The sequence below is a fragment of the Kitasatospora purpeofusca genome, assembly GCF_042691725.1.
Taxonomy (GTDB): Bacteria; Actinomycetota; Actinomycetes; order Streptomycetales; family Streptomycetaceae; genus Kitasatospora; species Kitasatospora purpeofusca_B.
On sequence record NZ_CP170483.1, the window covers coordinates 3572670 to 3628208 of the forward strand.

Below are 55539 nucleotides of genomic sequence, written 5' to 3' on the forward strand. Positions count from 1 at the left end.
GGTCGCGGTCGGCGGCGCTCTTGATCCGGTTGCGTCGGGGCGACACGGCGGCTACCTCTCTACGGGGTGCGGGAACCGTTCCAGCCTACGGCCGGCCGCTGCCCACCCGGGTCACTATCACGGCATCGGACGATGATCGGGTGTTTCTGCGGAGATCCACCCGTTTCTCCGGGAAATTGGTGCTCCGGCGTGCCATTGGCACATGACATCGGCTACTCACGAGGGGACAGGCGGGGCCCGCAGACCCTGCGCGCACCCGAGGAGGCCTCAGTATGACCAGAACCAGCACCATCACGGCCGTTGCCGACACCACCGCCGAAATCCCGCTCCCCACGGTGCAGGACGCCGGCGCCGCCACCGCGGGCACCGGACCGGTCCGGGTCGGCGCCTTCCTGCTCTCCGCACAGTTCCCCGGCCAGACGCACGGCGAGGCACTGGACCGCACCGTGCGCGCCGCCGTCGCGGCCGAGCAGGCGGGACTGGACAGCGTGTGGCTGGCCGAGCACCACTTCGTGCCGTACGGGGTCTGCCCGAACGCCGCGACGCTGGCCGCGCTGCTGCTCGGCCGGACCAGGCGGATCGGCGTCGGCACGGCGGTCAGCGTGCTCTCCACCGCGCACCCGGTGGCCCTCGGCGAACAGGCCGCGCTGCTCCACCTCACCTCCGGCGGACGCTTCACGCTCGGGGTGGGGCGCGGCGGCCCGTGGATCGACCTGGACGTCTTCGGCAGCGGCGTGGACGCCTTCGAGGGGGGCTTCCCGGAGCGGCTCGACCTGCTGCTGCGCTGGCTGCGCGGCTCCCGGGTGGGCGCGGCCGGACCGCAGTTCAGCTTCCCCGAGGTGGCCGTGGTGCCCCGGGCCACCGAACCGCCCCGGCGCCCGGACCTCGGGGCCTGGCTGGGCCTCGACCGGCGGACCGGGGTGCTGCGCTTCCCCCGTCAGCGCCAGGACGCCGACGGCCCCGCCGACGAGCACCTCACCACCGCCGGCCGCCCGGCGGCCGGGCCCCCGGTGGTGGTCGCCTGCACCTCGCCCGGCGGGGTCCGCACCGCCGCCGAACGCGGCCTGCCGATGCTGCTCGGCATGCACTCCGGCGACGAGGACAAGCTGCACATGCTGGAGCTGTATCGTTCCGCCTGGCTGGCGGCCGGACGCGGTGAGGAGCAGCTGCGCCGGATCAGCCGCCGGCACGTCGCGGCCGGGGTGGCCCAGGTCGACGACCGCACCTCGGCGGCCCGGGCCACACTGCTGCGCGCGATGCCCGGCTGGTTCGAGTTCGGGCTCGGCGCGCACCGCACGGTGGACGGCCGGGAGCGCAGGATGCGCGACCCGCGCCAGTACACCGAACTGCTCTGCGACCTGCACGCCGTCGGCACGCCGAGGCAGTGCGCGGACCGGCTCCTGGCCACGGCCGAACGGACCGGCATCCGCCGTTTCGCCCTGCTCGCCGAGGGCAGCGGCGACCGGGAGGCGACCCTGCACAACATCGCCCGGCTCGGCTCCGAGGTGCTCCCGCAGCTGAGCTGAGCCTCCGAGCCCCCGGAGGCGAGCGGGCGACTAACAGTCGCGGAGTTCCTCGGACTGGTTGAGCAGCTGTTCGCGGACCGAGGTGAAGCGCTCGTAGCGCTTCTTGTTGGCGGAGGACGGCCGGAACACCGCCACCCGGTGACAGTTCTGGAAGGCCAGCTCGACACCGAAGTGCCGCTCCAGGGCACCCCGGATGGCGTTGCTGGCGAGCGCCCGCAGGAGCTGGCCGCGGGCCTGCTCGCTGGGCGGCGGTACCTGGTTGTCGGCGAAGTCGGTGCCGTCGACCTCCGTCTGGGCGACCAGCGAGCTGATCAGGTCCCAGGCGTAGGGCAGGGAGACGCGGACGCAGTCGACGAACTCCCGCTCGTCGACCTCGTCCCGCTCGGCCTTCTCCAGCAGGGCCGGTGAGACGTCGAGCGACATGGGTTCTCCTCTCGCGAACCACCCGCGCAGCGCCCGGGCGGTGATGCGTAGTCCAAGTCCAAGCTGAGGGTGAGGGTGGGGCGCGTGAATGTCCGGAACACCGTCGGACGGGTGTGACGCCGCCGGACGGCCGTGTTTCCGGCACCGCGCCGACGCGGGGGCGCCGCTGACCTGTCGAGGGACGCAGGTCGGGGGCGTCGGCCGCTCAGAACAGCGTGGCAGTCAACGACGAGCCAGGCCGGTGGTTCCGGTGGATTGCTCCGGTAATGCGCCCGGGTGCACCACATTGGCCGGATCCTGTCGGATCGTTCATCTGAAGTCTCCATCCCCGTTGACAGCACTCCCGCAAGCAATCCGTCACACACCGTAGCGGCCTATGGTGGTGGCCGCCAGGGTGCCGACGGGCATTCGCGGGATCGCAGGGCATCCATCGTGGCGGGGTTCGCGGATTCTTCACCCGGTCGTCGTGGAATCGCATCAACTGGCCCCGGTGGGCTAGCGTGGTCGACCGTGCGTCTCGTAATTGCCCGCTGCTCAGTCGACTATGCCGGTCGGCTCTCCGCCCATCTGCCCTCCGCCACCAGGCTCATCCTGGTCAAGGCCGACGGCAGCGTCAGCATCCACGCCGACGACCGTGCCTACAAGCCGCTCAACTGGATGTCCCCGCCGTGCGCCCTCAAGGAGGCCGACGGGGTCTGGACGGTGGTGAACAAGGCCGGCGAGAAGCTCATCATCACGCTGGAGGAGGTGCTGCACGACTCCTCGCACGAGCTGGGCGTGGATCCCGGCCTCATCAAGGACGGCGTCGAGGCGCACCTCCAGGTGCTGCTCGCGGACCGGATGGAGGTGCTCGGTTCCGGCTGGTCGCTGATCCGCCGCGAGTACCCGACCGCGATCGGCCCGGTCGACATCCTGTGCCGCGACGCGGACGGTACGACGATCGCCGTCGAGATCAAGCGGCGCGGTGAGATCGACGGCGTCGAGCAGCTCACCCGGTACCTGGAACTGCTCAACCGGGACCCGCTGCTGGCGCCGGTGAAGGGCGTCTTCGCCGCGCAGGAGATCAAGCCGCAGGCCCGCGTGCTGGCCACCGACCGCGGCATCGGCTGCGTGGTCCTGGACTACGACGAGCTGCGCGGCATCGACGACGACAAGCTGAAGCTGTTCTGATCCGACCGGTCACGGACCGGTCGGCGGAGCCGACGCGGACGCCGTCGGGCTCGCCGGGCCCGACGGCGTAGCCGTCTCCGTGGGTGTCTGCGAGGCGGTCCCGGTGGGTGCCGGGCTCGTCGTGGCGGGCGGCGGGGTGGTCCCGCCGGTCGGCTGGGTCCCGCCGCCGGTGCTCCCGCCTCCCCCGGTCGCTGCGCCGGTCGTTCCCCCGCCCGCTGCGCCGCTCGTTCCGCCGCCGCTCGTCCCGCCCGCCGTACCGCCGCCGGTGCCGCCCGCCGGGGGCTGCGGCGGGTTCGTGGCCGGGGGCTGCGGCGGGGCGGTGGTGGCGCTCTCCCCCGGGCTCGGCGAGCGGCTCGGCCGCTTCGACGCCGAGGGCGAGCCGGACGGCGTCCGCGAGGCGCCGCCGCTCGGCGCGGACTCGTCCTTTGGCTCCTCCGGGGCCGCCGCGCCGGCCCCCTCCGAGGGCCCGTCGGCGGTCGACGCGGACGGGGCGGACGGCGAGGACGACGACGGCCGCGGCGCGGTGGAGCGCGGCGAGGCGCCCGCGCCGGGCAGCACGGAGCCGTCGTCGCTGCTGCTGTGCGGGTCGTTGCCCTTCTCCGCGCCGGCCACGGTCATCCCGACCGCCGTGCCGAGCACGCCCAGCGCCAGGACCGCCGCCGAGGCGGCGATCGCCGTGCGCTTGTTCCCGAACCGCAGCGGCACCCGGGCGACGGCCCGCAGCCCGGTCCGGCGGACCGGCGCCGCCTTGGCCGGCGCGGCGGGCGGCAGCTGCCGGCCCTCGGCACGCAGCAGGTCGAGCATCCGGCGCGCCCCGGCCACCCCGCGCGGCTCGCCGATCGCGCCCCGCAGCGCCAGCGCGGCCTCCAACTCGGCGGCTGCCCGCCCGGGTTCATGGGCGCAGACGGCGTACACCCCCAGCTCGTGGTGGAACCAGGCCTCGTCGGCCCGGGCGCCGGTCCGCCGGGCGGCCTCCAGGCCGAGCCGCAGGGCGCGCTCCCAGGCCCCCCAGCGCAGCGCCAGCGCCAGCGCGGGGGCCGCCGCCCGGGCCAGCCGCAGCACCGCATCGTGCCGTCCGGCGGTCCGGTCGGCGAGCAGGACGCCGATCACCACCTCGGCCTCGGCGGCGATCTGCGGCAGCGAGACCGAGGAGTGACCGACCCACCAGGCGAAGTGCTGGGCGGCGCCGTCGGCGCTGCCGCGGGCCGGCCAGTGCGGGGCGAGCAGCTCCAGCGCCCCGGCGGTGAGCCGGTGGTGGCCGCCGATCGGGACGGCGAGCCCGGCGTCGGCGAGTTCGGCGAGCGCGCTCTCGCCCTGGCCGACGTCGATCAGCGCGGGCAGGTGCGGGGCGGTCGGGCACTCGCCGCCGAACGCCACGGCGAGCCGCAGCACGGCCTGCGCGGTCTCGCTCAGCCCTTCGGCGAGCCGCACGGCGGGCAGCGTGGACTCGGCGACCGAGGGCAGCGGCACGGTGTCGCGCAGCGCGGCCTCGCGGACCGCCGGGTCGGGGTCGAGGACGGGTTCCTCCACCGCCCCGAACACGTCCATCCGGTCCTCCTCGGCGGCGACCAGCGCGTCCACCGCGACGTCGCGCTGGCGCAGCAGCGCGGCGGCCTGGACGAAGCGCAGCGGCAGGCCCTCGGACTCGAACCAGAGGTCCACCGCCCACGCCTTCTCGGCGGCGTCCAGGGGCCGCCCGGCCAGCCGGGCGGCGAGGGCCAGGCAGGCGGGCCGGGACAGGCCGGCCACCAGGTGGTCCTGGAGCCGGGAGTCCGCCGCGAGCAGCGGGCCGTCGGGGGCGCCGGCGATCAGGAAGGCGCAGTCGGGGGCGGCGCCGAGCAGCGCCTCCAGTTCGGCGCCGACGGGCACGACCTCGTCGATGACGACGATCGCGCCGACCCGGGCGAGGTGGTCGACGAGCTGCCCGGGATCGGGGCGGTAGCCGGGGGCGTGGTGGGTGGCCGCGAAGAGGTCCTGGAGCAGGTCGGCGGCGGTGCGGCGGTGGCCGCAGAGCTGGACGACGCCGCCGGGGGCGAGGCCGCCGGCCGCCTCGGCGACGGCGGACAGCAGGGCGCTGCGGCCGGAGCCGGCCTGGCCGACCAGGCGTATGGAGCGGCCCTCGGCGAGCAGGCCGAGCAGCTGGGCGATGTCGGCCTCGCGGTCGAGCAGCGGCAGGTCGGCGGCCCCGGCGCCGAGGGCGAGCGGGCCGACCCGGCGGCCGGCGTCGCCGCCCGGGCCGCGGGCGGGCGCGCCGGGTTCGGTGCGGCGGGGCCGGGGGCGCCACTCCTCGGGGCAGGGCCGCACCTCGGAGCCCTCGGGGCCGCCGACGGCCACCAGCAGTCCCCCGGAGACCAGTTCACCGCTCCGGGTGCGCACGGACTCCTGCCGGAAGTCACCGGTTGGCTGTGCCACGTTCTGCTCCGCCCCACGCTCGCGCCGTCAACCCGTAGCGGCCGCCGCGCCCGGCAAGGGCGGGCCGGGCGGCCGTGTCCTGACGCCAGACTCTCGCACATCCGCCCCCGCCCGCGCAGCGCCGTTCCGCGACCGTTCCCGGGGTCCGGGGGCGGTCGGCGGGCGGCGGGCGGTCAGAGGGCCGGGAGGGTGGCGCCGCGGGGATCGGCGGTGACGCCCTCGACGGCGAGGATGCGGTGCAGCCGGGTGGCCACCAGCAGGCGCTGGAGCTGGGCGGGGACGGAGCGGAGCACCAGGCGGCGGCCGATCCGGCCGGCCCTGCGGTGGGTGCCCATGATCACGCCCAGGCCGGTGGCGTCCCAGAACTCCAGGCGGGCGAGGTCGAGGACGAGGTCGCCGAGGCCGCCGTCGACGGCCTGGTGCAGCCGGGCCCGCGCGTCGGCGGCGGTGCGCACGTCGAGGCGGCCTTCGATGGCCAGCGCCGCGTGGTCGCCGGTGATGCGCATGCTCTCCTCCTCCGCGTGGCGGGCCTGGGTGCGGGTGTGCGGGTGTCGGTGGGTGGGGGATGTCGGTGGGTACGGGTGTCGCCGGCGGTCCCGGGCCGAAGGGGGGTGGTGGCGGTCCGGCGCCGGGCGGGCCCCGGGGCCCCACGCGCCGGCCCCGGCCGGAATGCCGGGTTCCCCTGTCATCCATCTGACGGCGAGCCGGCCCCCTGGGTTGCTGGTTGCGGCCGGATCTGAAGCAACTTCACTCGTCCGAGGGAATATACGCAGGAACTCTCCACACCTACGCTCGATTACCGCCCAAATCACCCGTCTGCGGCACCGGCGTGAGGAAACTCACCCGCCTCCGGAAGGACGGGCCGTACGGTTCCACGACCGCGCGGCCCGCCCGTTCACCGGCTCACCGGCCCGGGGTCACTTGCCCGCGTACGGGTAGAAGCCGCGCCCGCTCTTGCGGCCGAGGTCACCGGCGGTGACCATGCGCGCCATGATCTCCGGCGCGGCGAACTTCTCGTCCTGGGTCTCGTTGTAGATGTTCCGCGCGGCGTGCAGCAGGATGTCCACGCCGGTCAGGTCGGCGGTCTCCAGCGGGCCCATCGGGTGGCCGAAGCCGAGGCGGCAGGCGGTGTCGATGTCCTCGGCGCTGGCGACGCCCGACTCGTAGAGCTTGGCGGCCTCGACGACCAGCGCGGTGATCAGGCGGGTGGTGACGAAGCCGGCCACGTCGCGGTTGACCACCACGACCTCCTTGCCGACGCCCTCGGCGAAGGCGCGGGCGGCGGCCAGCGTCTCGTCGCTGGTCTTGTAGCCGCGGACCAGCTCGACCAGCTTCATCAGCGGCACCGGCGAGAAGAAGTGCACGCCGACGACCGACTCGGGGCGCGAGGTGGCGGCGGCGATCCGGGTGATCGGGATGGCGGAGGTGTTGGAGGCGAGCACCGCGCCGTCCTTGGCGAGCTTGTCCAGCTCCTTGAAGACGCCTTCCTTGACGTCCAGCTGCTCGAAGACGGCCTCGACCACGATGTCGGCCTCGGCGACCGCGCCCAGGTCGGTGGTGGTGGTGATCCGGCCGAGCGCCGCCTCGGCGTCCTCGGCGGTGAGCCTGCCCTTGGACACGAACTTGTCGTACGAGGCGCGGATGCCGTCGAGGCCGCGCCGCAGCGCCTCCTCGGTCACGTCGCGCAGAACCACCGGGTGCCCGGCCTGGGCGGAGACCTGGGCGATGCCCGCGCCCATCAGGCCGGCACCGATCACGGCGATCTGCTTGCTGGACGCACTGCTCATGGCTTGGTCTCCCGATGCCGTCGCCGCCCGGATGGGCGGGCCCTGAAGGCGGCTCAAGGCAGGGGTCGCCCACCGAGCCGCATCGCTCATGGGCCGGACTTTAGTCCCCGTACGCGGCCCGTGGTGCCATCCGAGGGTGTGATCTGCGACCGACCTGGTCAGCTGAGCAAATCAGCCGATCAGATCATCAGACCGAGGTCCTGGGCGAGGATCGCCGCCTGCACCCGGCTGCGCAGCCGCAGCTTCGCCAGGATCCGGCTGACGTGCGTCTTGGTGGTCGCCTCCGCCATCTCCAGCCGCCCGGCGATCTCACCGTTCGACAGGCCGGCGCCGATGCAGGCCAGCACCTCCCGCTCGCGCGGCGTCAGCCCGTCCACCGCCGCCCGCACCTCCGGCCCCACCACCCGGTCCGGGCGGGCGAAGGTGCCGATCAGCCGCCGGGTCACCGAGGGCGCCAGCATGCCGTCCCCGCGGGCCACCGTGCGGATGCCCTCGACCAGGGTGTCCGCCTCCAGGTCCTTCAGCAGGAAGCCGGCCGCCCCGGCCCGCAGCGCGCCGTAGACGTACTCGTCCAGGTCGAAGGTGGTCAGCACCAGGACCTGCGCCGCCCCGGCCGCCACCACCTGACGGGTCGCCGAGACGCCGTCCAGCCGCGGCATCTGCACGTCCATCAGGACGACGTCCGGCCGCAGCTCCAGCGCCAGCCGGACGGCCTCCTCGCCGTCCGCCGCCTGCCCGACCACCTCCAGGCCGGGCTCGGCCCGCAGGATCATCACCAGCGCCGCCCGGACCGCCGCCTGGTCCTCCGCGACCAGCACCCGGATCGTCATGCCCGCCCCGTCCCTTCCTCCGTCGTCAGCGCCCGCGGCAGCACCGCGCGCACGCTCCAGCTGTCACCCCGCGGCCCGGCCTCGAAACTGCCGCCCAGCAGCGAGGCCCGCTCCGCCATGCCGACCAGTCCCGCCCGGGCGCCCGGCAGCGCCTGCCCCGCCCCCTGGCGGAACGGGCTGTCCACCGCGATCCACAGCTCCTCGGGGCGGAAGTCCAGCAGCACCCGCACCTCCCCCGGGCCGGCGTGCTTGAGGGCGTTGGTCAGCGACTCCTGCACGATCCGGTACGCGGCCAGCTCCACCGGCACCGGCAGGCCGCCGCGCTCGCCCCGCTCGGCCAGCTCGAAGACCAGCCCGACGTCCTGCCCGGCCGCCCGCGCCTTGGCGAGCAGCGCGTCCACCGCCGAGAGGTCCGGCGCGGCGTACGACTCGTCGGCCTCGCCACCGCCGCTGTCACGCAGCAGCCCGATGATGCGGCGCATTTCGGCCAACCCCTGGACGCTGTTCTCCCGGATCACCCCGAGCACCTCCACCACCGGATCGTCCGCCGCGCGGCGCTGACGCCGCGCCAACGACTGGGCGCCGGTCGCGTGGATCGCGATCGCCGACAGGTGGTTGGCCACCACGTCGTGCAACTCGCGTGCCATCCGGGCCCGTTCCGCGACCACCGCCTCGCGCCGGTCCATCTCCGAGAGCAGCGCGGTCTGCTCCGCCCGCAGCCGCTGGGCCTCCGCCTCCTGCCGGTGCTTGCGCACGATGTCCGCGGTCCACAGCGGGCCCAGGAAGATCAGCACGGTGACCACGACCACCGCGACGGCCGTCGCCGGATCGGCGTAGACGAAGGTCAGGCTGGTCAGCACCAGCACCGAGACGGTGCCGCTCACGTGCAGGACCGGCGACATCCGGCGGGGGCCGTACACCACCGCCGCGTACAGCAGGTCGGTGTACATGATGGTGGTCGCCAGCAGCGCGCCGGAGAAGATGCTCCCGGCGAAGACGAGCCCGCCGAGCGACACGACCAGGATCGGCCGGGTCCGCCGCATCAGCTCCAGGCCCGACATCGCCAGCAGCGCCGGCAGCACCTGCCAGCGCTGGACGGTCGACGCGTGGTCGTACACCCGGAAGGCCATCAGCAGCAGCCCGCCGAGCAGCCCGCAGAGCGCGATCGCCCCGTCGACCTGCCGCGGGGTGAGGGTGGGTCTGCGCACGCCCCCATCAGATCATCCCCGCGGTCGCGGCGGCTCCGGTACCGGGAGGAGCGGCCGTACATCGAAAGATGCAGCCCGGGTCCGTTCCCCGCGACGACGCGCGCGTGACGGCGCTCCGGGACGCTGGAGGCATCACCGAGCGTCGGAGCAGACCATGATCGTCACCCTCGTCATCTCCGCCGAGGCCGCCTTCTGGGTGGTCCTCGCCCTGGGCCTGGCCACCCGCTACCTGCTGCGGTGGCGCACCGTGAGCACCGTCCTGCTGGTCGGCCTGCCCGTGATCGACCTGGCGCTCTTCCTGCTCACCCTGTTCGACCTGCGCGGCGGCGCCACCGCCTCCTGGACGCACCCGCTCGCCGCGAGCTACCTGGGCTTCTCGGTCGGCTACGGCCCGTCCGTGGTCCGCTGGGCCGACGGCCGGTTCCTGCACCGCTTCGCCGGCGGGCCGAAGCCGCCGCCCGCGCCGAAGTACGGCGCGGAGCGCAGCCGCTACGAGTGGCAGGTGTGCCGCCGGACGCTGGTCTCGGTGGCGATCACGATCACCCTGATCACCGCGCTGAAGCTGCTCTCGGACGCCCCCGGGACCGGGGTGTTCGACCAGTGGTACTGGAAGCTGGGCATCGCCGCGGTGGTGAACACCGCGATCGCCGCCAGCTACACGATCTGGCCGAAGCAGCCCCCGGCCGACGCCGTCGACGAGGACGGCCGGGTCCCCGAGCGGTCGGACCGCTGAGCCACCGGTCCGCCGGGACTCAGCGGTTCTCGCCCGGCACCCAGAGCACGTCGCCGCGCTCCTTGTTGGCCGACCGGGCCAGGATGAACAGCAGGTCGGACAGCCGGTTGAGGTACTTGGCGGTCAGCGGGTTGACGGTGTCCCCGTGGGCGTCGATCGCCGCCCAGGTGGCCCGCTCGGCCCGGCGCACCACGGTGCAGGCCAGGTGCAGGTACGCGGCGCCCGGGGTGCCGCCGGGCAGGATGAAGCTGCGGAGCTTCACCAGCGCCGCCAGGTAGTGGTCGCAGTCCCCTTCGAGCTTGTCGATGTAGGACTGCTCGACCCGCAGCGGCGGGTACTTCGGGTCGTCGACGACGGGGGTGGCCAGGTCGGCGCCGACGTCGAAGAGGTCGTTCTGCACCCGGGTCAGCACGGTGGCCACGTCCTCGGGCAGCGCGCCGGCGGCGATCGCCACGCCGATCGCGGCGTTGGCCTCGTTGGTGTCCGCGTACGCGACCAGGCGCGGGTCGGTCTTGGTCGTGCGGCTCATGTCGCCCAGCGCGGTGGTGCCGTCGTCGCCGGTGCGGGTGTAGATGCGCGTCAGATTGACCATGCGGCCAGCCTAGCGGGCCGGTTAGGCGACGTTAACGCTCCCGGCCCCGAGGGTCTCGTCGCTACGCGACGTTGACCTCCCCCAGCCTCCGGCCGGGGGGACCCCCACCCCGAGGGTCTCGTCGCTACGCGACGTTGACCCTCTGCCCGGGCGGGGCCGCTTCGAGCCAGGCGAGGAAGCCGGTGAGCGCGTCCTCGCTCATCGCCAGCTCCAGCGGGGCGCCGTTGTGCAGGCAGCGCAGCACCACCGAGCCGGAGAGCAGGGCCAGCTCCTCCTGCCCCTCCGGGTAGCGCCGGCCGAGCACCTCGATCTCCCGGCGCGGCAGCACCTTGCGCGGGCGCGGGGCGTACGAGAAGACCCGGAACCACTCGATGGAGTCCCCGCTGTACCGGCCGATACCAAAAACCCACCCCTTGCCATCGGTCTGCGGGACCGGGGCCGGGGTGGGTTGGCCGTTCTCGTCGAGGTCGGGCTGCGTCGAGGCGTCGGCCGGCATTTTGAGCCGGTAGCTGCAGTCGAACGTGCCGCCGACCCGCTGGATCACACGGCGGCGTACCGCGAACGCGACCAACCCGATCACACCGAGCGCCACGACCGCCGCACACACCACAAGGGCGAGGACCATGCTCACCTACCTCCTCGCTACCCGCGTTCCCCGTGTCGGTCGTACCAGGCGACCGCGTTGTCCTACCAACTGAGACGACAGTCCCGGGGTCACGCTCACGCGTCCCCGGGACCGTCGGTCGACCCCGCTCAGGCGGGGTCCGGCACACTCAGGCGTGGGCCTTGAGGCCGCGCGCCGCGAACAGCCGGACCTCGGCGCGCCGCTCGGCGTGCTCGTCCAGGTCGGACTTGGCCTTGTCCAGTGCGCGCTCGGCGCGCGCGACGTCGATCTCGTCCGCCAGCTCGGCGATCTCCGCGAGCAGAGAAAGCTTGTTGTCGGCGAAGGAGATGAAGCCGCCGTGCACCGCGGCGATCACGGTGTTGCCGTCCGTGGTGCGGATGGTGACCGGACCGGTCTCCAGCACGCTCAGCACCGGGGTGTGACCCGGCATGATGCCGGTGTCACCGGAGGCCGTACGGGCGACGACGATGGTGGCCGCACCGGACCACACCTTGCGGTCGGCTGCGACCAGCTCGACGTGCAGCTCAGCCAACGTGGGCTCCTAGGCTCATGCAACGCCCGATTACTCGGGAGTTTCGGTAAGAATAACGGGCCCGCGCCCCCGGCATGAAACCGGCGGCACGGATTTGACCGGAATCACAGCCGGTGCGGCGCGAGGGGCGGGTCCCAGGGTTGGGGCCCACCCCTCGCGTTCACGCTCGGCTGCTACCGGCCGGACTACTTCTTGGCCAGCTCGGCGGCGTTCTTCTCGAGGTCCTCGATGCCACCGCACATGAAGAAGGCCTGCTCCGGGACGGCGTCGTACTTGCCGTCCGCGATCGAGTTGAAGGCCTCGATGGTCTCCGACAGCGGGACGGTCGAGCCCTCGACACCGGTGAACTGCTTCGCCACGTAGGTGTTCTGCGAGAGGAAGCGCTCGATGCGGCGGGCACGGTGGACCGTGACCTTGTCCTCCTCGGACAGCTCGTCGATACCGAGGATCGCGATGATGTCCTGGAGGTCCTTGTACTTCTGCAGGATCCCCTTGATACGGACAGCCGTGTCGTAGTGGGTCGCAGCGATGTACCGCGGGTCGAGGATGCGGGACGTGGAGTCCAGCGGGTCGACGGCCGGGTAGATGCCCTTCTCCGAGATCGGACGCGACAGAACGGTGGTCGCGTCCAGGTGGGCGAAGGTGGTGGCCGGCGCCGGGTCGGTCAGGTCGTCCGCGGGGACGTAGATCGCCTGCATCGAGGTGATCGAGTGACCGCGGGTCGAGGTGATGCGCTCCTGCAGGAGGCCCATCTCGTCGGCCAGGTTCGGCTGGTAGCCCACCGCGGAGGGCATGCGGCCGAGCAGGGTCGACACCTCGGAACCGGCCTGGGTGAACCGGAAGATGTTGTCGATGAAGAGGAGCACGTCCTGCTTCTCGACGTCGCGGAAGTACTCCGCCATGGTCAGCGCGGAGAGCGCGACGCGCAGACGGGTGCCCGGCGGCTCGTCCATCTGGCCGAAGACCAGCGCGGTCTTGTCCAGAACGCCCGAGTCGACCATCTCGTCGATGAGGTCGTTGCCCTCACGGGTGCGCTCGCCGACGCCGGCGAACACCGACACACCACCGAAGTTCTCGGCGACGCGGTAGATCATCTCCTGGATCAGAACGGTCTTGCCGACACCGGCGCCACCGAACAGACCGATCTTGCCACCCTGGACGTACGGGGTGAGGAGGTCGATGACCTTGATGCCGGTCTCGAACATCTCGGTCTTGGACTCGAGGTCCTTGAAGGCCGGGGCCTTGCGGTGGATCGGCCAGCGGACCTCGACCTGCTTGTCGAACTCCGCCTGGTCGACGTTCAGCACGTCACCGAGGGCGTTGAAGACCTTGCCCTTGGTGATCTGGCCGACCGGAACCGAGATCGCGGCACCGGTGTCGGAGACCTGCGAACCGCGGACCAGGCCGTCGGTCGGCTGCATCGAGATGCCGCGGATCACGCCGTCGCCGAGGTGCTGGGCGACCTCGAGGGTCAGGGTCTTCTTGCCCGTGCCGTCGGGGTTGTCCACCTCGACGTGCAGGGCGTTGAACATGTCCGGAATCGCGTCGACGGGGAACTCCACGTCGACGACCGGGCCGATGACCCGCGCGACGCGGCCCGTCGCCGTGGTCGGCTCAACAGTGGTGGTCATACTCATTCGCTCCCCGCGCTAGCGTCGGCCAGGGCGTTCGCGCCACCGACGATCTCGCTGATTTCCTGGGTGATCTCGGCCTGACGGGCCGAGTTGGCAAGCCGCGTGAGCGACTTGATGAGCTCGCCGGCATTGTCCGTCGCGCTCTTCATGGCGCGGCGGCGGGCGGCGTGCTCGGAAGCGGCCGACTGCAGCAGCGCGTTGTAGATCCGGCTCTCGACGTACCGCGGCAGCAGCGCGTCCAGCACGCCCTCCGCCGACGGCTCGAAGTCGTACAGCGGGAAGATCTCCGACTTGGCCGGCCTCTGGTCGCTGAGCTGGACCTCGTCCAGCTTCAGCGGCAGCAGCCGCGCCTCGACCGCGTTCTGCGTCAGCATGGACACGAACTCGGTCGAGATCAGGTGGAGCTCGTCCACACCGCCGGTCTCCGCGGTGAAGGCCTCGATCAGCTCGGAGGCCACCGTCTTCGCGTCGCCGTAGGTCGGCTTGTCGGAGAAGCCCGTCCACGAACCCGCGACCCGGAGGTTGCGGAAGCCGTAGTACGAGACGCCCTTGCGGCCGACGATGTACGTCACCACGTCCTTGCCCTCGGCGCGCAGGCGCTCGGAGAGCGTCAGCGCGGCCTTGATGGCGTTGGTCGAGTAGCCGCCCGCCAGACCGCGGTCCGCCGTGATCAGCAGGACCGCGGCGCGCGAGGCGCTCGGGTTCTCGGTGGTGAGCGGGTGCTTGGCGTTGGACCGGGTGGCCACCGCCGTCACCGCCCGGGTGAGCTCATCGGCGTACGGAGTGGAGGCGGCCACCGCGCGCTGCGCCTTGACGATGCGCGACGCGGAGATCATCTCCATCGCCTTGGTGATCTTCTTCGTCGCGGTGACAGAGCGGATCCGGCGCTTGTAGACCCGAAGCTGTGCTCCCATGGGTCGTTACGTCCTTTCCCTCGCTACCGGACTCAGGCCTGCTCGGAGAGCAGCTTGCCGTCAGCGGTCTGGTAACCCGCCTTGAAGGACTCGATGGCCTTCGTCAGCGCGTCGACGGTGCCGTCGGCCAGCAGACCGGTCTCGACGATGCCGGCCAGCAGGTCCTTGTGCTGGAGGCGGACGTAGTCCAGGAACTCGCGCTCGAACCGGCGGATCTCGGCGACCGGGACGTCGTCCAGCTTGCCGTTGGTGCCGGCCCAGATGGAGACGACCTGCTCCTCGACCGGGAACGGCTGGTACTGGCCCTGCTTCAGCAGCTCGACCATGCGCGCACCGCGCTCCAGCTGGGCCTTGGAGGCCGCGTCCAGGTCGGAACCGAAGGCGGCGAACGCCTCCAGCTCGCGGTACTGGGCGAGGTCCAGACGCAGTCGGCCGGCGACCGAGCGCATGGCCTTGATCTGGGCGGAGCCACCGACGCGGGAGACCGAGATACCGACGTTCACGGCCGGGCGGATGCCGGCGTTGAACAGGTCGGACTCCAGGAAGCACTGGCCGTCGGTGATGGAGATGACGTTGGTCGGGATGTACGCCGAGACGTCGTTGGCCTTGGTCTCGATGATCGGCAGACCGGTCATCGAGCCGCCGCCCAGGGCGTCGTTCAGCTTGGCGCAGCGCTCCAGCAGACGGGAGTGCAGGTAGAAGACGTCACCCGGGTAGGCCTCGCGGCCCGGCGGGCGGCGCAGCAGCAGGGAAACGGAACGGTAGGCCTCGGCCTGCTTCGACAGGTCGTCGAAGATGATCAGGACGTGCTTGCCGTCGTACATCCACTCCTGGCCGATGGCCGAGCCGGTGTACGGGGCGAGGTACTTGAAGCCGGCCGGGTCGGAGGCGGGAGCGGCCACGATGGTGGTGTACTCCAGCGCGCCGGCCTCCTCCAGGGCGCCACGGACGGACGCGATGGTGGAGCCCTTCTGGCCCACGGCGACGTAGATGCAGCGGACCTGCTTCTCCGGGTCGCCCGAGCGCCAGTTGTCGCGCTGGTTGATGATCGTGTCGACGGCCACCGCGGTCTTGCCGGTCTGGCGGTCACCGATGATCAGCTGGCGCTGGCCGCGGCCGATCGGGGTCATCGCGTCGATGGCCTTGATGCCGGTCTGCAGCGGCTGCTTGACCGACTTGCGGGCCATGACGCCCGGAGCCTGGAGCTCCAGGGCGCGACGACCGGTCGAGGCGATGTCGCCCAGGCCGTCGATCGCGTTGCCCAGCGGGTCCACGACGCGGCCGAGGTAGCCGTCGCCGACCGGAACGGAGAGGACCTCTCCGGTGCGGCGCACCGTCTGGCCCTCCTCGATGCCGCCGAACTCACCGAGGACGACGACACCGATCTCGCGGGTGTCGAGGTTCAGCGCGAGGCCGAGGGTGCCGTCCTCGAACTTGAGCAGCTCGTTCGCCATGACCGAGGGCAGACCCTCGACATGGGCGATGCCGTCCGCCGCGTCAGTGACCGTGCCGACCTCTTCCACAGAGGCGGCGTCCGGCTGGTACGACTGGACAAAGTCGGCCAGCGCGTCCCGGATCTCCTCCGGACGGATCGTAAGCTCCGCCATCAGGCTTCCCTGCTCTCCTAGTTTGCGATCCTCGGCCCGCCATTGAGGGCCGCAAGTACTCGACTCTCGGCCGGGTCGTATGAACCGGCCGTACGTTTTCCCGACTCCGGTGGAGCCGGTTTCCCGACCGAGGGTCGGATGTGCTGCTTCGGTGCTCAGCCTTCGAGCGACTGGCGCGCGCCCTCGAGGCGGCTCGACACCGTGCCCTCGATGATCTCGTCACCGATCTGCACCCGGACACCGCCGACGACCTCGGGGTCGATGTCGATGTTCAGGTGGACCTGGCGGCCGTACAGCCGGCCGAGAGCACCCGACAGGCGCTCCTTCTGGCCGTCCGACAGCGGAGCCGCGGTGGTGACCTGGGCCACCACCCGGTCGCGCCGCGCCGCGGCGAGCTTGGAGTAGGACTCCAGTCCCTGCTCCAGGCTACGGCCACGCGGGTTGTTCACCAGGTTGGTGACCAGCCGCACGGTGCCCGCGCGAGCGCGGCCGCCGAGCAGCTTCTTGATCAGGGCCGCCTTGGCGACGGCACCGGCCTTGGGCTCGGTCAGCGCGGCGCGCAGCTCGTGCGAGCCGCTCACCACCCGGCCGAACCGGAACAGCTCGTCCTCGACGTCGTCCAGGGCACCGGCCTTGTCGGCGGCGATGACCTCGGCGTACGCGGCCAGCTGCTCGGTGGCGTCGACCAGGTCGCGGCCGCCCGACCAGCGGGACCGGACCAGACCGGACACCAGGTCGACCGTCTCGCCGGAGACCTGGCCGGTCAGCAGCGAGGAGACCAGCTGCGCCTTGTCCTGGCCCGACCGGGACGGGTCGGTCAGGACACGGCGGAGCGACACCTCACGGTCCAGCAGGGTCGTGACGGCGGAGAGCTCCTCGGCGAGCTTGGCCGCGTCCACCGAGGTGGAGTCGGTCAGGCTCTCCAGGTTCTGCCGCCCGGCGGCCAGAGCCTCGCGGCTGGCGCCGATCACTTGGCCGCACCCTGAGCAACGGCGGCCTTGGCCTCCAGCTCGTCCAGGAAGCGGTCGACGACGCCACTCTGCCGCGCGTGGTCCTCGAGGGACTCACCCACGATGCGGGACGCCAGCTGGGTGGCCAGCGAGCCCACGTCCTGGCGCAGGGCGGCGGTCGCCTGCTTCTTGTCGGCCTCGATCTGGGCGTGGCCGGCGGCGACGATGGCCTCGCGCTGGCGCTGGCCCTCCTCGCGCATCTCGGCGAGCTGGGCGGCGCCCTGCTCGCGAGCCTGCTCGATGATGCGGGCAGCCTCGTGACGCGCCTCGGCGAGCTCCGCGCGGTACTGCTCAAGCGTGGCCTGGGCCTCGGCCTGAGCGGCCTCGGCGCGCTCCATGCCGCCCTCGATCGCGTCCCGGCGCTCCGACAGCACCTTCTCGATGCTGGGGAGGAGCTTCTTGCCGAGGATCCCGAAGACGATGAAGAAGCAGAGCAGGCCGATGATGATCTCGGGCCATGCGGGCAGAAGGGGGTTCATGATCTCCCCCTCCTCCGCGAGGTGAGCCGCGATGCTCATATCTGGACCTTCCTCGAAGGGTCTACGGCGGGAATTACTTGGGGCCCTGGCCGAAGACGAACGGCATGACGATGCCGATGAGGGCGAGCGCCTCGGTCAGCGCGAAGCCGATGAACATGTTGGAACGGATCAGGCCGGCGGCCTCGGGCTGGCGGGCCATGGCCTGGACACCGTTACCGAAGATGAGACCGACACCGATGCCGGGGCCGATCGCGGCGAGGCCGTAGCCGATGGAAGCGACGGAACCGTAGACGCCGACCTCAGCGAGCATGCTCATTGCAATGTGTCCTTTGCGGGGATGGTGATCCGGTGGTGATTGGCCACCGGGCGTTCCGGGGGTGGTTCAAGAGGGCCGCAACGGCCCCTGGCTCAGTGCGCCTCTTCCAGGGCACCGGCGATGTAGCTGCTGGCCAGCATCACGAAGATGTAGGCCTGCAGGAACTGGACCAGCAGCTCGAAGGCGGTCAGGCCGACGGCGACGATGAACGAGGCCGAGCCGTACAGCGCGCCCAGGGTCGGGCTGAGCAGGTACCAGGAGGCGATGGAGAACATCACGATCAGCAGGTGGCCGGCGAACATGTTCGCGAAGGCTCGGACCGCGAGCGTGAAGGGGCGCACGAAGATGTTCGAGAAGAACTCGATCGGCACCAGGATGAACATGACCCAGCCGGGAATGCCCGAGGGCCAGCAGAGGTTCTTGAGACCGCCGACGAAGCCGTGCTTCTTGAAGGTCAGCGTCATGTAGGTGATCCACACGACCGCGGCCAGACCGGCCGGGAACGCGATCGCCGCCGTCACCGGGAACTGGGCGAACGGGATGACCGACATGATGTTCAGCAGCCACACGAAGAAGAACATCGAGACCAGCATCGGGACGTACTTCTCGCCCTTTTTGCCGATCGTCTCCAGCACGATGGAGCGCTTGACGAAGTCGTAGCCGATCTCACCGACCAGCTGCAGCTTGCCCGGGACCAGCTTCGGCTTGGCGAACGCGGCCCAGAAGAACACGACGACCAGCGAGGCAACGATGATCGAGAGCAGCATCGGCTTGTTGAAGTCGAAGCTGCCGATCGAGAAGATCGGCTCGAACTGGAACTCGTTCAGGCCCGGGGCCGGGAAGCCGCAGCCAGCGTCCCCGAAGTGGCAACTGCCTGAGGCGAGGGACGTGAGTTCAGCACTCACCACGGACTCCTTCGTCGTGACGCATGGTTACGGCAACCTCGCTGTGTCGGCGTGGCCTGCGACCACGGAGCGGCACTGGAACTTGATGGGTTTCTCGCCGACCCCGCGCGCCAGTGCGCTGCACCGGAGCGGGATCATCGAAGACTGCGCGGATCCGGGGGGCGATCGGTCCGCCGTGCGGACAGACCAGGCCTCTTCCCGTACTCCGTTGTTGCGACGGACGATAGCAGCCCGTCAGCGCGGCATAAACACCGCCCCCCTCGTTGGGGGGACAGTGGGGCGTCGTCACTGTTGACGCCCCTTGTCGGACGGCTTCCCGGCCTTCGTTTCGGAGGCGTCGGGGCCGGAGGCGTCGGGATCGACGTAGAAGGTCTTGGCCTTCAGCGCGCCGCGGACCTGGAACCCGGTCCAGATCAGCGCGCAGCCGAGCAGGGTGAAGGCGAACGCCTGCCGGTTGAAGAGGTCGGTGTCCTTGAACACCGCCAGCACGATGCCGACCAGCAGGATCTGCGTGGTGTACACCAGCAGCGCGGCGGCCATCAGGATGTGCGGGTTCGACCTGGTCAGTCGGTCGAGGGCGACCTGCCCGAAGGTGAAGAAGGCCATCACCAGAAGGGCGCCGAAGAGCGCGCCGAGCAGGCCCTTGCCCCCGGCGACGGCGAAGGAGATCGCCATCGCGATGACTCCGGCGGCCGCAGTGGGGATCGCGGCGCCTCGGAGGATCCGGGCGTCGTTGGACGGCATGTCGGCAGCTCCGGCGGGCATGTCGATGTGGCGGGGGGACGGGCAGAGAAACGCGGTGGGTGACACCGGACCGGGACCGCCGCGGGCCGGCCGCTCGACGGCGAGCCCGTCGAGGGAGACCCGCCAGGGACGGAAGTCATCCACCTGTCAGGTCTTTCGGCGTGTTCTCGGTACTCGTGAACGGTATCACAAACTATTTGATGAGAGCTTTACCATGAATGTGTGGCACCTGTCACACCGGCGGCCCGGAAGTGCCGCCGGACGGGTGACGGCGCTTGACGGATCATCACCTCCGCTAGCGGCCCCGGCCGTTGCCGTGGCCACGCCCGGTGATCGCCGACGAGCCCTTCGCCACCCCGCCGAGCAGCCGCTTGTCCTCGGCCGACAGCTCCGCCATCGGTTCGGAGGCCGTACGCCCGGCCGAGTCGGCGGTGAGTTCCCCACCCTCCGTGACCGGGGCCTCGACGGCCTCGGCACCGGCCCGCGGACGGCGGCGGCGGTAGCGCGGCGGCACGAAGGCCTGCACCGCGCGCGGGGCCCGCGGCCGGAACTGCGGGGTGAGCAGCACCACCAGGCCGACCAGGCAGAGCCCGGCCAGCATGAGGACGACGGTACGGCCGGTGTTGGTGACCGAGAAGGCGACGGTCCCGAACGCGATCAGCGCGGCCCAGAAGTACATGATCAGTACGGCGCGGCTGTGCGAGTGGCCGACCTGGAGCAGTCGGTGGTGCAGGTGGCGCTTGTCGGCGGCGAACGGGGACTGGCCCGCCCAGGTGCGGCGGACCACCGCGAGCAGCAGGTCCGCCAGCGGCAGCGCGATGACCGTCAGCGGCAGCAGCAGCGGGATGTAGATCGGCACCAGGGCGTGCACGGTGGCGGTCTGCGACCCCAGCTCGCTGGTGATGAGGTCGGGGTCGACCCGGCCGGTGATGGAGATCGCGGCGACGGCCAGCATCAGCCCGAGCATCATCGAGCCGGAGTCGCCCATGAAGATCCGGGCCGGGTGCATGTTGTGCGCCAGGAAGCCCAGGCACATGCCGATCAGCAGCACGCTGAACAGCACGGCGGGGGCGGCGTCGGTGATCGTGTAGCCGTACCAGAGCCGGTAGGAGTACAGGAAGAAGGCCATCGCGGCGATGCAGACCATGCCGCCGGCCAGGCCGTCCAGGCCGTCGATGAAGTTCACCGCGTTGACCATGACGACGACCATGACCACCGAGATGACCATGCCCTGGGTGGGGCTCACCGCGACCGGGCCGAAGCCCGGCACCGGCAGGGTGATCACCGTGACGCCCTGCCAGACCATCACACCGGCGGCGATCATCTGGCCGCCGAGCTTCACCAGGGCGTCCACGCCCCACTTGTCGTCCAGCACGCCGAGCAGCCACATGATGCCGGCGCCGGAGAGCAGCGCCCGGATGTCGGTGCCCTGGGAGAACACCTTGCTCAGGTTGTCCAGCTGGGAGGCGACCAGGATGCCCGCGCAGAGTCCGCCGAACATCGCGATGCCGCCGAGCCGCGGCGTGGGCTCGCGGTGCACGTCGCGGGCGCGGACCGGGGGCATCGCCCCCGCCGCGATGGCGAACTTCCGGACCGGGCCGGTCAGCAGATAGGTGACGGCCGCGGTGCAGAACAGCACCAGCAGATACTCACGCACCACTGGCCTCCTGCAGCGCTGTCCGACGGGTGGGTACCGAAGGTACTCCCGTGCCTGTCCGGGGTTCGAGGTGCGTCGCCACGGCACACACCTTATTGAGTCCGACGCCGGGGGCGCGCATCGCGGTTCGCCCTACCGGGTAGGAGATTCGAACAACCGCTCAGCGGCGCCCGGCGAAGGCCCGCGCCAGCTCCCGGACCCGCTCCGCCACCCGGACGTCCGTGCCCTCGGCGAGCAGCCGTCCGATCAGTGCGGCGATCTCCGCCAGCTCCGCCTCGCCCATCCCCTGCGAGGTCACCGTACCGGTGCCGAGCCGGATCCCGGAGGCCTCGGACGGCGGCGCCTCGTCGTACGGCAGCGCGCACTTGCCGAGCAGCAGCCCGGCGGCCGCGCAGCGGCGCTCCGCCTCGGCGCCGCTGACCCCGAGCGGGCGGACGTCGGCGGTCACCAGATGGGTGTCGGTCCCGCCGGTCAGCGGGGGCGCCCCGGCCCGCGCGAGCCCCTCCGCGAGCACCCGCGCGCCGGCCACCGTGCGCTGCGCGTAGGCGCGGTAGGCGGGCGTCGCGGCCTCGGCCAGCGCGACGGCCTTGCCGGCCACCTCGTTCATCGCGGCGCCGCCCTGGCTGAACGGGAAGACCGCCCGGTCGACCCGCTCCGCCAGCTCCGCGGTGGACAGCAGCAGGCCTCCGCGCGGGCCGCGGAGCAGCTTGTGGGTGGCCGCCACGGTGACGTCCGCGTACGGCACCGGGGACGGCGCCAGGCCGGCCGCGATCAGCCCGGTGGTCTGCGCGGCGGCCGCCACCAGGTAGGCGTCCGTCTCGTCGGCGATCTCCCGGAAGGCGGCCCAGTCCGGGTGCCGCGGGTAGGAGATCGAACCGGCCACGATCGCCTTCGGGCGGTGCTGCAGGGCCAGCTCGCGCACCTGGTCGAGGTCGATCAGCCCGTCCTCGCGGCGCACCCCGTAGCCGACGAAGTCGAACCAGCGGCCGGAGAAGTTGGCCCGCGAGCCGCAGCTGAGGTGGCCGCCGTGCTCCAGCGACATCGCGAGCACCACGTCACCGGGGCGCAGCAGCGCGGCGTAGGCGGCCAGCATCGCCGAGGTGCCGGAGCGGGGCTGGACATTGGCGTGCGGGGCGGCGAACAGCGCGCGGGCCCGGTCGACCGCCAGCAGTTCGGCGGCGTCGGCGAGCGCGCAGCCGGTGTGGTGGCGGCGGCCGGGGTAGCCCTCGGCGTACTTGTCGATCAGCGGGCCGGTGAGGGCCGCCAGGACGGCCGCGCCGGTGAGGTTCTCCCCCGCCAGCAGCTGGATCGTCTCGGCCCGCCGTTCGGCCTCGGCGGCCAGTAGGTCGGCCAGCTGCGGATCGGCCCGGTACAGCGCCGCGGAGCGCGCCTCGGCGGTGTCGACGGGGCCGGTCGCGGCATCGGTGACGGTCATGGCGGGGCTCCCGGGCGCGTCGGGTCGGATTTCTCCAGCGTAGGACCGCCCCCGCGCCCCGGCACGGCGGCGCGTGCCGGGACCCCCCGGGTGGGCGCGCCGATGCCGCGAGGGGAGGCGCGAGGACGCCGTGGGGCGCGAGAGGGGGAAGGGGCGCCGGGAGGGGGACGTCACCGTCCCGGCGGGCCGCCGTCAGTGCAGTGCGGGGAGCCCGGTCAGGGCGGTGACCACCGGGTCGACGGCGTGGAATATCTCCTCGCCGCAGTTGCGGAACATCCCGATCGGCGCGCCGTAGGGGTCGTGCAGTTCGTCCGTCTCGGGGTCGGCGGCCAGCAGCCAGCCGCGCAGCGCGGCGGCGGCGCGGACCAGCGCGCGGGCGCGCTCGGTGACGTCCGCGCCGCGGCGGGGGTCCGGCAGGGTGCCCGGGTCGATGGTGCGGACCAGCCGGGTGAACTCCTTCAGCGTGAAGGTGCGCAGCCCCGCCTCGTGGCCCATCGAGATGACCTGGGCCCGGTGGTCCAGGGTCGCGGTGAGCACCAGGTCGGCCTCGACCACGTACTCGTCCAGCAGTTCGCGGCCGGTGAAGCCGCCGCTGTCGGCGCCGTACTCGTCCAGCACCGTGGCGGCGTGCTCCTCCATCGGCGCGCCCACGTGGCCCCAGGTGCCGGCCGACTCGACCAGGATCCGGCCGGCCACCCGGGGGTTGAGCCGGGTGTCCAGCTCACGCCGGGTGAGCCGCTCGGCGATCGGCGAACGGCAGATGTTGCCGGTGCAGACGTACAGGATCCGGAAGTGGTCCAGCGGCCTGGGGCCCACGCTCAGGTACGGCGATATGCCGGGCCCGGCATGGAGGGAGGCGGCCGTCAACTGCCGGCCTCCAGGTCGGGGACGACCTCCCTCAGCTGCTCGACGGAGATCGCGCCGGCCCGCAGCAGCACCGGCACCTTGCCCGTGACATCGACGATCGACGAGGCCTGGGCGTGGTCGGCGGTGCCGCCGTCCAGGTAGACCGAGATGGCGTCGCCGAGCTGCTGCTGGGCCTCGTCGCAGGTGGCCGGGGACGGGCCGCCGGTCCGGTTGGCGCTGGAGACGGCCATCGGCCCGGTGGCGTTCAGCAGCTCGATCGCGACCGGGTGCAGCGGCATCCGGACGGCGACCGTGCCCCGGGTGTCGCCGAGGTCCCAGCGCAGCGAGGGCTGGTGCTTGGCGACCAGGGTGAGGCCGCCCGGCCAGAAGGCGTCGACGAGCTCCCAGGCCTGCTCGGAGAAGTCGGTGACCAGGCCGTGCAGGGTGGTCGGCGAGCCGACCAGGACCGGCGAGGGCATGTTGCGGCCGCGGCCCTTGGCGGCGAGCAGGGCGCCCACGGCCTCCGGCGAGAAGGCGTCCGCGCCGACCCCGTACAGGGTGTCGGTGGGCAGCACGACGAGTTCGCCGCGGCGGATGGCCGAGGCGGCCTCGCGCAGGCCGGTGGCGCGGTCCCCGGTGTCGGCACAGTCGTAGCGGCGGCTCATCGGCGCGGTCCCCTTCCGGACGGGCTCATGGCGTGGTTCACAGCGACGCCTTGCGCGCCGTGGTGAAGCGGGGGCGGTTGTTGAGGTCGCGGTGGTCGGCGGCGTCGGTCCAGCCGCCTTCCTCGTTGAAGATCCACGGGACCTGTCCGCCCTGGGTGTCGGCGTGCTCGATCACCACGGCGCCGCCCGGGCGCAGCAGGCGGGCGGCGACCCGCTCGATGCCGCGGATGGTGTCGAGGCCGTCCTCGCCGGAGAACAGCGACATCTGCGGGTCGTGGTCGCGGGCTTCCGGCGCGACGTACTCCCACTCGGTGAGCGGGATGTACGGCGGGTTGGAGATGACCAGGTCGAAGCGGCCGTCCCAGGCGCGGTCGTCCTCGAAGGCCCGGGTGGCGTCGCCCTCGTGCAGGGTGACCCGGGCGCGGTCGGGCGAGGCCTCGATGTTGCGCCGGGTGTACGGCAGCGCGCCCCCGTCGAGCTCGAAGGCGTGCACGATGGAGCGCGGCAGCTCCTGGGCGAGGGCGAGCGCGATGGCGCCGGAGCCCGAGCACAGGTCGACCACCAGGGGCTCGGCGACGTCCATCTCGCGGACCGCGTCTATGGCCCACTCGACGACCGTCTCGGTCTCCGGGCGGGGCACGAACACGCCCGGGCCGACCGCCAGTTCGAGGTAGCGGAAGAAGGCCCGGCCGGTGATGTGCTGGAGCGGCTCGCGCGCCTCGCGGCGGGCGACGGCCTCCCAGTACCGGGCGTCGAAGTCGCCGTCCTGGACGGTGTGCAGCTGGCTGCGCTTGACGTTGTGGACGTGGGCGGCGAGCTCCTCCGCGTCGAAGCGCGGCGACGGCACGCCGGCCGCGGCCAACCGCTGGGTGGCCTGGGCCACCTCCGCGAGTAGCAGGTTCATCCGTACGACCTCTTGCTTCCGCTCTCCGGCATCGACGTCGGTCTCGTTGCGGCCGGTGTCAGTTCTGTTGGGCCGCGGCGAGCTTGGCCGCGGCGTCCGCATCGACGCAGGACTGGATGACCGGGGTCAGCTCGCCGTCCAGCACCTGGTCCAGGTTGTACGACTTGAAGCCCGTGCGGTGGTCCGAGATGCGGTTCTCCGGGTAGTTGTACGTCCGGATCCGCTCGGAACGGTCCACCGTGCGGACCTGGCTGCGGCGCGCGTCCGAGGCCTCCCGCTCGGCCTCCTCCTGCGCGGCGGCCAGCAGCCGCGAACGCAGGATGCGCATCGCCTGCTCCTTGTTCTGCAGCTGGCTCTTCTCGTTCTGGCAGGACGCCACGATACCGGTCGGCAGGTGGGTGATCCGGACCGCGGAGTCGGTGGTGTTGACCGACTGGCCGCCGGGGCCGGAGGAGCGGTACACGTCGATCCGCAGGTCGTTGGCGAGGATCTCGACCTCGACCTCCTCGGCCTCGGGGGTGACCAGCACGCCCGCCGCGGAGGTGTGGATGCGGCCCTGCGACTCGGTGGCGGGGACGCGCTGCACGCGGTGCACGCCGCCCTCGTACTTGAGCCGGGCCCAGACGCCCTGGCCGGGCTCGGCGTTGCCCTTGGTCTTCACGGCCACCGAGACGTCCTTGTAGCCGCCGAGGTCGGACTCGTTGGAGTCGATGATCTCGGTCTTCCAGCCGATCCGCTCGGCGTACCGCAGGTACATCCGGAGCAGGTCGCCGGCGAACAGCGCGGACTCCTCGCCGCCCTCGCCCGCCTTGATCTCCAGGATGACGTCCTTGTCGTCGCTCGGGTCGCGCGGGACGAGCAGCAGCCGCAGTTCCTCGGTCAGCTCCTCGCGGCGGGCCTCGCCGTCCTTCACCTCGGAGAGGAACTCCGGGTCCTCGGCGGCGAGTTCGCGGGCGGCCTCGATGTCGTCGCCGGCCAGCTTCCAGGCCCGGTAGACGCGGGTGATCGGGATCAGCTCGGCGTACCGCTTGGCCAGCTTGCGGGCGTTGGCCTGGTCGGCGTGGACGGACGGGTCGGCCAGCCTCGCCTCGAGGTCGGCGTGCTCGACGAGGAGCTCTTCGACTGCCTCGAACATGGGGTGGCCTTCTTCCCGGGGATCGTCGTGCGGGGGGGGTGGGTGCGCGGAGGTGCGGGGGGGGACGCGAACGGCGCCGGTCCCCAGCGCCCCCGGAACGAGTTCGGGGGCACCGGAAACCGGCGCCGAGGGAGCGCTAGGCCTTCGCGCTGTGCCGCTTGCCGAAGCGGGCCTCGAAGCGGGCCACGCGGCCACCGGTGTCGAGGATCTTCTGCTTGCCGGTGTAGAACGGGTGGCACTGCGAGCAGACCTCGGCGCGGATCTCGCCACTGGTCTCGGTCGAGCGGGTGGTGAACTCGGCACCGCAGGTGCAGGTCACACGGGTGACCACGTACTCGGGGTGAACGTTGGGCTTCAAGGGGTTCTCCTAGTGTTCGGGAGGGCACCGGGTCGGCGGCTGGAATGCCGCTCGTGAACCGGGACCGACGGTCCAGTCTGCCAGGACCGGCCGCTTCTTCCCAAACCGGGGGGCGCCCCGGGATATTCCGGACCCACGCCGGCGTTCCCCGCCCGCGCGCCCGCGCGCCTCACGGGCGCTTGGCGGGTGCCTTCGCCGGGGCCGTGGCGGGCGCGGTGGGGGTGGCCTGGGCGGGGTTCTGCGGCTGGGCGTCGACCACCGTCCGCGGCACCGGCCGGTCGGCCCCGAGGGCCGCCCAGAGCTGGTCCGCCTGCGGCTGCTGCTGGACCACCCGGTCCGGGTCGCTCGGCGCGGCCACCACCGGCAGGGTGACCATGGCGAGCTGGTCCGGCCCGATGCCCTTGAGCTCCTGGGCCAGCCCGACCAGCGCGTTCACCGAGGCGAGCGCGGAGTCGGTGGTGATCGAGCGGGTCAGGGTGTCGCCGACCGACCAGAGCTTGGCCGGGTTGGTCAGCAGTCCGACGCCGCCGGCCTGCTGGAGCAGCGAGCGGACCATCTGCTTCTGCAGCTCGATCCGGCCGAGGTCGCTGCCGTCGCCGACGCCGTGCCGGGTGCGGACGAAGGCGAGCGCCTGCTGCCCGTCCAGGTGGTGCTCACCGGCCGGGAGGTCCAGGCCGCTGTCCTTGTCGTGGATGGCCACCGTGGTCGTCACGGTGACCCCGCCTATCGCGTCCACCAGCCGGGCGAAGCCGGCGAAGTCCACCTCGACGTAGTGGTCCATCCGCAGCCCGCTGAGCTGTTCGGCGGTCTTCACCGCGCAGGCCGCGCCGCCGGCCTCGTAGGCGCTGTTGAACATCGCGCGCTTGGCGGCCGGCACGGCCTTGCCCTGCGCGTCGGTGCACTCGGGGCGCGGGACGAGGGTGTCGCGCGGGATGGACACCACGTCGGCGCGGGAGTGGTCCTGGCTGACGTGCACCACCATCGCGGTGTCCGAGCGGGCGGTGCCGCCGGTGTCGCCGCCGGCGAGGTCCGCGTTGCCGCCGGACCGCGAGTCGGAGCCGAGCACCAGCAGGTTGAAGGAGCCGTCGGTGGCGGCCGGCGGGCGGGCGGTGCCGAGCCGGGCGTCGATGTCGACGCTCCTGAGGTTGCCGTCCAGCCGCAGGTACGCGTACCCGGCCGCCCCGGCCCCGAGGACGACGAGCGCGGCGACGGCGCACGCGACCGCGCGCAGGAGCTTGCGACGGCGGCTCGGGACCCTCTTGTGTTCGGCCATACGGTCCAGAGTAAATCGGACAAGATGCCAAAAAGTCCCCCATCTGTCCCGAGTCTGGAACAAACGGGCCGGAAACGGCAGCGGGCCCCGGACCGCTCGCGCGGTCCGGGGCCCGGGTGCTGCTACGCCTCCTGCGGCGTCAGTCGCCCGACCCGGGGGTCGTCTTGGCGATCTGCATCAGGAACTCGGCGTTGCTCTTGGTCTGCTTCATCTTGTCCAGCAGCAGCTCGATCGCCTGCTGCGAGTCGAGCGCGTGCAGCACCCGGCGCAGCTTCCAGACGATGGCGAGCTCCTCGCCGCCGAGCAGGATCTCCTCCTTGCGGGTGCTGGAGGCGTCCACGTCCACGGCCGGGAAGATGCGCTTGTCCGAGAGCTTCCGGTCGAGCTTGAGCTCCATGTTGCCGGTGCCCTTGAACTCCTCGAAGATCACCTCGTCCATCCGCGAGCCGGTCTCGACCAGCGCGGTGGCCAGGATGGTCAGCGAGCCGCCGTTCTCGATGTTGCGCGCGGCGCCGAAGAACTTCTTCGGCGGGTACAGCGCGGTCGAGTCGACACCACCGGACAGGATGCGGCCGGAGGCCGGCGCCGCCAGGTTGTAGGCGCGGCCCAGGCGGGTGATCGAGTCCAGCAGGATCACCACGTCGTGGCCCAGCTCCACCAGGCGCTTGGCGCGCTCGATGGCCAGCTCGGCGACGGTGGTGTGGTCCTCCGCCGGGCGGTCGAAGGTCGAGGAGATGACCTCGCCCTTCACCGACCGCTGCATGTCGGTGACCTCTTCCGGACGCTCGTCGACCAGGACGACCATCAGGTGGCACTCGGGGTTGTTGTGGGTGATCGCGTTGGCGACCGCCTGCAGCACCATCGTCTTGCCGGTCTTCGGCGGCGCGACGATCAGACCGCGCTGGCCCTTGCCGATCGGCGACACCAGGTCGATGATCCGGGTGGTCAGCACGCCCGGGTCGGTCTCCAGGCGCAGCCGCTCCTGCGGGTAGAGCGGGGTCAGCTTGTTGAACTCGGGACGGCCGCGGCCGCTCTCCGGGTCCATGCCGTTGACCGAGTCCAGCCGCACCATGGCGTTGAACTTCTCGCGGCGCTCGCCCTCGCGCGGCTGGCGCACCGCACCGGTGATGGCGTCGCCCTTGCGCAGGCCGTTCTTGCGGACCTGGGCGAGCGAGACGTAGACGTCGTTCTGGCCCGGCAGGTAGCCGGAGGTGCGCACGAACGCGTAGTTGTCGAGGATGTCGAGGATGCCCGCGACCGGGATCAGGACGTCGTCCTCGCCGATCTGCGGCTCGGTGGGACTGGCCTCGAAGCCCTCGCGGCGACCCCGGCCCCGGCGGTCGCGGTAGCGGCCCCGGCGGCCGCGGCGGCCGTCGCCGAACTCGTCGTCCTCGAAGCCGCCCTGCGGCTGCGCCTGCGCCTGCGGCTGGGCCTGCTGGCCGCCCTGGCGGCCCTGCTGGGTCTCGCCCTGCTGCGGGGCCTGGCGGTCGGTGCGGTCACGGCGGTTGCGGCGGTCGCGGCGCGACTCGCGCCCGTCGCCGTCCTGGCCGACCGGGGCCTCGGCGGTCTCCTGGCGGCTCTCGCGCTCGCCGCCCTCGCGGCGGTCGCGGCGCTCGCGGCGGTCGCGGCGGGTCTCGCGGCCCTCCTCGCGGCCCTCGAAGGCGCGGGCGCCCTCGGTACGGGCCTCGGCCGGCTTGGCCTCGGTCACCACGGCGGCGGGCGCCTCGGCGGCGGTCTCGGCGACCGGGGCGCCGGCGGCCGAGGTGGCCCGGCGGCGGGTGCGCTCGGTACGGGCCGGCGCGGCGGCGGTCTCGGCCGCGGCCTGGACCGGGATCTCGATCTGGGCCTGCGCCTCGGCGGCGGCGGGGGCCTCGGCCCGGGCGGCGGCCTTGGTGGTCCGGCGGGCCGGCTTCTCGGCCGGCTCGGCGGTCTCCGCCTTGGCGGCGCGCTTGGCGGCCGGAGCGGCGGCGGCGCCGGCGAGCAGCGGGTCGCCGCCGCTCTTCTCCTTGATGGTCTCGATCAGCTGGCTCTTGCGCATGCGTCCGGTACCGGTGATGCCCAGGTCCGCGGCGAGCTTCTGCAGCTCGGCCAGGACCATGCCGTCCAGGCCCGCGGCGGCGGTACGACGGCGCCGCGCCGGGGCCGCGGGTGCGGCGGCTGCGTCGGACGCGTCGGCGTCCGGGCGCGCGCCCATCAGATCGGTGGTGTCGCTCACTAAGGGTCCTTCCCTGGAGCGGACGTCGGCCTGTCTGGCTCGGCGACCGGTTGTGCTGTCCTGACCAACGCTCGACTGCGTCGGTCCGAGGCGGTGATCCCCCGAATGGCGCTGGGTGCCAGTCGGGAGAGAGCTGCGAGGTGCGGTGCTTGAAGCACGGTGGTGCTGAGTGGCGTGGCGGGACGGCCGTACAACGACCCTCCCCCCGGCCGCCGGCCGGGAGGTGCCCCCACGATGCCTGCGAATCCCGGGCCCCCGTCGCGTGACGGTGGCCCGCGCTCCGCCCGTCCTGGCCTCGAGGTGGGAGGCCGCGGGTGGGAGTCAGGTGCCGTCACGGCTTCGGGATGCGACCGCAAGTCGCGCAGGCAGGCTGCGTACGCGCTGCGGTGGGCTCCCGGAGAATCGTCGCCCCGTACATCGCCGGGACTCCGCTGGTGCGGAGTGCTGGGATCGGGACGCGGCGCACCGAGCCCCGGAGGGCACCTGGTGCAGCAATGAGGTTAACACTACCGACCCCCTCAGACATTCCCCAGCCTTGCGCTTGCCAATCGTGTCCGGACGGTCCGGCCCGGACGGCGTGCTCAGACGCCCAGCGGGAGCACGGCGGCGCCGGTCCGGTCCAGTTCGAGCCGGTGCGCGGTGAACACCGGGCCGCCGGTGCCGTGGTCGCCGGCGAAGCCCAGGACCTTCTCCACCCCGGCCTCGTCGGTGAGCGCGAGCACGGTCGGGCCGGCGCCGGAGATCACCGCGGGCACGCCCTCGGCGCGCATCGCGGCCACCAGCGCGGCGCTGTCCGGCATCGCAGAGGCCCGGTAGTCCTGGTGGATCCGGTCCTCGGTGGCGGTCAGCAGCAGGTCCGGCCGCCGGGTCAGCGCCTCGACCAGCAGCGCGGACCGGCCGGCGTTGGCGGCGGCGTCGGCCAGCGGGACGGTCCTGGGCAGCAGGCCGCGGGCGGTCTCGGTGAGCACCTCGGTGCCCGGGACGAACACCACCGGGACGACCTCGGCGGACGGCTCCAGGGCGATCGCCCGGGCGGTGTCCTCCTCGGTCCACGCCACGGTGAAGTTGCCGCGCAGGCAGGCCGCCACGTTGTCCGGGTGACCCTCCAGCTCGGAGGCGAGGGCCAGCAGGGCGTCGTCGTCCAGGGCGGACGGGCCGCCGATGGTCACCGCGCGGGCGGCGACGATGCCGGCGCAGATCGCGGCGGACGAGGAGCCGAGGCCCCGGCCGTGCGGTATCCGGTTGGCGCAGACCACTTCGAGGCCGCGCGGCTGGCCGCCGAGGCGGTCGAAGGCGGCCCGCATCGAGCGGACCAGCAGATGACGCTCGTCACGCGGGAGCGTGTCGGCACCCTCGCCGGCGATGTCGACGCCGAGCCCGGAGTCGGCGACCCGGACGACCACGTCGTCGTACAGACCGAGCGCGAGTCCGAAGGCGTCGAAACCCGGGCCGAGGTTGGCGCTGGTCGCGGGAACCCGGACCCGGACGGCGGCGGCACGGAACGCAGGACCGGCCATGCGGTGGACTCTCCTGGGGAAATCGGGCGGCGCGAAGCGCGTCGGTGCGAGGGTGGGGAGCGGGCCGCGGGCCCCGGCCGGGGCGGACGGTCACAGTCGGTGGTGCGGCCCGCGACGGGGTCGGACCCGGGGCATGTGCCACACGGCCGGACCCAGAGTATCGAAGAGAGGTTCCACAGCGGTACACCCCGTGGGCCTTCGATCTGGTGTGTTGCCGGTTCTGGCCGGAATGCATGCGGGAATCGGATCGGAATGCGCCGGTAAATTGACACAAAAGTGTCAGTCGAGAACGCAAACCGGGCCGACCCCCGAAAGGGTCGGCCCGGTGGGGGCGGAGCCCCCGGAACGGCGGGGGGGCTAGTCGAGCAGGCCCAGGCGCCGGGCGGCGGCCTCCGGGTCGACCGGGACGATCTGCGGCTGCGGCGCGCCGGCCACCGCCCAGTCCGGGTCCTTGAGGCCGTTGCCGGTCACGGTGCAGACGATCCGCTGGCCCGGGTCGACCAGACCGGCCTCCGCCTTGGCCAGCAGACCGGCCACCGAGGCGGCCGAGGCGGGCTCCACGAAGACGCCCTCCTGGGAGGCCAACAGGCGGTAGGCGGAGAGGATCTGACGGTCCGTCACCTTGTCGATCAGGCCACCCGACTCGTCCCGCGCGGCGAGCGCGTAGTCCCAGGAGGCCGGGTTGCCGATCCGGATCGCGGTGGCGATGGTCTGCGGCTTGAGCACCGGGGCGCCGTCGACGATCGGGGCCGAGCCGGAGGCCTGGAAGCCCCACATCCGCGGCGTGCGGGTGGCCAGCCCGTCCGCCGCGTACTCGCGGTAGCCCTTCCAGTACGCGGTGATGTTGCCCGCGTTGCCCACCGGCAGCACGTGGATGTCCGGCGCGTCGCCGAGCATGTCGACGATCTCGAAGGCGGCGGTCTTCTGCCCCTCGATCCGCACCGGGTTCACCGAGTTGACCAGCGCCACCGGGTACTTCTCGGACAGTTCACGCGCAAGGGTGAGGCAGTCGTCGAAGTTCCCGTCCACCTGGAGGATCTTCGCGCCGTGCACCAGCGCCTGGCCCATCTTGCCCAGGGCGATCTTGCCCTGCGGGACGAGCACCGCCGACACCATCCGGGCCCGCACCGCGTACGCGGCGGCGGAGGCCGAGGTGTTGCCGGTGGAGGCGCAGATGACGGCCTGGGCGCCGTCCTCCTTCGCCTTGGAGATGGCCATCGTCATGCCGCGGTCCTTGAAGGACCCGGTCGGGTTGGCGCCCTCGACCTTGAGGTAGACCTCGCAGCCGGTGCGCTCGGAGAGCACCTGGGCGGGGACCAGCGGGGTGCCGCCCTCCAGCAGGGTGACCACCGGGGTCGCCGCGCTGACCGGCAGGCGGTCCCGGTACTCCTCGATCAGGCCCCGCCACTGGCGGGTGTGGGTGCCACGGGCGGCGTTCTCGGCAACGCTGCTCATCATCTGTTCCTATTCCCCTTCGACCCGCATGATGCTGGCCACGTCGCGCACGCTGTCGAGTGCGCGGAGCTTGTCGACCGTCGCCGACAGCGCGGCGTCGGTGGCGCGGTGGGTGACCACGACGAGCGAGGCGTCGCCGTCGCGGCCCTGCTGGCGCACGGTGTCGATGGAGACGCCGTGCTCGGCGAAGACCGAGGCGACCTGGGCGAGCACGCCCGCGCGGTCGTCGACGTCCAGGCTGACGTGGTAGCGGGTGACGACCTCGTCCATCGGCTTGGCCGGCAGCTGCGTGTACACCGAGTCGCCGGGGCCGGTGGCACCGGCGAGCTTGTTGCGGCAGACCGCGACGAGGTCGCCGAGGACCGCGGAGGCGGTCGGCGCGCCGCCCGCGCCCGGGCCGTAGAACATCAGCCGGCCGGCCGCCTCGGCCTCCACGAACACCGCGTTGTACGCCTCGCGGACCGAGGCCAGCGGGTGCGACAGCGGGATCATCGCCGGATGGACGCGCGCGGTGACCGACTCGCCGTCGGCGGCCCGCTCGCAGATCGCCAGCAGCTTGACCACGCAGCCCATCGCCTTGGCGGAGGCGATGTCGGCCGCGGTGACCTCGGTGAGGCCCTCGCGGTAGACGTCCGCCGCGGTCACCTTGGTGTGGAAGGCGATGCCGGCCAGGATCGCGGCCTTGGCGGCGGCGTCGAAGCCCTCGACGTCGGCGGTCGGGTCGGCCTCGGCGTACCCGAGCGCGGTGGCCTCCTCCAGCGCCTCCGAGTACCCGGCGCCGGTGCTGTCCATCTTGTCGAGGATGAAGTTGGTGGTGCCGTTGACGATGCCCAGCACCCGGTTGACCCGGTCGCCGGCCAGCGACTCGCGCAGCGGGCGCAGCAGCGGGATCGCACCGGCCACCGCGGCCTCGTAGTAGAGGTCCACGCCGGCCGCGGCGGCGGCCGCGTGCAGCTCGGTGCCGTCCTTGGCCAGCAGCGCCTTGTTGGCGCTGACCACCGAGGCGCCGCCCCGGAACGCCGACAGGATGAGGTGTTTGGACGGCTCGATGCCGCCCACGACCTCGATCACCACGTCGATGTCGCCCCGGTTGACCAGCGCCTCGGCATCGGTGGTGAGCAGGTGCTCGGGCACCCCCGGGCGGGGGCGGCCCGCCCGGCGCACCGCGATGCCGGCGAGCTCGACCGGCGCGCCGATGCGCGCGGCGAGGTCGGCGGCGTCTGTCGTCATGATGCGCGCCACCTCGGAGCCCACCACACCACAGCCCAGCAACGCCACCTTCAGCGGCCGCGTACGCATCATCCGACTCCGCTCATCCATCGTGCTTCGGTCGTTCCGGCGGGATTTTCGGGGGCCCGCCGGACTTTCGGTTCCTACCAGTCTCCGGGACTTTCCGTACGGATCTACGGTCGTTCCATGATCTGAGACAAGGATTTCGTCATCCGATATCGAGACGCAGGAGATCCTCCTCCGTCTCGCGCCGGACGATCACCCGGGCCGCGCCGTCCCGGACGGCGAGCACGGGGGGCTTGAGGGCGTGGTTGTAGTTGCTCGCCATGGAGCGGCAGTAGGCGCCGGTGGCGGGCACCGCGATGAGGTCGCCGGGGGCGAGGTCGGCCGGCAGGAAGGCGTCCCGCACGACGATGTCGCCGGACTCGCAGTGCTTGCCGACCACCCGGACCAGCATCGGCTCGGCCTCGCTGGTGCGCGACACCAGGGCCACCGAGTACTCGGCGTCGTACAGCGCGGTGCGGATGTTGTCGGACATCCCGCCGTCCACGCTGACGTAGGTGCGCAGGCCCTCCAGCGGCTTGACCGTGCCGACCTCGTACAGGGTGAACGCGGTCGGGCCGACGATCGCCCGGCCCGGCTCCACGCTCAGCCGGGGCGCGGCGAGGTTCGCGGCGGCGCACTCGCGGCGCACGATCTCGGCCAGCGCGACGGCGATCTCGGCCGGCTCGCGCGGGTCGTCGTCGCTGGTGTAGGCGATGCCCAGGCCGCCGCCGAGGTCGATCTCGGGCAGCTCGACGCCGTGCTCGTCGCGGATCGACGCCAGCAGGCCGACCACCCGGCGGGCGGCCACCTCGAAGCCGGCGGTGTCGAAGATCTGCGAGCCGATGTGCGAGTGGATGCCGCGCAGTTCCAGGCTCGCGCCGTGCGCCAGCACCCGGCGGACCGCCTCGGCGGCCGCTCCCCCGGTCAGCGAGAGGCCGAACTTCTGGTCCTCGTGCGCGGTGGCGATGAACTCGTGGGTGTGCGCCTCGACGCCGACGGTGATCCGGATCAGCACCGGCTGGCGCACGCCCTGGTGGCCGGCGATCGCCGCCAGCCGCTCGATCTCCTCGTAGGAGTCGACCACGACGCGTCCGACCCCGGACTTCACCGCGTGCTCCAGCTCGTCCACCGACTTGTTGTTGCCGTGCAGCGCGATCCGCTCCGGCGGCATCCCGGCGGCCAGCGCCACGGCCAGCTCGCCCGGGCTGCACACGTCGAGGTCGAGGCCCTCCTCGTGCAGCCAGCGCACGACCGCCTTGGACAGGAAGGCCTTGCCCGCGTAGAAGACGTCGGCGCCGGTGCCGAAGGCCTCGCGCCAGGCGCGCGCCCGGGCCCGGAAGTCGGCCTCGTCCATGACGTACGCCGGGGTGCCGAACTCGGCGGCCAGACGCTTCACGTCGACCCCGCCGACCGTGACCACGCCCTCGGCGTCACGGGCGACGGTCCGGGACCAGACCTTGGGGTCGAGCGCGTTCAGGTCGCTCGGCGGCGCCTGGTAGTGGCCCTCGGGCAGGACGTCGCCGTGCCGGGGGCCTGCGGGGTGTGCGGAGCGAGACATGTTCGTTGTTCCCTCGACCTATGGCGAGGGGCGGCGACGGTCCCCGTTGACCGTCCGCCGCCCCCGCTGTGCACATGGGGGTGGTGCCTACATCCGCTCGGGCGCCGAGACGCCCAGCAGCGTCAGACCGTTCGCGATCACCGTGCGTGTCGCGTCGGCGAGCCAGAGCCGGGCGTGTGTGAGGTCGGTGACCTCCTCGTCGCCCCGCGGCAGGATGCGGCAGTTGTCGTAGAAGCGGTGGTACTTGGCCGCGAGGTCCTCCAGGTACGTCGCGACGCGGTGCGGCTCGCGCAGTTCGCCGGCCGAGGCCAGCACGCGCGGGAACTCACCGAGGTGGCCGAGCAGGTCGGACTCCCACTCGGTGGCCAGCAGCTCCGGTTTGAAGTCCTCGGCCGCGCCGCGCGAGATGCCCTGCTCGTCGGCGTTGCGCTGGACCGCGCACATCCGGGAGTGGGCGTACTGGACGTAGTACACCCGGTTCTCGTTGGTCTGGCTGGTCAGGATGTTGATGTCGAGCGTGATGGTGGAGTCGGTGGAGGAGCGCGCCAGGGTGTAGCGGGCCGCGTCCACGCCGATCCACTCGACGACGTCGTCGATCGTGATGATGTTGCCGGCCCGCTTGGACATGCGGACCTCTTCGCCGTCGCGAAGCATCTTCACGAACTGGCCGATCCTCACCTCGATGTTGTGGTTCATGTCGTCGCCCGCGCAGGCCGCGATGGCCTTGAGGCGGTTGACGTAGCCGTGGTGGTCGGCGCCCAGCATGTAGAGCGCGACCTCGGTGCCGCGGTCCCGCTTGGACAGGTAGTACGCGGCGTCGGCCGCGAAGTAGGTGGTGTCGCCGTCGGCCTTGACCAGGACGCGGTCCTTGTCGTCGCCGAAGTCGGTGGTGCGCAGCCAGACGGCGCCGTCCTGCTCGAAGACGTGGCCCTGCTCGCGCAGCCGGTCGATGGCCGTGCCGACGGCGCCGGAGTCGTGCAGCGACTTCTCCGAGAACCAGACGTCGAAGTGGGTGCCGAACTCGTCCATCGAGCGCTTGATCTCGGCGACCATGAGCGCGAGGCCCTCGGCGCGGAAGAGCTGGAGCTGCTCGTCCTCGGACTTCTCCAGCAGGCCCGGGACGGCCTCGGTGATCGTCTTGGCGATGTCGACGATGTACTCGCCGACGTAGCCGCCCTCCGGCACCTCGCGGCCGTTCGCGGCGGCCTGCAGCGAGGCGGCGAACTTGCCGATCTGCACGCCGGCGTCGTTGAGGTAGTACTCGGTGGTGACGTCGGCGCCACAGGCCCGCAGGACGCGCGCCAGCGAGTCGCCGACGGCCGCCCAGCGCACGCCGCCGATGTGGATCGGGCCGGTCGGGTTGGCGGAGACGAACTCCAGGTTGATGTTCAGGCCGGCGAGGTCCTGGTTGCGGCCGTAGGCCTCGCCCGCCTCGACGATGGTGCGCGCCAGCGCGCCGGCGGTGGCGGTGTCCAGGGTGATGTTCAGGAAGCCCGGGCCGGCGATGTCGACCTTGGCGACGCCGGTGATCCCTCGCAGGCGGTCGGCCAGCACCTCGGCAACGGCTCGCGGCGGCCGGCCGGCCGACTTCGCGAGCTGGAGGGCCACGTTGGTCGCGTAGTCGCCGTGGTCCCTGTTCTTGGGCCGCTCGACCGTCACGTGCTCGGGCACGGCGACGGCCAGCTCGCCCGCCTCGACGGCGGCGCTCACTGCGGCCTGGACTGCCTGGGAAAGCTCTGCGGGGGTCACGACGCCAAGCGTAGGCGAGAGGGGGAGGGCGCCCGCCACCCGGTTTACCGGTTGAGACGTCCGGCCCCCGGCGCTCAGCCCCGATCGCCCCCGTCTGTTCGCTGAGGGCGAAACCCGCCGGAGGCCCCGTCCCGGTGGCCGAGCTCCACCAGCCGCCGCACCAGCGCCACCAGGTCCGCCGGGTCGAAGGGCTTGCCCAGGTAGCCGTCCACCCCGACCGACTCCCCCAGGTCCAGGTCGGCCGGTGTGCAGGCGCTCACGATCGCGATCGGCAGCAGTCGGGTCCCCGGCGCCGCCCGCAGCCGGGCCGCCGTCCGCAGGCCGTCCAGCCGCGGCATCATCACGTCCAGCGTCACCGCGTCGGGCTTCACCCGGCGGACCACCTCCAGGCACTCGGCACCGTCGGCGGCGGTCACCACCTCGAAGCCCTCGAGCTCCAGGTTGACCCTGATCAGCTGGCGGATCACCTCGCTGTCGTCCACCACGAGGACCCGCCCGGACACTCCCGACACCTCACCGAGGGTATCGGCGGCCCCGCCGCCCCGTCCGGTCTTTGCGGACTTCCACCGGCCCCGTCCGGCGGCCCCCGCGCAGAACCCGTGCACGGAGCGCGCCCCGGGCCTGGTAGTGTTCTCCACGTCGAAGCGAACGCGACGACAACATCGAGCAAGCCCCCGTAGCTCAGGGGATAGAGCACCGCCCTCCGGAGGCGGGTGCGTAGGTTCGAATCCTACCGGGGGCACTTCGCGAGAAGTGCTGAAGAGGCCCAGGCCAGTGGCGAGTTGCCACCGGACTGGGCCTTCGTCATGTTCCAGGCACCTCCGGGCGCGCCAACCCCGGCCCGGGGCGGCGGAGTTGCTCCGCCGCCCCGGGGCCTCAGTCGGCGACGGGGCTGGGCGCGGCAAAGGTCTCGGCGGGGCCGAAGTCGCTGAAGGCCAGGGTGATCGCGACCTTCGCCCCGTCGACGACCACCGTCTCGTCGACGTGGCGGGTGCGGCCCTGCGCGTCGATCCACTGGTCGAGGTCGAGGGAGGTGACGCCCGTCCTGGTCAGCGCGCGGTGGACCGATGGGGCGGCGTCGGCGAACTGCGCCACGTCGAGGTGGCCGGCGAGGTGGAAGGTCGGCACGCCGTCCCTGGTCTCCATGCCCTTGCGGGCGGACGGGCCCTGGGCCAGCAGCAGCTTGGCGTAGTCGCCGTAGTCGTAGTCCGAGACGTCGGTGGACCGCGGGGTCTTCAGCCAGGTGCCGGTGGCGTCGTGCCCCCGCAGGTACTCGGCGTCCGCGGTGGTGACGCCCTCCCGGAGGGTTCCGTCCCCCTCCTTGCCCTGCCAGCGGCCGGTGAACAGGGTGTCGAGGTTCTGCCGCGCCGTGAGGACGGCGGGCTCGACGTCGCCGTCGGGGGCGCGGGTCGCCTCCACGGTGACCGCGTACGGCTCCTTGCCCCGCTTCGCCACGGCCTCCGCCGGGTCGAAGGCGCCGCCGGCCCCGGCGGGCGCGTCGTCCCCCTGACAGCCGGTGAGCAGGGCGAGGACGGCGGCGGTCGTGGTGGCGGCGAGGACGGTGGTTCGGCGCACGGTGGAAGCCCCCCAAGGCAACACGGATGGTCGGTGCGCGCAGAGCCTCCCACAGCGGGGTCCACCCGTCGAAATGGGATTCCGGGCGACCCCCGGCGGTCAGGCCGAGGCGGCGGCGACGGCCTCGGCGTAGAGGGCCGCGACGGTGTGGTCGAAGTAGGCGCTGTAGGAGGTGTCGTCGGTGTCGCCGCCCTCCTGGTAGCCGCCGATGGCGCCGACGACATCGCCGGTGGTGGTGGAGATCCAGGGCCCGCCGCTGGTGCCGCCCGGGTAGCCGGGGCAGTCGACGACGCGCTGGAAGGCGCTCTGGCGGCCGGTGGTGCCGGTGCACAGCAGGGGGTGCTCGGCGGCGGCGGGGTAGCCGTAGAGGCGGACGTCGGTGCCGAACGGCTCGTCGGTGCCGAGCGTGTTGCCGCCGACCACGTCCTCGATCCGGCGGCCGGAGGCGTCGGCGGCGGTCTCCAGGACGGCGAAGTCCTCGTCCTGGTCGCCGTCGTGGGACCAGCCGGTGGTGGTGTGCACGGCGGTGACCCGCCAGGTGCCGTACGGGGCCCGGCCGTCGCGGTAGCCGGGGGCGAAGGTGACGCCGCTCGGGTCGCCGACGCAGTGGGCGGCGGTGAGCAGCAGGTTGCCGGTGGCGCTGTGCAGCACGCTGGCGGTGCAGAAGTGGTTGCCGGCGCTGACGGCGCCGGAGAACAGGGCTCCGACGGTGGCGGCCTCCGGGGTGGCCGGGGCGGTGCCGGTGGTGCCCGGCGGGTCGCTCGGGGTCGGGGTCGCGGTCGCGGTCGCGGTCGCGGTGGCGGTCGCGGTCGCGGTGGCGGCGGTCGCGGTCGGGGTGGCGGCCGTCGTGGCGGTGGGGGACGGAGCGGGGGTCGGGGACACGGTCGGGGACGCGGTCGGGGTGCCGGTCTCCACGGGGTCGGCCGGAACCGCCGGGGCCGCCGGGGCCGTTGCCGCCGTGGTCTCCGGGGAGGCCACGGCGGTGGCCCGGGGGGTCACGCTGTGGGTGCCGACCACCACGGCCGCCACGGTGAGCGCGGACAGGGTCGTGGTGACCAGGGTCGGGGCCAGGAGACGGTGTCGAGAGGTGCGGCGGCGGTGCTGGCCCATGGCCCGGTCGGCTCCTGCCCTGGTCGGCGGCGGTACGGGAACCGACTATGGCGCCCCGAGCTGGAAGCGCCGTGATGCGTCGCTGGGAACGGGATGAGAATTCAGCCGGTCGACGGCCCGCTCACCGGGCCCCGGCCGGCGCGTCCGCGGTGATGAAGGCCGGCGGGCACTTCGAGCCGGTCGACCCGGACGACGGCGTCGACGCCGGCCCCGCCCACCACCAGCAGGTCGAAGTCCCACTCGGACTCGGTCACGGCCGCGCCTCCTTGCTCCGGGATGTGGCGAGGAGTCAAGCAGGCGCCGCGGGCCGACGGCAAGGGGCTGCGGCAAACGTCATCGGGCGCGCTGTCGCTGGTGGGCCGGGGTCTGTGCCTGGGTCTGCGCCTGGGTCTGCGGCGCCCGGGCACCGGCTTCGGCCTCCGCCGCGCCGGCGGCGGCCTCGGCGGGCTCTGAAGTGCCGGCGGCGGCCTCGGCGGGCTCCGCGGTGCCGGTGGCCTCCCCCGGCGCCGGCCGGTGGTTGATCATCGCGAACGCGATCAGCGCAGCCAGCAGCAGGATGCCCATCGCCACCCAGGTGGCCACCACGTAGCCGTGCACGGCCCCCTCGGCCCGGACCGCGGGGTTCCCGGCGTCGGCGGCGCGGGCGGCCAGCCAGGTCGCGGTGGCGCTGGCCGCGATGGTGTTCAGCAGGGCCGTGCCGAAGGAACCGCCGACCTGCTGGGCCGAGTTGATCGTGGCCGAGGCGGCGCCCGCCTCGTTCGGCGCGACGCCGAGGGTGGCCAGGCTCATCGACGGCATGAAGACCAGGCCCATGCCGAAGCCGAGCAGCAGTTCGGCGGGCAGCACCATGCCGGCCCAGGGGCTGTCCACCCGCATCTGGGTCAGCCAGGCCATACCGGCGGCGGCCAGCAGCAGTCCGGGACCGATGAGGTTGCGGGACGGCACCCGGGTCATCAGCCGGGCCGCGAAGCCGGTCGAGCTGATGACGATGGCGGCGGTCATCGGCAGGAAGGAGACGCCGGACATCACCGGCGAGAAGTGCTTGATCACCTGGAGGTAGTAGGTCAGGAACAGGAACAGGCCGAACATCCCGATCATCGCCAGGCCGATCGAGAGGGCACCGCCGCCCCGGTTCCGGTCGGCGACGATGTGCAGCGGCAGCAGCGCGTGCGGCGTCCGCTTCTCGACCAGGACGAACACCACCAGCAGCAGCACGCCGAGCAGCAGCGAGCCCAGCACCAGCCCGTCGCCCCAGCCCCGGGTGACCGCCTCGGACATGCCGAACACGATGGCGAGCAGGCCGCCGCAGCCGAGCAGCGCGCCGGGCAGGTCGAGCCTGTTCCGGGTGCCCTTGCCGATGTGGTCGCGGGTCAGCACGGAGAACGCCGCGAAGGCGGTCACCACCGCGATCGGGGTGTTCACGAACAGGCACCAGCGCCAGTTCAGGTACTCGGTGAGCACGCCGCCGAGGAGCAGGCCGATCGCGGCGCCGCCGCCGGCGATCGCGCCGAAGATGCCGAAGGCGGTGCTCCGCTCCCTGGGGTCGGAGAAGGTCGTGGAGAGCAGCCCCAGCGCGGAGGGGGCGAGCAGCGCGCCGAAGGCGCCCTGCAGGGCGCGGGCGGCGAAGAGCATGGTGGGGCCGTTGGCGCCGCCGCCGATCGCGGAGGCGAGGGCGAAGCCGAGCAGGCCGACGATGAAGACGCGTTTGCGGCCGAAGAGGTCGCCGAGCCGGCCGCCGAGGAGCAGCAGTCCGCCGAAGGCCAGCGTGTAGGCGGTGATCACCCATTGCCGGTCGGCGTCGGAGATGCCGAGGTCCTTCTGGGCCGACGGGAGGGCGATGTTCACGATCGTGATGTCGAGGACGATCATCAGCTGGGCGATGGCGATGACCGCCAACGCCCACCAGCGGCGGGAGTCCGCCGTTCCATGACCGGTGGCAGCTTGGGCTTGGGCAGACACTGGGGGAGCCTTTCCGGAGGGTTGCGGAGAGGTCACGCAGTCGCCTTCCAGCCAAACGCGCCGGGCGGTGAATGGCAAGGAAAATATTGAACAAATCGGTCGAATCAGGACCAAAGAACCAGGGGGCGTAGGACCACTGCACGAGGCCCCCGGGACCGTCCCGGGGGCCTCGCCGCCTGCGGCCGCCGGCCGCTGCAGCGCCGACCGCTACAGCGCCGACAGCTCCGCGACCAGGTCGTCCAGGCCCAGCGAGCCCTGCGACAGCGCCGCCATGTGCCAGGCCTTGAGGTCGAACACCTCGCCGCGCGCCTCGTGCGCCGCCCGGGCCGCCGCCCGCCCGCGCAGCCAGGCCCGCTCGCCCAGCTTGTAGCCGATCGCCTGCCCGGGCAGGCCCAGGTAGCGGACCAGCTCGCTGTCCAGGAAGTCGGCGGACAGCCCGCAGTACAGGCCGAAGAACTCGCGCGCGGCCTCCGGCGAGACCGGCTCCCCCGCGCGGTACGGCGAGTCCGCCGGGAAGTCCAGGCCGGCGTGCATGCCGATGTCGACGATCACCCGCAGCGCCCGCATCATCTGCGCGTTGAGGTAGCCGAGGCGGTGGCCCGGGTCGGTGAGGTAGCCGAGCTCGTCCATCAGGCGCTCGGCGTACAGCGCCCAGCCCTCCACGTTGGCGCTCACCCCGCCGAGGCTGACCTGGTAGGTGGAGAGCCGGTCGGCGACGTAGTTCCACTGCGCGAGCTGCAGGTGGTGGCCGGGGACGCCCTCGTGGTACCAGGTCGAGACGAGGTCCCACTCGGGGAACCGCTCGCGGCCCAGGGTCGGCAGCCAGGTCCGGCCGGGGCGGCTGAAGTCCAGCGACGGGGCGGTGTAGTACGGCGCGGCGGCGCCGCCGGCCGGGGCGATCCGGGACTCGACCCGGGTGATCGGCTCGGCCAGGTCGAAGTGGGTGCCCTGGAGGTCGGCGATCGCGCCGTCCATCAGGCCCTGGAGGAACTCACGGGCGGCCTCGGCGCCGACCCGCGCGGGGCCGTCGCTCTCCAGCCACTTCATCGCCTCCATCGGCTCGGCGCCGGGCCGCACCTTCTCGGCCTCGGCGCGCATCTGGGCGAGCAGGTCGTGGAACTCCCGCCAGGCCCAGCCGTAGGCCTCGTCGAGGTCGAGGTCGGCGCCGGTCCAGTAGCGCACCCAGCGGCCGTAGCGCTCCCGGCCGACGGTGTCGGGGGCGTCGGCGGCGGCCGGCCCGTAGACGTCGCGCAGCCAGTCGCGCAGGGCGGCGAGCGCCTCGGCGGCGGCCACGGCGTGCCCGGCCAGCTCCTCGCGCTGCGCCTCGGGGGCCTCCCGGACCAGCTCGCCGAACCAGCCGCCCGGGACGTCCCCGACCAGCCACTCGCCCAGCTGGCCGGTCACCGTGGTGACCTGGCGGGGGCCGGAGAACAGTCCGCGCTCGATGCCCTCGGCGAGGGTGGCGCGGTATCCGGTGAGCGCCTGCGGCACCCGGGCGAGGCGGCGGCCGAGGATCCGCCACTGCTCCTCGGTGTCGGTGGGCATGAGGGTGAAGACATCACGGAGGTTGTGCACCGGGGAGCCCAGGTTGTGGACCGCCCGGTACCGCTCCCCCGCGTCGTGGACGGCGAGTTCGGCGGTGAGCCGCTCGCGCAGCAGGCGGGCGCAGCGGCGTTCGGCCTCGTCCCGGGGGGAGCCGGCCGCCTCGGCCGCGTCGAGCGCCGCCTCGGCCTCGTCGAGCCGGGTCAGGGCGGCGCGGCCGAGTTCCGCGATCGCCTCGGCGCCGGCCGGGGAGAGGTCGGGGAGGCGGTCGTCCTCCGGGTTCAGGCCCAGGTACACCGCGGTCAGCGGGTCGAGCTCGGCAAGGTCCCGTACATAGGTGTCGGCGACACGTCGGGGTGTGGTGCCGTCGGAGCTGATCAGTTCAACCATTCGGCCATCATGGCGCGGCCCGCGCCGTTTGCAAGCCCCCTCTCGATGGCATGGACCGGCCATTTTTCGCCCGGGGCGCCGGGGCCGGTCGCGCGGGCCGCCCGACCGGCGGCGCCGCAGCGCCCGGCCCGGGTCCCAGAGGGGCCGTCCGTGGGCGAAGGGGAAGAAGGCGAGCCCGATCAGCGCGGCGCTGAAGTGCCCGAGGTCCGTGAAGGTGTGCGAGACCACCAGCGGCACCAGGTAGAAGACCACCACCCCGCCGCCGTACAGCCACCGCCAGCCGCCGGCGAACCGGTAGGTGAGCACCGCCACCACCCCGGCCAGCGCGTAGGAGACGCCGACGTCCACCGTTTCGGCCATGCTCCGCTGCAGGGTGCCCCGGACGATCCCCCAGGCCACCACGCCCTCGCTCACCAGGGTCGCCAGCACGTGCGCCGTCGCGGCCACGACGAACCAGCGCGCGGTGCCCAGCCAGCGCTCGGCGTTGGCGTGGAACACGGTGAACAGCACGGCGTACAGCGGCCAGCTCGACGTCTCGGTCCACAACGCGCTGGCCACCAGGGCGTGCACCGGGCGCGAGCGAAGGTGCTCCAGATTGGTCGAGCGGGCGGCCAGGAACCAGTCCAGGGTGCGCTGGTCCATCCGCGCCACGACGAAGCTGGTGACCGCCAGCAGGAGCAGCCACAGGTACGTGCCGGGCGCCGAGCGGACCCACGCCAGGAGCGCGCGCGGCGCCCCGCGCAGCCGGCGCGCCCGGGGCGGCCGGTCCAGCGTCTGCGCCATCCGGCGGGCCTCCTCGGTGCGGCGGCGTGGTGCGTCCCATCCTCGGGCGGGGCCCGGCGGGACGCCTCCCGGAACGGGTCGTCCGACCGGGTGGCGCGGGCCCGGCCGGGCGGCCCGCACCGGCCCCGGACCAGCCTCGCACGGGCCTCGCACCGGCCTCGCACGGCCTCCGGACGAGCCCCGGACGGGCGCAAACGCCCGTTCGGAAGATCGGTGCAGACCCGGCTCCGTTCCGGCCCGGGGCCGTTACGCTGACCGCCATGGAAGCCAGCCCAGCGCCCGTCCCGCCCTCCCCCGACCCGGCGGCCCGGCCGCGGCGCGCCGGGTACCGGCGGCTGCCCGTGCAGCAGCGGCGCGAGCAGCTGATCGCGGTGGCGCTGGAGCTGTTCGCCCGCCGGCCGCCCGAGGAGGTCGGGCTGGACGACGTCGCGCAGGCCGCCGGGGCGTCCCGGCCACTGGTCTACCGGTACTTCGCGGGCGGCAAGCAGCAGCTGTACGAGGCCGCGCTGCGCAGCGCGGCCACGGAGCTCACCGACCGCTTCACGGTGCCGCCCGCCGGGACCCCGACCCAGCAGCTGTCCGCCGTGCTGGAGCGCTACTTCTCCTTCGTCGCCGAGCACGACGCCGGCTACTCGGCGCTGCTGCGCGGCGGATCGGTGGTGGAGACCGCCCGCACCTCGGCGATCGTGGACGACGTCCGGCGGGCGGCGCTGCGGCGGACGCTGCGCCACCTCGGGGTGCGCCAGGCCGGTCCGCGGCTGACGCTGCTGGTGCGCTCGTGGATCGCGGTGGTCGAGGGGGCCTCGCTGAGCTGGCTCGACGAGGGCCGGGCGCTGCCGGTGGACGAGCTGCGCGAGTGGCTGGTGGACCAGTTCGTGGCGATGGCCGCGGCGACGGCGCTGCACGACCCGCAGACCGCCGAGGTGCTGGCCGCGCTGCTGGCGCTGGAGGGTCCGAACGCGCCGCGGACGGCGCGGCTGCGGGCGGTGCTGGGAGCGTCCGGCGGGTAGCGCGGGTCCGGTCGCCACGGCCCCCGGCCCCCGCGCCGGGGGCCGGGACCGCGGCCCGCCCTACGCCTTGCCGAGGACCTGGCGCTGCCGGCCGAGGCCGTCGATCTCGATCTCGACGACGTCGCCGGGCACGAGGTAGGGCGTGCCCGGGCGGCCGAGGGTGACCCCGGCCGGGGTGCCGGTGATGATCACGTCGCCCGGCTCCAGCACCATGAAGTGGCTCGCGTAGCGGACCAGCTCCAGCACCGGGAAGACCATCCGCTCGGTGGAGCCGTCCTGGCGCTGCTCCCCGTTCACCCACAGCCGCAGCGCCAGCCGCTGCGGGTCCGCCACCTCGTCGGGGGTGACCAGCCAGGGCCCGAGCGGGGTGAAGGTCTCCGCCGACTTGCCCTTGTCCCACTGGCCGCCGCGCTCGAACTGGAAGGCGCGCTCGGTGACGTCGTTGGCGATGGTGTAGCCGGCGATCACGCCGGCCGCCGCCGCGTGGTCCTCCAGGTAGCGGGCGGTGCGGCCGATCACCACGGCCAGTTCGGCCTCGTAGTCGGTCTTCTCGCCGCCGCGCGGCACCAGCACCTCGTCGTACGGGCCGACCACCGTCGAACTCGGCTTGAGGAAGATCACCGGCTCGTCCGGGATCGCCGCGCCCGCCTCGGCCGCGTGGTCCCGGTAGTTGAGGCCGATGCCGACCACCTTGCCGGGCCGGGCCACCGGCGGGCCGACCCGCTGCCCGGCGAGGTCGGCCACCGGCAGCCGCCCGGCCGCCACCCGTCCGGCCAGCTCGGCCGGGCCGGAGCCGTCCAGCCCGGCGAGGAAGCCGCCGTCGATGTCCGCGGTCACCCCGGAGAGGTCGTACGCGGTGCCGTCCTGGGCCAGCGCGACCGGGCGCTCGGCGCCCGGCGGGCCGACACGGAGAAGCTTCATCCGATCCCCACCTCCTGATTCGTCGATCGCCGGGGCGGTGAGGGCCCGCGCCCGGCTGCTGCCTGCGAGGTATACCAACGGCCCGCCGCGGGGGCCAGGCCGGCCCGACCGGCGCAGTCCCCCGGGGCCGTCACGCCCCGGGCGAACAGGGGCGTGGGCGGCCGCCCGGCGGTACAGGATCCACGCATGGAGATCACCCGCATACGGCCCGAACTGACCGTCATCACCCTGGACTTCGGCACCGCCTACCTCTGGCGCGACGAGGACGGCGCGCTCACCCTCGTCGACACCGGCATCGCCGGGCAGGCCGACGCGATCGAGGAGGCGATCCGCGCCGTCGGCGCCGACCCGGCCGCGCTGCGCGGCATCGTGCTCACCCACCACCACGAGGACCACGCCGGCTCGGCCGCCGAACTCGCCCGGCGGCTGGGCGCCGGGGTGAGCGCCCACCGGCTGGAGGCCCCGGTGGTCCGCGGCGAGCAGGAGCCCCGGCCGTTCGCGCTGAGCCCCTTCGAGCAGGAGCTGTGGGACGCCCTGCCGACGCTGCCGCCCGCCCCGCCGTGCCGGGTGGACCGCGAGGTGGCGGACGGCGAGGTGCTCGACTTCGGCGGCGGCGCCGTGGTGGTGCACGTGCCCGGCCACACCGACGGGTCGATCGCCCTGCACCTGCCGGAGTCCGGCGTGCTGTTCACCGGCGACCTCGCGGCCAATGTCGGCCACCGGACCATGCCGGGCGTCTTCAACACCGATCCGGCGCTCGCCCTGGAGTCCTTCCGCCGGCTGGCCGCGCTGGAGGCCGACACCGTGCTGTTCGGGCACGGCGAGCCGATCGCCGAGGGCGGCTCAGCCGCCCTGCGTCGAGCCGTCGAGCAGCTCGGCGAGCACTAGCGGCCGGTCCGGCTCGGCCTCGGCGTCGGCGCTCTCCCGCTCCCAGCGCTCCAGGTCGCGCCCGACGTCCCCGCGGGCCCGGGGGTGGTCGTCCAGGACGGGCAGCAGCTCGCGCAGCAGCGCGACGGCCGCCCGCGGCCGGCCCGAGCGGGCCAGCCAGAGCGCCAGGTCGTGGCAGGTCCGCAGGGTCCGCGGGTCGGCCGGCCCGAAGGCCCGGGAGAACTGCGGGATCAGCGCGACCAGTTGCTCGACGGCCCGCTCGGGCGAGCCGGCCGCGCCGCGCCGCCAGGCGTCGTCGGCCTTGCGGCGCAGCGCGTCCGGGTCGGTGCCGACCTTGACGTCGCGCAGCCGGCGGCGGACCTCGGCGGCGTCGGCGGGCCGGTCCTCCGGCTTCTTGGCGAGCATCTGGAGCACCAGCCGGTCCAGCGCCGGGTCGGACGTGCCGGGGGCCGGCGGCTGCTCGTTGACGTGCTTGTACATCATCGAGACCGGCGTGAGGGCGCTGAACGGGCGGCGGCCGGTGCACAGTTGGTAGAGCAGCACGCCGAGCGCGTACAGGTCGGCCCGGCCGTCGATCGGGTCGCCGGACCAGCACTCGGGCGCCAGGTACGCCGGGGTGCCGATGACCACGCCGGTGGAGGTGAGCCCGCCGCCCTGCTGGGTGAGCAGGCGGGCGATGCCGAAGTCCAGCACCTTGGCCTCGCCGGTGTCGGCGATCATGATGTTCTCGGGCTTGATGTCCCGGTGCACCACACCGCTGCGGTGCGCGGAGTCCAGCGCCTTGCAGACCTGCCGCGCCCAGCGCAGGGCGACCGACAGCTCCGGCCGGACCCCGTCGCCCAGCAGCGCGGAGAGCGGCCGGCCCCGGACCAGCTCCATCACCAGGTAGTGGGTCGAGCGCGCGCCGTCCTGCACCCGCCCGTAGTCGTACAGGGTGACGATATGCGGATGGGACAGGCCGCCGACCGTCTTGGCCTCGCGGATGAACCGGCCGACCGACTCCTCGTCCCCCGCCTTCTCCTCGGAGAGCACCTTGAGCGCGACCGCCCGCCCGATGGTCTCGTCGTGGGCGGCCCAGACCACGCCGAACCCGCCCTGGCCGAGCTCCCGGTCCAGCCGGTAGCGGCCGCCCACGACATCGCCCGCCTTCATGCCTTCCCCCACAAGTCCGCCGGAACCGACCACCGTTCATCCTGACCGGGTCAGGGTAGCGGCGGGCAGGGGTGTTCGGGTGAACGGCCCCGGGCCCCGGCCGGAGCCTACGTCTTCGGCAGGCCGACCGGGTTGATCTCCGAGTTCGGCACGGCCTCGGCGTCCAGGCCCCAGCGCTTCAGCACCTGGCTGTACGTACCGTTCTTGATCACCTCGTCGATCGCCCCGTGCAGCGCCTTGACCAGGCCGTTGTCCTTCTTGGTGGTCGCCCCGATCTTGCCGAGCACGTCGGCGCCACCGCCCGAGTAGGTGCCGATCACCTCGGTCTCCCCGGTCTGCACGGCGTGGAAGGCGGCCATCGGGTTGGGGCCGACGTAGATGTCGATCCGGCCCGAGGAGAGCGCCAGGTAGTAGTCCGCCGAGTTCTGGAAGTACTTGATGTCGGCCGGCTTGAGGCCGTTGCGCACGTTCTCCTCGTTCCAGGCGACGAGCAGCTTCTCCTGGTTGGTGCCGGAGCTGACGGCGAGGGTCCGCCCGGCGATGTCCTTGGGGCCGGTGATCTTCCAGCCGCTGCCCTTCTTCGCCTCGAAGCCGAGGATGTCGAGGCGGTAGGTGGCGAAGTCGTACTTCTCCTTGCGGGCCTCGGTGACGGTGATGTTGGAGACGCCGACGTCGTACTTGCCGCTGTCCAGGCCGACGAAGATGTTCTCCCAGGAGACCGGGTTGAACTCGATGTCGAGGCCGAGCACATTGCCGATCAGCGAGGCGATGTCCGGATCGACGCCGATGACCGTCTTGTCGTCGTCGGCGTAGAAGTCCAGCGGCGGCGTGGTGCCCAGTGAGTCGGCCACGGTCAGTTTGCCGCGCTTTCTGATCTCCTCCGGCACCAGCGCCGCGAGGGCGTCCACCTTGGGCGTGGTCACCCGGTTCTGCTGGGCCGTCAGGTTCACCGTGGTGCCGTTCGGCGCGGTGCTCCCCTTGGCGGGGGCGAGGTCCGCCGCGGCGTCCGTGGAGCTGCCGCAGGCGGCCAGCGTCAGGGCGGCGGCGAGCGCGGCGGCGGCGGTCACGAGGGCGCGACGGGGTAGGGACATGACGGGGCTCCTGCCGGTGGGAGAGGGGGGTTCGTGCCGGTGCGGTGGTGCGGTGGTGGTGCGGTGGGTCAGAGGACCTTGGCCAGGAAGACCTTGGTCCGCTCGTGCTGCGGATCGTCGAGGACGGCCTGCGGCGGGCCCTGCTCGACCACGACGCCGCCGTCCATGAAGACCACGGTGTCGGCGACCTCGCGGGCGAAGCCGATCTCATGGGTGACCACGATCATCGTGGTGCCGCTCCGGGCGAGGTCCTTGACGACGTCCAGCACCTCGCCGACCAGCTCCGGGTCGAGCGCCGAGGTCGGCTCGTCGAACAGCAGCACCTTCGGGTCCAGCGCCAGCGCCCGGGCGATCGCCACCCGCTGCTGCTGGCCGCCGGAGAGCTGGCGGGGGTAGGCGTCCGCCTTCTCGGCCAGGCCCACCCGTTCGAGCAGTTCCAGCGCGCGGGCCCGGGCCTCGGCCTTCGGCCGGCCCAGGGCGCTGATCGGCGCCTCGGTGAGGTTCTCCAGCACGGTCAGGTGCGGGAAGAGGTTGAAGTTCTGGAAGACGAAGCCGATGCCGGTCCGCTGCCGCAGGACCTCGCGCTCCTTGAGCTCGTGCAGCCGGTCCCCGGACCGGCGGTAGCCGATCAGCTCGCCGTCGATCGCGACGAAGCCGCGGTCCACCTTCTCCAGGTGGTTGATCGAGCGCAGCAGGGTGGACTTGCCGGAGCCGGACGGCCCGAGCACCACCGTCACCGAGCCGGCCGGCACGTCGAGGTCGACGCCGCGCAGCACCGCGTTCGCACCGAAGCTCTTCCACAGGCCGCGCACCTGCACCATGGGCGGCGCCGGGGGCGGCCCGGTCTCCTCGGCGGCGGGGTCCTTGGCGAGGGTGGTCACGAGCGTCCTCCGGTGGTGGCGGCGGTGGCGGTGCGGGCGCGCAGGCCCCGGACGAGCGCCCGGACCCGCTGGAGCGGGGTGGGCGGCGGGGTGCGGTCGGCGCCGCGGGCGAAGTAGCGCTCGACGTAGTACTGGCCGATCGACAGCACGGTGGTGAGCAGCACGTACCAGACGGTGGCGACCATCAGCATCGGCACCACCCGGCCGGTGCGGCCGTACACCACCTGCACCTGGTAGAAGAGCTCGCCGATGGCCATCACGTAGACCACCGAGGTGCCCTTGAACAGCGAGATCACCTCGTTGGCGGCGGCCGGCAGGATGCCCCGCATGGCCTGCGGCAGGACGATCCGCCAGGCCTGCCGCCAGCGCGGCACGCCGAGCGCGGCGGCGGCCTCGCGCTGGCCGGGGTCGACGGCGATCACGCCGCCGCGGATGATCTCGGCGGCGAACGCGGCCTGGTGCAGCCCGAGGCCGAGCACCGCCGCGCCGAGCGCGCCCAGCACGCCGACCGTCTCGACGTCCCCGAAGGTCGGGCCGAACGGGATGCCGAAGCCGAACCGCTTGTAGAGGTAGGAGAGGTTGAACCAGAAGACCAGCTGGACGATCAGCGGGATCGAGCGGAACACCCAGACGTAGGCCCAGGCGACGGTCTGCAGGATCGCGCTGCGGGAGAGCCGCATCGCGGCCACCACGGCCCCGATCAGGAAGCCCAGCACGGTGCCGTAGAAGGTGAGTTCGACGGTCCGGCCGACCGCCCGCAGGATGGCGTCGGCGGTGAAGAACAGCCGGAAGGTCGCCCAGTCCCAGCCGGGGTTGGTGGCCAGGCCGTGGGCGAACTGGGCCAGCACGACGACGGTGGCGAGGCCGGCCGCCCAGCGCCACGGGTGCCGGGCGGGCACGGTGCGCAGCCCGGTCAGTTCGGCGAGGTCGAGCGGGGCGGCCGTACCGGGGGCGGCTCCGGGTCTGTCGCCGGGTTTCGCGAGGGGTTCGGTGGTGGCGGTGCTCATGGGGGACTCCTCCCAAAGGGCCCTGGACAGGGGGTCACGTGTGCTCGGGCGGGCTGATCAGGGATTCCTTGACGGCCGAGTCCGTCACCCCCCACTTCTTGAGGATCCGCTCGTACGTCCCGTCCTTGATCAGCTCGTTGACGGCCGCCTGGAACGCGGGGGTGAGCGGGGAGCCCTTCTTGAACGCGAAGCCGACGTCGAGACGGTGGAACTCGCCGAGGAACCGCGTGTTCGACGCCTCCTGGGAGGCCTGGTAGCGCAGGCCGTTGATGGTGGACATGAGGATGTCCACCCGGCCGTTCTGGAGGCTGGTCAGCGTGGCGCCGTTGTCGCTGAACGCCTTGACGTCGTAGGGCTTCTTGCCGGCGTCGGTGCAGACGTTCTTCTTCGCGTTGAGCGTGGTCTCGAAGGTGGTGCCGGCGCCGGTGCCGATGGTCAGGCCGCAGAGCTGGAGCAGGTCGGTGACCGGCTGGATCGCGGTGTTGTCCTTCTTGACCGCGAAGCCCTGGCCGTCGTCGATGTAGGTGACGAAGTCGATCGTCTTCAGCCGGGCCTCGGTGACCCCGAAGTTGCCGGTGCCGACGTCGTACTTGCCGCTGCCGAGCGCGGGCAGGATGGTCTCGAACGCCGCCTCCTCGCGCTGCACGGTCAGGCCGAGCACCTTGGCCACCGCGTCGGCGAAGTCGACGTCCAGGCCGGCGGCCTTCTTGGTGGCCTGGTCGGCGTAGAACGAGGAGGGCGGGGTGCCGATCGAGGAGCCGAACCTGACCGTGCCGGCGGCCCGGATGTCGGCGGGCAGCAGCGCGGCGGCGGTGTCCGACTTCTTCAGGCCGGAGACGAGGTCCTCGGCGGCGGCGGAGGCGGCCTGCTGCCCGGGGCCCTTGGCGGCCGCCGGCTTCGGGTCCGAGCCGCACGCGGCCAGCGCCAGGACCGGCAGCAGGGCGGTGGCCGCGAGCAGGCGGCGGCGGACGGTGGTGGTTCTCACGGTACGGGTGCCTTTCGGGGTGGGGCAGATCAGCGTGGGTCAGCGGAGGTGCTTCTCGAACGGCAGCGGGCCGATGGTCAGCGGATCGGCGGTGACGTCGAACAGCGGGGTGTAGCCGTTGGCCAGGTAGAGCCCCCGGGCCTCGGGCTGGCGCGGGCCGGTGGTGAGGAAGATCCGGCGGTAGCCGGCCGCGACGGCGGCCCGCTCCAGTTCGGCCAGCACCCGGGTGGCCAGGCCCCGGCGGCGGTGCGCCGAGTGCGTCCACATCCGCTTCACCTCGGCCGTCCCCGCGTCGTAGCGCTTGTACGCGCCGCCGGCCACCGGCTCGCCGTCCTCCAGCAGGAGCAGCAGGACGCCGTGCGGCTCGGCCCAGCTGTCCGCCGGGTAGCGGGTCATCTCCTCGTGCGCCTCGGGGCCGTAGCGGCGGACGTACTCCTCGGTGAGCTCGCGCACCAGCGGCTCGGCGAGCGGGTCGTCGATGCCCACCCGGCGGACCTCGACGCCGAGGCCCGGCGCACCGGGCGGGGCCGTCACGCCTGGGCCGCGATCAGCTGGTGCCGGTCGCGCTCGGCCTGCTCGGAGCGGGCGGCCTCGGCGGCCGCCGAGGCGGCGTCCCGCTTGGCGACCTCCTCCCGGACGATCGGGATCACGTACCGGCCGAAGTCGATGGCGTCGTCCACCAGGTGGTAGCCGCGCGCGGAGAGGATGTCCACGCCCAGGTCGTAGTAGTCGAGCAGCGCCTGGGCGACCGTCTCCGGGGTGCCGACCAGCGCGTTGGAGTTGCCCGACCCGCCGGTGGCGGCGGCGGTCGGCGTCCACAGCGCCCGGTCGTAGCGCTCACCCGCCTCGGCGATCTCCAGCAGGCGCTGCGACCCGGCGTTCTCCGGCGCGGCGCCGGCCGGACGGCCCCGGCGGATCAGCTCGCCGCCCTCCCGGCGGGCCCGGATCGCGTCCACCGTCCGGTGCGCCTTCTCCCAGGCCAGTTCCTCGGTGGGGGCGATGATCGGCCGGAACGCCACCTGGATCCGCGGCACGTCGCTGCGCCCGGCGGCCCGCGCCGCCTCCTTCACCCGCTCGATCTGCTCGGCGGTGCGGGCCAGCGGCTCGCCCCACAGGCCGTAGACGTCCGCCTCGGCGCCGCCGACCGCGTACGCCGCCGCCGAGGAGCCGCCGAAGGAGACGCCCGGGCGCGGCTGCTGCACGGGGAAGACGTCGGCGACGAAGTCGTTGAAGCGGTAGTGCGCGCCCTCGTGGTCGAAGGGCTCCCGGCTGGTCCAGGCCTTCTTGACGATCCCGATGTACTCCCGGGTCCGGGCGTACCGCTCGTCCTTGGTGAGGAAGTCGCCCTCGCGCTGCTGCTCGTGGTCGCTGCCGCCGGTGATGAAGTGGACGGTGAGCCGGCCCTCGCTGATCCGGTCCAGGGTGGCGAAGGTCTTGGCGGCGAAGGTCGGGTACGAGACGTTCGGGCGGTGGGCGAGCAGGATCTGCAGCGTGTCGAGGCGGGAGGCGAGGAACGCGGCGGCGGGCGCCGGGTCGGGGGCGCCGGAGCCGTAGGCGAACAGCACGCGGTCCCAGCCGTGCTCCTCGTGGGCGCGGGCCAGCCGCAGGGTGTAGTCGCGGTCGAACGCGGCGGTGGTGCGCGCGGTGGTCTCGGTACCGTCGGCGGTGGCGGCGATGCCGAGGAATTCGACGGGCATGGTGGCGGAACCTTTCGGGTCGTACGCAGTCCGGTGGGCTGCGGGTGGGCAGGCCGGAAAGTGCCCTGTGCGGCGAGGGCGACGGCGGGCACGTGACGGCCCGCGGACGGACGGGGAAAGCCGGAGCGCAACGCGGTGAGGAGGAGGAAGGGGGCGGCGGCAGCGCGCTGATGACGAACCGTCAGAGCTCGACGGCTCTCCCGGCCCGGAACGGGGCGCCGAGGGAGGTCCCCGCGAGGGAGGACGGGGCCGGGTGGACGGCCCGCTGCCGGGTCAGCCGCGACACGCCGCGGACCACACCCGACCGAAGTCGATGTGGTCGCGGGTGACCAGGGGCTGCTCGGCGTACATGGCCTCAAGTTGAGCAGCGAACCGCGCACGGCGTCAACCATCCTCCATTGCCGCCGTGTTGCGATCTCCTGTCGCCCCGCGACACGTTCCGGACCCCGCCCCGCGGCACCCGCCCCACCCTTGACACCGGCCGATCGCTCACGCGTACGATCACGGCCGGAGTGCAGTGCACCGCCGGGCCGTGTTGAGGGACGCGGGCCGGCCGCAACGGCCGTACGTGACGACGCCGTACCCCGCCCCGTGCGCCCGCGCGCATCTCCGCCCTCCCGCCTGGAGCCTTCGCATGGCCACCCCGGACGTCCTGCCCGCCCCCGCCCGCCCCCTCCCCGGGTCCGCCGCCCCGCCGCCGGCGACCGCCCCCGACCCCACGGCCGCCACCGCCCGGATCGTCCCGCGCCGCCGCCCCGGCCAGTGGGCCTCCGCCGCCGCCGCCCTGCTGCTGTTCGCGATGGTGGTCAACTCCCTGGCCCGCAACAAGGCGTTCCAGTGGGACGTGGTCGCCGACTGGTTCACCGCCGCCTCCGTCATGAACGGCCTCACCCTGACCCTGTGGCTGACCGCCGTCACCCTCGCCCTCGGCTTCCTGCTCGGCACCGTCCTCGCCACCATGCGGCTGTCCGCCAACCCGGTGCTGCGCACGCTCAGCTGGGTCTACATCTGGATCTTCCGCTCCACCCCGGCGCTGGTGCAGCTGCTGCTGTTCTTCAA

At 72.9% G+C, this 55539-nt stretch carries 52 protein-coding genes, 1 tRNA gene and 1 pseudogene (2 of these 54 running past the window's edge); 7 read left to right on the plus strand and 47 right to left on the minus strand.

From position 1 onward, the window contains the following. A protein-coding gene (locus tag ACFCLZ_RS14915) for an ATP/GTP-binding protein (RefSeq protein ID WP_380285372.1) crosses the window boundary here: on the minus strand, positions 1 to 46 show its start. 278 nt of this gene lie to the left of the window's left edge; 46 of the gene's 324 nt are visible here — the first part of the coding sequence; the start codon lies at positions 44 to 46; its stop codon lies off the left edge, out of view. 226 nt (positions 47 to 272) lie between these two features. Between ACFCLZ_RS14915 and ACFCLZ_RS14920 the strand changes: the two genes are divergently transcribed. Then, positions 273 to 1526 (plus strand): LLM class flavin-dependent oxidoreductase, encoded by a 1254-nt coding sequence (locus ACFCLZ_RS14920; protein ID WP_380285373.1) that lies wholly within the window; start codon positions 273 to 275, stop codon positions 1524 to 1526. A gap of 30 nt (positions 1527 to 1556) precedes the next feature. Here the strand turns inward: ACFCLZ_RS14920 and ACFCLZ_RS14925 are convergent, their stop codons facing one another. Next, positions 1557 to 1949 carry an SCO5389 family protein gene (locus ACFCLZ_RS14925; protein WP_380285374.1) on the minus strand — a complete coding sequence of 131 codons (393 nt, stop codon included), beginning with the start codon at positions 1947 to 1949 and terminating at the stop codon, positions 1557 to 1559. A gap of 510 nt (positions 1950 to 2459) precedes the next feature. Here ACFCLZ_RS14925 and nucS point away from each other — a divergent pair. Further along, positions 2460 to 3119, plus strand: coding sequence for an endonuclease NucS (nucS, locus tag ACFCLZ_RS14930; protein WP_380285375.1), 660 nt, complete (start codon positions 2460 to 2462; stop codon positions 3117 to 3119). Positions 3120 to 3128: 9 nt separating this feature from the next. Here the strand turns inward: nucS and ACFCLZ_RS14935 are convergent, their stop codons facing one another. The 5 genes from ACFCLZ_RS14935 to ACFCLZ_RS14955 all read right to left on the minus strand — a co-directional run bounded on the left by ACFCLZ_RS14935 (position 3129) and on the right by ACFCLZ_RS14955 (position 9356). Continuing rightward, on the minus strand, positions 3129 to 5531 hold the full coding sequence (locus ACFCLZ_RS14935) for an ATP-binding protein (RefSeq protein ID WP_380285376.1): 2403 nt from the start codon (positions 5529 to 5531) through the stop codon (positions 3129 to 3131). A gap of 173 nt (positions 5532 to 5704) precedes the next feature. Continuing rightward, on the minus strand, positions 5705 to 6037 hold the full coding sequence (locus ACFCLZ_RS14940; protein WP_380285377.1) for an STAS domain-containing protein: 333 nt from the start codon (positions 6035 to 6037) through the stop codon (positions 5705 to 5707). Between the two features lie 411 nt (positions 6038 to 6448). Continuing rightward, positions 6449 to 7318, minus strand: coding sequence for a 3-hydroxyacyl-CoA dehydrogenase family protein (locus tag ACFCLZ_RS14945; RefSeq protein ID WP_380285378.1), 870 nt, complete (start codon positions 7316 to 7318; stop codon positions 6449 to 6451). Between the two features lie 179 nt (positions 7319 to 7497). Next, the gene (locus ACFCLZ_RS14950; protein WP_380285379.1) at positions 7498 to 8148 is read right to left on the minus strand and encodes a response regulator; all 651 of its coding nucleotides are present in this window, start codon (positions 8146 to 8148) and stop codon (positions 7498 to 7500) included. Continuing rightward, positions 8145 to 9356: a sensor histidine kinase gene (locus ACFCLZ_RS14955; protein ID WP_380285380.1), complete on the minus strand. Its 1212-nt coding sequence runs from the start codon at positions 9354 to 9356 to the stop codon at positions 8145 to 8147. The genes ACFCLZ_RS14950 and ACFCLZ_RS14955 overlap by 4 nt, the downstream gene beginning before the upstream one ends. Before the next feature lie 154 nt (positions 9357 to 9510). Here ACFCLZ_RS14955 and ACFCLZ_RS14960 point away from each other — a divergent pair, with 154 nt between their 5' ends. Beyond that, positions 9511 to 10089 (plus strand): hypothetical protein, encoded by a 579-nt coding sequence (locus ACFCLZ_RS14960; protein ID WP_380285381.1) that lies wholly within the window; start codon positions 9511 to 9513, stop codon positions 10087 to 10089. A 19-nt stretch (positions 10090 to 10108) separates the two neighbouring features. Here ACFCLZ_RS14960 and ACFCLZ_RS14965 read toward each other — a convergent pair whose 3' ends face one another. The 26 genes from ACFCLZ_RS14965 to ACFCLZ_RS15090 all read right to left on the minus strand — a co-directional run bounded on the left by ACFCLZ_RS14965 (position 10109) and on the right by ACFCLZ_RS15090 (position 38001). After that, on the minus strand, positions 10109 to 10681 hold the full coding sequence (locus ACFCLZ_RS14965) for a cob(I)yrinic acid a,c-diamide adenosyltransferase (protein WP_380285382.1): 573 nt from the start codon (positions 10679 to 10681) through the stop codon (positions 10109 to 10111). A 124-nt stretch (positions 10682 to 10805) separates the two neighbouring features. Beyond that, a complete protein-coding gene (locus ACFCLZ_RS14970) occupies positions 10806 to 11306 on the minus strand; it encodes a DUF2550 domain-containing protein (protein ID WP_344324216.1) in 501 nt (166 codons plus the stop codon). A 148-nt stretch (positions 11307 to 11454) separates the two neighbouring features. Next, positions 11455 to 11838: a F0F1 ATP synthase subunit epsilon gene (locus ACFCLZ_RS14975; RefSeq protein WP_376091445.1), complete on the minus strand. Its 384-nt coding sequence runs from the start codon at positions 11836 to 11838 to the stop codon at positions 11455 to 11457. Between the two features lie 185 nt (positions 11839 to 12023). After that, on the minus strand, positions 12024 to 13469 hold the full coding sequence (gene atpD, locus ACFCLZ_RS14980; protein WP_380285383.1) for a F0F1 ATP synthase subunit beta: 1446 nt from the start codon (positions 13467 to 13469) through the stop codon (positions 12024 to 12026). Between the two features lie 2 nt (positions 13470 to 13471). Then, positions 13472 to 14386 carry a F0F1 ATP synthase subunit gamma gene (locus tag ACFCLZ_RS14985; protein WP_380285384.1) on the minus strand — a complete coding sequence of 305 codons (915 nt, stop codon included), beginning with the start codon at positions 14384 to 14386 and terminating at the stop codon, positions 13472 to 13474. Positions 14387 to 14418: 32 nt separating this feature from the next. Then, positions 14419 to 15993, minus strand: coding sequence for a F0F1 ATP synthase subunit alpha (gene atpA / locus ACFCLZ_RS14990; protein WP_380285385.1), 1575 nt, complete (start codon positions 15991 to 15993; stop codon positions 14419 to 14421). Between the two features lie 155 nt (positions 15994 to 16148). After that, a complete protein-coding gene (locus ACFCLZ_RS14995; RefSeq protein ID WP_380285386.1) occupies positions 16149 to 16964 on the minus strand; it encodes a F0F1 ATP synthase subunit delta in 816 nt (271 codons plus the stop codon). Beyond that, positions 16961 to 17521, minus strand: a complete 561-nt coding sequence (locus ACFCLZ_RS15000; protein ID WP_376091430.1) for a F0F1 ATP synthase subunit B — start codon at positions 17519 to 17521, stop codon at positions 16961 to 16963. Before ACFCLZ_RS15000 ends, ACFCLZ_RS14995 begins: the two co-directional genes overlap by 4 nt. Positions 17522 to 17555: 34 nt before the next feature. Then, entirely contained in the window at positions 17556 to 17798 is a 243-nt protein-coding gene (gene atpE, locus ACFCLZ_RS15005; RefSeq protein WP_030302757.1) for an ATP synthase F0 subunit C, read from the minus strand. Between the two features lie 92 nt (positions 17799 to 17890). Next, on the minus strand, positions 17891 to 18703 hold the full coding sequence (gene atpB, locus ACFCLZ_RS15010) for a F0F1 ATP synthase subunit A (RefSeq protein ID WP_380285387.1): 813 nt from the start codon (positions 18701 to 18703) through the stop codon (positions 17891 to 17893). 285 nt (positions 18704 to 18988) lie between these two features. Then, on the minus strand, positions 18989 to 19447 hold the full coding sequence (locus ACFCLZ_RS15015) for a hypothetical protein (RefSeq protein ID WP_380285388.1): 459 nt from the start codon (positions 19445 to 19447) through the stop codon (positions 18989 to 18991). Between the two features lie 295 nt (positions 19448 to 19742). Then, positions 19743 to 21104 carry an MraY family glycosyltransferase gene (locus ACFCLZ_RS15020; protein WP_380285389.1) on the minus strand — a complete coding sequence of 454 codons (1362 nt, stop codon included), beginning with the start codon at positions 21102 to 21104 and terminating at the stop codon, positions 19743 to 19745. A gap of 160 nt (positions 21105 to 21264) precedes the next feature. Beyond that, the gene (gene glyA, locus ACFCLZ_RS15025) at positions 21265 to 22539 is read right to left on the minus strand and encodes a serine hydroxymethyltransferase (RefSeq protein ID WP_380285390.1); all 1275 of its coding nucleotides are present in this window, start codon (positions 22537 to 22539) and stop codon (positions 21265 to 21267) included. A 192-nt stretch (positions 22540 to 22731) separates the two neighbouring features. Further along, a complete protein-coding gene (locus tag ACFCLZ_RS15030) occupies positions 22732 to 23373 on the minus strand; it encodes a protein-tyrosine-phosphatase (RefSeq protein ID WP_380286174.1) in 642 nt (213 codons plus the stop codon). 29 nt (positions 23374 to 23402) lie between these two features. Then, positions 23403 to 24050: an L-threonylcarbamoyladenylate synthase gene (locus tag ACFCLZ_RS15035; RefSeq protein ID WP_380285391.1), complete on the minus strand. Its 648-nt coding sequence runs from the start codon at positions 24048 to 24050 to the stop codon at positions 23403 to 23405. A 37-nt stretch (positions 24051 to 24087) separates the two neighbouring features. Continuing rightward, positions 24088 to 24954, minus strand: a complete 867-nt coding sequence (gene prmC / locus ACFCLZ_RS15040) for a peptide chain release factor N(5)-glutamine methyltransferase (protein WP_380285392.1) — start codon at positions 24952 to 24954, stop codon at positions 24088 to 24090. A 58-nt stretch (positions 24955 to 25012) separates the two neighbouring features. After that, positions 25013 to 26089, minus strand: coding sequence for a peptide chain release factor 1 (gene prfA / locus ACFCLZ_RS15045; RefSeq protein ID WP_380285393.1), 1077 nt, complete (start codon positions 26087 to 26089; stop codon positions 25013 to 25015). Positions 26090 to 26225: 136 nt separating this feature from the next. Next, positions 26226 to 26447, minus strand: coding sequence for a 50S ribosomal protein L31 (rpmE, locus tag ACFCLZ_RS15050; protein WP_380285394.1), 222 nt, complete (start codon positions 26445 to 26447; stop codon positions 26226 to 26228). Between the two features lie 169 nt (positions 26448 to 26616). Continuing rightward, positions 26617 to 27720, minus strand: a complete 1104-nt coding sequence (locus ACFCLZ_RS15055; protein WP_380285395.1) for an LCP family protein — start codon at positions 27718 to 27720, stop codon at positions 26617 to 26619. A 139-nt stretch (positions 27721 to 27859) separates the two neighbouring features. Then, the gene (gene rho, locus ACFCLZ_RS15060; RefSeq protein WP_380285396.1) at positions 27860 to 29935 is read right to left on the minus strand and encodes a transcription termination factor Rho; all 2076 of its coding nucleotides are present in this window, start codon (positions 29933 to 29935) and stop codon (positions 27860 to 27862) included. Positions 29936 to 30516: 581 nt separating this feature from the next. Then, positions 30517 to 31452, minus strand: coding sequence for a homoserine kinase (thrB, locus tag ACFCLZ_RS15065; RefSeq protein WP_380285397.1), 936 nt, complete (start codon positions 31450 to 31452; stop codon positions 30517 to 30519). 357 nt (positions 31453 to 31809) lie between these two features. Further along, positions 31810 to 32907, minus strand: a complete 1098-nt coding sequence (gene thrC / locus ACFCLZ_RS15070; RefSeq protein ID WP_380285398.1) for a threonine synthase — start codon at positions 32905 to 32907, stop codon at positions 31810 to 31812. Between the two features lie 9 nt (positions 32908 to 32916). After that, positions 32917 to 34209, minus strand: a complete 1293-nt coding sequence (locus ACFCLZ_RS15075; protein WP_380285399.1) for a homoserine dehydrogenase — start codon at positions 34207 to 34209, stop codon at positions 32917 to 32919. 136 nt (positions 34210 to 34345) lie between these two features. Further along, positions 34346 to 35740, minus strand: a complete 1395-nt coding sequence (gene lysA, locus ACFCLZ_RS15080; RefSeq protein WP_380285400.1) for a diaminopimelate decarboxylase — start codon at positions 35738 to 35740, stop codon at positions 34346 to 34348. An 87-nt stretch (positions 35741 to 35827) separates the two neighbouring features. Beyond that, a complete protein-coding gene (argS, locus tag ACFCLZ_RS15085; protein ID WP_380285401.1) occupies positions 35828 to 37489 on the minus strand; it encodes an arginine--tRNA ligase in 1662 nt (553 codons plus the stop codon). A 74-nt stretch (positions 37490 to 37563) separates the two neighbouring features. Continuing rightward, entirely contained in the window at positions 37564 to 38001 is a 438-nt protein-coding gene (locus ACFCLZ_RS15090) for a response regulator (RefSeq protein ID WP_380285402.1), read from the minus strand. Positions 38002 to 38159: 158 nt separating this feature from the next. On the opposite strand from ACFCLZ_RS15090, the gene ACFCLZ_RS15095 reads away from it, so the two are divergent. Then, positions 38160 to 38231 (plus strand) — tRNA-Arg (locus ACFCLZ_RS15095). 134 nt (positions 38232 to 38365) lie between these two features. Here the strand turns inward: ACFCLZ_RS15095 and ACFCLZ_RS15100 are convergent. The 6 genes and pseudogenes from ACFCLZ_RS15100 to ACFCLZ_RS15125 all read right to left on the minus strand — a co-directional run. Then, complete coding sequence (locus ACFCLZ_RS15100) at positions 38366 to 39064, minus strand: hypothetical protein (protein ID WP_380285403.1); 699 nt, start codon at positions 39062 to 39064, stop codon at positions 38366 to 38368. Between the two features lie 99 nt (positions 39065 to 39163). After that, positions 39164 to 40174: a trypsin-like serine peptidase gene (locus tag ACFCLZ_RS15105; RefSeq protein WP_380285404.1), complete on the minus strand. Its 1011-nt coding sequence runs from the start codon at positions 40172 to 40174 to the stop codon at positions 39164 to 39166. A gap of 101 nt (positions 40175 to 40275) precedes the next feature. Beyond that, positions 40276 to 40428 carry a hypothetical protein gene (locus tag ACFCLZ_RS15110; protein WP_380285405.1) on the minus strand — a complete coding sequence of 51 codons (153 nt, stop codon included), beginning with the start codon at positions 40426 to 40428 and terminating at the stop codon, positions 40276 to 40278. Between the two features lie 79 nt (positions 40429 to 40507). Next, positions 40508 to 42043, minus strand: a complete 1536-nt coding sequence (locus ACFCLZ_RS15115; protein ID WP_380286175.1) for an MFS transporter — start codon at positions 42041 to 42043, stop codon at positions 40508 to 40510. A 297-nt stretch (positions 42044 to 42340) separates the two neighbouring features. Continuing rightward, entirely contained in the window at positions 42341 to 44065 is a 1725-nt protein-coding gene (locus ACFCLZ_RS15120) for a DUF885 domain-containing protein (RefSeq protein WP_380286176.1), read from the minus strand. Positions 44066 to 44221: 156 nt separating this feature from the next. Next, positions 44222 to 44848, minus strand: a pseudogene (locus ACFCLZ_RS15125) (rhomboid-like protein); the annotation flags it as partial. A gap of 260 nt (positions 44849 to 45108) precedes the next feature. Between ACFCLZ_RS15125 and ACFCLZ_RS15130 the strand changes: the two are divergent. Continuing rightward, positions 45109 to 45858, plus strand: coding sequence for a TetR/AcrR family transcriptional regulator (locus ACFCLZ_RS15130; RefSeq protein ID WP_380285406.1), 750 nt, complete (start codon positions 45109 to 45111; stop codon positions 45856 to 45858). 60 nt (positions 45859 to 45918) lie between these two features. Here ACFCLZ_RS15130 and ACFCLZ_RS15135 read toward each other — a convergent pair whose 3' ends face one another. After that, positions 45919 to 46779, minus strand: coding sequence for a fumarylacetoacetate hydrolase family protein (locus ACFCLZ_RS15135; RefSeq protein WP_380285407.1), 861 nt, complete (start codon positions 46777 to 46779; stop codon positions 45919 to 45921). A gap of 186 nt (positions 46780 to 46965) precedes the next feature. Between ACFCLZ_RS15135 and ACFCLZ_RS15140 the strand changes: the two genes are divergently transcribed. Further along, positions 46966 to 47667: an MBL fold metallo-hydrolase gene (locus tag ACFCLZ_RS15140; protein ID WP_380285408.1), complete on the plus strand. Its 702-nt coding sequence runs from the start codon at positions 46966 to 46968 to the stop codon at positions 47665 to 47667. Here ACFCLZ_RS15140 and ACFCLZ_RS15145 read toward each other — a convergent pair. The 7 genes from ACFCLZ_RS15145 to ACFCLZ_RS15175 all read right to left on the minus strand — a co-directional run bounded on the left by ACFCLZ_RS15145 (position 47623) and on the right by ACFCLZ_RS15175 (position 54480). After that, positions 47623 to 48819 carry a protein kinase gene (locus ACFCLZ_RS15145; RefSeq protein WP_380285409.1) on the minus strand — a complete coding sequence of 399 codons (1197 nt, stop codon included), beginning with the start codon at positions 48817 to 48819 and terminating at the stop codon, positions 47623 to 47625. The genes ACFCLZ_RS15140 and ACFCLZ_RS15145 overlap by 45 nt on opposite strands. A 107-nt stretch (positions 48820 to 48926) precedes the next feature. Then, positions 48927 to 49910 carry an ABC transporter substrate-binding protein gene (locus ACFCLZ_RS15150; RefSeq protein ID WP_380285410.1) on the minus strand — a complete coding sequence of 328 codons (984 nt, stop codon included), beginning with the start codon at positions 49908 to 49910 and terminating at the stop codon, positions 48927 to 48929. A 68-nt stretch (positions 49911 to 49978) separates the two neighbouring features. Beyond that, complete coding sequence (locus ACFCLZ_RS15155; protein ID WP_380286177.1) at positions 49979 to 50731, minus strand: amino acid ABC transporter ATP-binding protein; 753 nt, start codon at positions 50729 to 50731, stop codon at positions 49979 to 49981. A gap of 56 nt (positions 50732 to 50787) precedes the next feature. Beyond that, positions 50788 to 51798, minus strand: a complete 1011-nt coding sequence (locus ACFCLZ_RS15160; protein ID WP_380285411.1) for an amino acid ABC transporter permease — start codon at positions 51796 to 51798, stop codon at positions 50788 to 50790. Between the two features lie 34 nt (positions 51799 to 51832). Next, positions 51833 to 52783 (minus strand): ABC transporter substrate-binding protein, encoded by a 951-nt coding sequence (locus ACFCLZ_RS15165; protein ID WP_380285412.1) that lies wholly within the window; start codon positions 52781 to 52783, stop codon positions 51833 to 51835. A gap of 39 nt (positions 52784 to 52822) precedes the next feature. Next, positions 52823 to 53317 carry a GNAT family N-acetyltransferase gene (locus tag ACFCLZ_RS15170; RefSeq protein WP_380285413.1) on the minus strand — a complete coding sequence of 165 codons (495 nt, stop codon included), beginning with the start codon at positions 53315 to 53317 and terminating at the stop codon, positions 52823 to 52825. Continuing rightward, entirely contained in the window at positions 53314 to 54480 is a 1167-nt protein-coding gene (locus ACFCLZ_RS15175) for an LLM class flavin-dependent oxidoreductase (protein WP_380285414.1), read from the minus strand. The genes ACFCLZ_RS15170 and ACFCLZ_RS15175 overlap by 4 nt, the downstream gene beginning before the upstream one ends. A gap of 634 nt (positions 54481 to 55114) precedes the next feature. On the opposite strand from ACFCLZ_RS15175, the gene ACFCLZ_RS15180 reads away from it, so the two are divergent. Further along, positions 55115 to 55539, plus strand: the start of a protein-coding gene (locus tag ACFCLZ_RS15180) for an amino acid ABC transporter permease (protein ID WP_380285415.1). The gene runs 595 nt beyond the window's last position; the window shows 425 of its 1020 coding nt (coding positions 1–425); it begins with the start codon at positions 55115 to 55117; its stop codon lies beyond the right edge, outside the window.

Bases quoted from the DNA above. Each gene is read 5' to 3' on its own strand.
- ACFCLZ_RS14920 (WP_380285373.1), top strand. From the start codon at position 273: ATGACCAGAACCAGCACCATCACGGCCGTTGCCGACACCACCGCCGAA.
- ACFCLZ_RS14925 (WP_380285374.1), bottom strand. From the start codon at position 1,949: ATGTCGCTCGACGTCTCACCGGCCCTGCTGGAGAAGGCCGAGCGGGAC.
- ACFCLZ_RS14940 (WP_380285377.1), bottom strand. From the start codon at position 6,037: ATGCGCATCACCGGCGACCACGCGGCGCTGGCCATCGAAGGCCGCCTC.
- ACFCLZ_RS14945 (WP_380285378.1), bottom strand. From the start codon at position 7,318: ATGAGCAGTGCGTCCAGCAAGCAGATCGCCGTGATCGGTGCCGGCCTG.
- ACFCLZ_RS14950 (WP_380285379.1), bottom strand. From the start codon at position 8,148: ATGACGATCCGGGTGCTGGTCGCGGAGGACCAGGCGGCGGTCCGGGCG.
- ACFCLZ_RS14960 (WP_380285381.1), top strand. From the start codon at position 9,511: ATGATCGTCACCCTCGTCATCTCCGCCGAGGCCGCCTTCTGGGTGGTC.
- ACFCLZ_RS14965 (WP_380285382.1), bottom strand. From the start codon at position 10,681: ATGGTCAATCTGACGCGCATCTACACCCGCACCGGCGACGACGGCACC.
- ACFCLZ_RS14970 (WP_344324216.1), bottom strand. From the start codon at position 11,306: ATGGTCCTCGCCCTTGTGGTGTGTGCGGCGGTCGTGGCGCTCGGTGTG.
- atpD (WP_380285383.1), bottom strand. From the start codon at position 13,469: ATGACCACCACTGTTGAGCCGACCACGGCGACGGGCCGCGTCGCGCGG.
- ACFCLZ_RS14985 (WP_380285384.1), bottom strand. From the start codon at position 14,386: ATGGGAGCACAGCTTCGGGTCTACAAGCGCCGGATCCGCTCTGTCACC.
- atpA (WP_380285385.1), bottom strand. From the start codon at position 15,993: ATGGCGGAGCTTACGATCCGTCCGGAGGAGATCCGGGACGCGCTGGCC.
- ACFCLZ_RS15000 (WP_376091430.1), bottom strand. From the start codon at position 17,521: ATGAGCATCGCGGCTCACCTCGCGGAGGAGGGGGAGATCATGAACCCC.
- atpE (WP_030302757.1), bottom strand. From the start codon at position 17,798: ATGAGCATGCTCGCTGAGGTCGGCGTCTACGGTTCCGTCGCTTCCATC.
- ACFCLZ_RS15015 (WP_380285388.1), bottom strand. From the start codon at position 19,447: ATGCCGTCCAACGACGCCCGGATCCTCCGAGGCGCCGCGATCCCCACT.
- glyA (WP_380285390.1), bottom strand. From the start codon at position 22,539: ATGACCGTCACCGATGCCGCGACCGGCCCCGTCGACACCGCCGAGGCG.
- ACFCLZ_RS15035 (WP_380285391.1), bottom strand. From the start codon at position 24,050: ATGAGCCGCCGCTACGACTGTGCCGACACCGGGGACCGCGCCACCGGC.
- prmC (WP_380285392.1), bottom strand. From the start codon at position 24,954: ATGAACCTGCTACTCGCGGAGGTGGCCCAGGCCACCCAGCGGTTGGCC.
- prfA (WP_380285393.1), bottom strand. From the start codon at position 26,089: ATGTTCGAGGCAGTCGAAGAGCTCCTCGTCGAGCACGCCGACCTCGAG.
- ACFCLZ_RS15055 (WP_380285395.1), bottom strand. From the start codon at position 27,720: ATGGCCGAACACAAGAGGGTCCCGAGCCGCCGTCGCAAGCTCCTGCGC.
- thrB (WP_380285397.1), bottom strand. From the start codon at position 31,452: ATGGCCGGTCCTGCGTTCCGTGCCGCCGCCGTCCGGGTCCGGGTTCCC.
- thrC (WP_380285398.1), bottom strand. From the start codon at position 32,907: ATGAGCAGCGTTGCCGAGAACGCCGCCCGTGGCACCCACACCCGCCAG.
- ACFCLZ_RS15075 (WP_380285399.1), bottom strand. From the start codon at position 34,209: ATGATGCGTACGCGGCCGCTGAAGGTGGCGTTGCTGGGCTGTGGTGTG.
- lysA (WP_380285400.1), bottom strand. From the start codon at position 35,740: ATGTCTCGCTCCGCACACCCCGCAGGCCCCCGGCACGGCGACGTCCTG.
- ACFCLZ_RS15105 (WP_380285404.1), bottom strand. From the start codon at position 40,174: ATGGGCCAGCACCGCCGCCGCACCTCTCGACACCGTCTCCTGGCCCCG.
- ACFCLZ_RS15115 (WP_380286175.1), bottom strand. From the start codon at position 42,043: ATGATCGTCCTCGACATCACGATCGTGAACATCGCCCTCCCGTCGGCC.
- ACFCLZ_RS15120 (WP_380286176.1), bottom strand. From the start codon at position 44,065: ATGGTTGAACTGATCAGCTCCGACGGCACCACACCCCGACGTGTCGCC.
- ACFCLZ_RS15130 (WP_380285406.1), top strand. From the start codon at position 45,109: ATGGAAGCCAGCCCAGCGCCCGTCCCGCCCTCCCCCGACCCGGCGGCC.
- ACFCLZ_RS15135 (WP_380285407.1), bottom strand. From the start codon at position 46,779: ATGAAGCTTCTCCGTGTCGGCCCGCCGGGCGCCGAGCGCCCGGTCGCG.
- ACFCLZ_RS15140 (WP_380285408.1), top strand. From the start codon at position 46,966: ATGGAGATCACCCGCATACGGCCCGAACTGACCGTCATCACCCTGGAC.
- ACFCLZ_RS15145 (WP_380285409.1), bottom strand. From the start codon at position 48,819: ATGAAGGCGGGCGATGTCGTGGGCGGCCGCTACCGGCTGGACCGGGAG.
- ACFCLZ_RS15150 (WP_380285410.1), bottom strand. From the start codon at position 49,910: ATGTCCCTACCCCGTCGCGCCCTCGTGACCGCCGCCGCCGCGCTCGCC.
- ACFCLZ_RS15155 (WP_380286177.1), bottom strand. From the start codon at position 50,731: ATGGTGCAGGTGCGCGGCCTGTGGAAGAGCTTCGGTGCGAACGCGGTG.
- ACFCLZ_RS15160 (WP_380285411.1), bottom strand. From the start codon at position 51,798: ATGAGCACCGCCACCACCGAACCCCTCGCGAAACCCGGCGACAGACCC.
- ACFCLZ_RS15175 (WP_380285414.1), bottom strand. From the start codon at position 54,480: ATGCCCGTCGAATTCCTCGGCATCGCCGCCACCGCCGACGGTACCGAG.